Annotated in this window: 50 protein-coding genes (2 of these 50 only partly in view); 34 read left to right on the forward strand and 16 right to left on the reverse strand. The window is 66.1% G+C overall.

Annotation, left to right across the window (positions count from 1 at the left end; genetic code table 11):
• On the reverse strand, window positions 1-2684 hold the 5' portion of the coding sequence (gene smc / locus ACZ75I_RS12450; RefSeq protein ID WP_472957998.1) for a chromosome segregation protein SMC. Its footprint begins 820 nt before the window's first position; 2684 of the gene's 3504 nt are visible here — the first part of the coding sequence; its start codon is at window positions 2682-2684; the stop codon falls past the left edge of the window.
• Window positions 2685-2995: 311 nt separating this feature from the next.
• Between smc and ACZ75I_RS12455 the strand changes: the two genes are divergently transcribed.
• Window positions 2996-3583, forward strand: coding sequence for a DUF1963 domain-containing protein (locus tag ACZ75I_RS12455; protein WP_472957999.1), 588 nt, complete (start codon window positions 2996-2998; stop codon window positions 3581-3583).
• A 9-nt stretch (window positions 3584-3592) separates the two neighbouring features.
• The gene (locus tag ACZ75I_RS12460) at window positions 3593-4027 is read left to right on the forward strand and encodes a hypothetical protein (protein ID WP_472958000.1); all 435 of its coding nucleotides are present in this window, start codon (window positions 3593-3595) and stop codon (window positions 4025-4027) included.
• A 130-nt stretch (window positions 4028-4157) separates the two neighbouring features.
• On the opposite strand, the gene rplI is transcribed toward ACZ75I_RS12460, so the two are convergent.
• The 4 genes from rplI to ACZ75I_RS12480 form a co-directional block, all read right to left on the reverse strand.
• Window positions 4158-4607, reverse strand: coding sequence for a 50S ribosomal protein L9 (gene rplI / locus ACZ75I_RS12465; protein ID WP_021202733.1), 450 nt, complete (start codon window positions 4605-4607; stop codon window positions 4158-4160).
• Between the two features lie 104 nt (window positions 4608-4711).
• Window positions 4712-4942, reverse strand: a complete 231-nt coding sequence (gene rpsR / locus ACZ75I_RS12470; RefSeq protein ID WP_002804494.1) for a 30S ribosomal protein S18 — start codon at window positions 4940-4942, stop codon at window positions 4712-4714.
• A gap of 11 nt (window positions 4943-4953) precedes the next feature.
• Window positions 4954-5391: a 30S ribosomal protein S6 gene (gene rpsF, locus ACZ75I_RS12475; protein ID WP_005417400.1), complete on the reverse strand. Its 438-nt coding sequence runs from the start codon at window positions 5389-5391 to the stop codon at window positions 4954-4956.
• 216 nt (window positions 5392-5607) lie between these two features.
• Complete coding sequence (locus ACZ75I_RS12480; RefSeq protein WP_134968195.1) at window positions 5608-5946, reverse strand: HesB/IscA family protein; 339 nt, start codon at window positions 5944-5946, stop codon at window positions 5608-5610.
• Window positions 5947-6074: 128 nt separating this feature from the next.
• Here ACZ75I_RS12480 and asnS point away from each other — a divergent pair, with 128 nt between their 5' ends.
• From asnS to ACZ75I_RS12540, 12 genes are all read left to right on the forward strand, one after another.
• Window positions 6075-7469: an asparagine--tRNA ligase gene (asnS, locus tag ACZ75I_RS12485; RefSeq protein ID WP_134968194.1), complete on the forward strand. Its 1395-nt coding sequence runs from the start codon at window positions 6075-6077 to the stop codon at window positions 7467-7469.
• A gap of 30 nt (window positions 7470-7499) precedes the next feature.
• On the forward strand, window positions 7500-7799 hold the full coding sequence (locus tag ACZ75I_RS12490; RefSeq protein WP_005417403.1) for a hypothetical protein: 300 nt from the start codon (window positions 7500-7502) through the stop codon (window positions 7797-7799).
• A gap of 5 nt (window positions 7800-7804) precedes the next feature.
• Entirely contained in the window at window positions 7805-8119 is a 315-nt protein-coding gene (locus tag ACZ75I_RS12495; protein WP_005417404.1) for a hypothetical protein, read from the forward strand.
• A 7-nt stretch (window positions 8120-8126) separates the two neighbouring features.
• Window positions 8127-8765 (forward strand): FMN-binding negative transcriptional regulator, encoded by a 639-nt coding sequence (locus ACZ75I_RS12500; RefSeq protein WP_180869854.1) that lies wholly within the window; start codon window positions 8127-8129, stop codon window positions 8763-8765.
• A gap of 72 nt (window positions 8766-8837) precedes the next feature.
• On the forward strand, window positions 8838-9500 hold the full coding sequence (can, locus tag ACZ75I_RS12505; RefSeq protein ID WP_134971234.1) for a carbonate dehydratase: 663 nt from the start codon (window positions 8838-8840) through the stop codon (window positions 9498-9500).
• A gap of 19 nt (window positions 9501-9519) precedes the next feature.
• Window positions 9520-10041 carry a 3-hydroxyanthranilate 3,4-dioxygenase gene (locus tag ACZ75I_RS12510; RefSeq protein ID WP_134968191.1) on the forward strand — a complete coding sequence of 174 codons (522 nt, stop codon included), beginning with the start codon at window positions 9520-9522 and terminating at the stop codon, window positions 10039-10041.
• Between the two features lie 138 nt (window positions 10042-10179).
• Entirely contained in the window at window positions 10180-11454 is a 1275-nt protein-coding gene (gene kynU / locus ACZ75I_RS12515) for a kynureninase (RefSeq protein ID WP_472958007.1), read from the forward strand.
• A 32-nt stretch (window positions 11455-11486) separates the two neighbouring features.
• Complete coding sequence (locus ACZ75I_RS12520) at window positions 11487-12854, forward strand: FAD-dependent oxidoreductase (protein WP_242891143.1); 1368 nt, start codon at window positions 11487-11489, stop codon at window positions 12852-12854.
• Window positions 12854-14293: an exodeoxyribonuclease I gene (sbcB, locus tag ACZ75I_RS12525; protein WP_061480081.1), complete on the forward strand. Its 1440-nt coding sequence runs from the start codon at window positions 12854-12856 to the stop codon at window positions 14291-14293. The genes ACZ75I_RS12520 and sbcB overlap by 1 nt, the downstream gene beginning before the upstream one ends.
• Entirely contained in the window at window positions 14290-14976 is a 687-nt protein-coding gene (locus tag ACZ75I_RS12530) for a DUF2461 domain-containing protein (protein ID WP_472958008.1), read from the forward strand. The genes sbcB and ACZ75I_RS12530 overlap by 4 nt, the downstream gene beginning before the upstream one ends.
• Window positions 14976-15968, forward strand: a complete 993-nt coding sequence (locus ACZ75I_RS12535; protein WP_061480082.1) for an aldo/keto reductase — start codon at window positions 14976-14978, stop codon at window positions 15966-15968. Before ACZ75I_RS12530 ends, ACZ75I_RS12535 begins: the two co-directional genes overlap by 1 nt.
• A 42-nt stretch (window positions 15969-16010) precedes the next feature.
• Window positions 16011-16562 carry a DUF2939 domain-containing protein gene (locus ACZ75I_RS12540; protein ID WP_061480083.1) on the forward strand — a complete coding sequence of 184 codons (552 nt, stop codon included), beginning with the start codon at window positions 16011-16013 and terminating at the stop codon, window positions 16560-16562.
• Between the two features lie 60 nt (window positions 16563-16622).
• On the opposite strand, the gene ACZ75I_RS12545 is transcribed toward ACZ75I_RS12540, so the two are convergent.
• The 3 genes from ACZ75I_RS12545 to ACZ75I_RS12555 all read right to left on the reverse strand — a co-directional run bounded on the left by ACZ75I_RS12545 (window position 16623) and on the right by ACZ75I_RS12555 (window position 23604).
• On the reverse strand, window positions 16623-17567 hold the full coding sequence (locus tag ACZ75I_RS12545; protein WP_061480084.1) for a 5'-nucleotidase: 945 nt from the start codon (window positions 17565-17567) through the stop codon (window positions 16623-16625).
• Window positions 17568-17614: 47 nt separating this feature from the next.
• Complete coding sequence (locus tag ACZ75I_RS12550) at window positions 17615-18388, reverse strand: NAD kinase (RefSeq protein WP_032962058.1); 774 nt, start codon at window positions 18386-18388, stop codon at window positions 17615-17617.
• Window positions 18389-18669: 281 nt separating this feature from the next.
• Complete coding sequence (locus ACZ75I_RS12555; protein WP_429000341.1) at window positions 18670-23604, reverse strand: NAD-glutamate dehydrogenase; 4935 nt, start codon at window positions 23602-23604, stop codon at window positions 18670-18672.
• Window positions 23605-23896: 292 nt separating this feature from the next.
• On the opposite strand from ACZ75I_RS12555, the gene ACZ75I_RS12560 reads away from it, so the two are divergent.
• The 3 genes from ACZ75I_RS12560 to ACZ75I_RS12570 are packed head-to-tail and all read left to right on the forward strand — an operon-like array spanning window position 23897 to window position 29010.
• Window positions 23897-24553: a TetR/AcrR family transcriptional regulator gene (locus ACZ75I_RS12560; RefSeq protein WP_061480087.1), complete on the forward strand. Its 657-nt coding sequence runs from the start codon at window positions 23897-23899 to the stop codon at window positions 24551-24553.
• Window positions 24553-25821, forward strand: coding sequence for an efflux RND transporter periplasmic adaptor subunit (locus ACZ75I_RS12565; RefSeq protein WP_069139730.1), 1269 nt, complete (start codon window positions 24553-24555; stop codon window positions 25819-25821). The genes ACZ75I_RS12560 and ACZ75I_RS12565 overlap by 1 nt, the downstream gene beginning before the upstream one ends.
• Window positions 25822-25836: 15 nt before the next feature.
• Window positions 25837-29010 carry a multidrug efflux RND transporter permease subunit gene (locus ACZ75I_RS12570; RefSeq protein ID WP_180869840.1) on the forward strand — a complete coding sequence of 1058 codons (3174 nt, stop codon included), beginning with the start codon at window positions 25837-25839 and terminating at the stop codon, window positions 29008-29010.
• Window positions 29011-29162: 152 nt separating this feature from the next.
• Here ACZ75I_RS12570 and ACZ75I_RS12575 read toward each other — a convergent pair whose 3' ends face one another.
• Together ACZ75I_RS12575 and ACZ75I_RS12580 are read right to left on the reverse strand one after the other, a co-directional pair.
• Window positions 29163-29534: a hypothetical protein gene (locus ACZ75I_RS12575; RefSeq protein WP_428986742.1), complete on the reverse strand. Its 372-nt coding sequence runs from the start codon at window positions 29532-29534 to the stop codon at window positions 29163-29165.
• 60 nt (window positions 29535-29594) lie between these two features.
• Window positions 29595-30743 carry an acyl-CoA dehydrogenase family protein gene (locus ACZ75I_RS12580; RefSeq protein ID WP_072168160.1) on the reverse strand — a complete coding sequence of 383 codons (1149 nt, stop codon included), beginning with the start codon at window positions 30741-30743 and terminating at the stop codon, window positions 29595-29597.
• A gap of 153 nt (window positions 30744-30896) precedes the next feature.
• Between ACZ75I_RS12580 and ACZ75I_RS12585 the strand changes: the two genes are divergently transcribed.
• The 4 genes from ACZ75I_RS12585 (at window position 30897) to ACZ75I_RS12600 (ending at window position 36940) form a co-directional block, all read left to right on the forward strand.
• The gene (locus ACZ75I_RS12585; RefSeq protein WP_069139733.1) at window positions 30897-31826 is read left to right on the forward strand and encodes an ArsR/SmtB family transcription factor; all 930 of its coding nucleotides are present in this window, start codon (window positions 30897-30899) and stop codon (window positions 31824-31826) included.
• A gap of 13 nt (window positions 31827-31839) precedes the next feature.
• Window positions 31840-32931 carry a homocysteine S-methyltransferase family protein gene (locus ACZ75I_RS12590; RefSeq protein WP_061480091.1) on the forward strand — a complete coding sequence of 364 codons (1092 nt, stop codon included), beginning with the start codon at window positions 31840-31842 and terminating at the stop codon, window positions 32929-32931.
• A 57-nt stretch (window positions 32932-32988) separates the two neighbouring features.
• A complete protein-coding gene (metH, locus tag ACZ75I_RS12595; protein WP_346477205.1) occupies window positions 32989-35673 on the forward strand; it encodes a methionine synthase in 2685 nt (894 codons plus the stop codon).
• Between the two features lie 79 nt (window positions 35674-35752).
• On the forward strand, window positions 35753-36940 hold the full coding sequence (locus tag ACZ75I_RS12600) for an MFS transporter (protein WP_346477279.1): 1188 nt from the start codon (window positions 35753-35755) through the stop codon (window positions 36938-36940).
• A gap of 48 nt (window positions 36941-36988) precedes the next feature.
• Here ACZ75I_RS12600 and ACZ75I_RS12605 read toward each other — a convergent pair whose 3' ends face one another.
• The 5 genes from ACZ75I_RS12605 to ACZ75I_RS12625 all read right to left on the reverse strand — a co-directional run bounded on the left by ACZ75I_RS12605 (window position 36989) and on the right by ACZ75I_RS12625 (window position 40949).
• A complete protein-coding gene (locus ACZ75I_RS12605; RefSeq protein ID WP_061480094.1) occupies window positions 36989-37669 on the reverse strand; it encodes a DUF2058 domain-containing protein in 681 nt (226 codons plus the stop codon).
• Window positions 37670-37679: 10 nt separating this feature from the next.
• Window positions 37680-37922 carry a SlyX family protein gene (locus ACZ75I_RS12610; protein ID WP_005410256.1) on the reverse strand — a complete coding sequence of 81 codons (243 nt, stop codon included), beginning with the start codon at window positions 37920-37922 and terminating at the stop codon, window positions 37680-37682.
• Window positions 37915-39264, reverse strand: a complete 1350-nt coding sequence (locus ACZ75I_RS12615; RefSeq protein WP_053499456.1) for a UDP-glucose dehydrogenase family protein — start codon at window positions 39262-39264, stop codon at window positions 37915-37917. Before ACZ75I_RS12615 ends, ACZ75I_RS12610 begins: the two co-directional genes overlap by 8 nt.
• A gap of 23 nt (window positions 39265-39287) precedes the next feature.
• Complete coding sequence (locus ACZ75I_RS12620; RefSeq protein ID WP_014037761.1) at window positions 39288-40265, reverse strand: FKBP-type peptidyl-prolyl cis-trans isomerase N-terminal domain-containing protein; 978 nt, start codon at window positions 40263-40265, stop codon at window positions 39288-39290.
• A gap of 96 nt (window positions 40266-40361) precedes the next feature.
• The gene (locus tag ACZ75I_RS12625) at window positions 40362-40949 is read right to left on the reverse strand and encodes a glutathione peroxidase (protein ID WP_061480095.1); all 588 of its coding nucleotides are present in this window, start codon (window positions 40947-40949) and stop codon (window positions 40362-40364) included.
• Window positions 40950-41316: 367 nt separating this feature from the next.
• On the opposite strand from ACZ75I_RS12625, the gene ACZ75I_RS12630 reads away from it, so the two are divergent.
• From ACZ75I_RS12630 to ACZ75I_RS12660, 7 genes are all read left to right on the forward strand, one after another.
• Window positions 41317-41553, forward strand: a complete 237-nt coding sequence (locus tag ACZ75I_RS12630) for a hypothetical protein (protein ID WP_072168169.1) — start codon at window positions 41317-41319, stop codon at window positions 41551-41553.
• Window positions 41554-41555: 2 nt separating this feature from the next.
• On the forward strand, window positions 41556-41915 hold the full coding sequence (locus ACZ75I_RS12635; RefSeq protein ID WP_005417481.1) for a GntR family transcriptional regulator: 360 nt from the start codon (window positions 41556-41558) through the stop codon (window positions 41913-41915).
• Complete coding sequence (locus ACZ75I_RS12640; RefSeq protein WP_049412976.1) at window positions 41915-42790, forward strand: ABC transporter ATP-binding protein; 876 nt, start codon at window positions 41915-41917, stop codon at window positions 42788-42790. The genes ACZ75I_RS12635 and ACZ75I_RS12640 overlap by 1 nt, the downstream gene beginning before the upstream one ends.
• Window positions 42787-43815, forward strand: coding sequence for an ABC-2 transporter permease (locus tag ACZ75I_RS12645; RefSeq protein WP_061480098.1), 1029 nt, complete (start codon window positions 42787-42789; stop codon window positions 43813-43815). The genes ACZ75I_RS12640 and ACZ75I_RS12645 overlap by 4 nt, the downstream gene beginning before the upstream one ends.
• 25 nt (window positions 43816-43840) lie before the next feature.
• Complete coding sequence (locus ACZ75I_RS12650; protein WP_072168170.1) at window positions 43841-44728, forward strand: GIN domain-containing protein; 888 nt, start codon at window positions 43841-43843, stop codon at window positions 44726-44728.
• A gap of 28 nt (window positions 44729-44756) precedes the next feature.
• Window positions 44757-45362: a YggN family protein gene (locus ACZ75I_RS12655; RefSeq protein ID WP_432592507.1), complete on the forward strand. Its 606-nt coding sequence runs from the start codon at window positions 44757-44759 to the stop codon at window positions 45360-45362.
• A 106-nt stretch (window positions 45363-45468) separates the two neighbouring features.
• Complete coding sequence (locus ACZ75I_RS12660) at window positions 45469-45894, forward strand: hypothetical protein (RefSeq protein ID WP_061480101.1); 426 nt, start codon at window positions 45469-45471, stop codon at window positions 45892-45894.
• A gap of 108 nt (window positions 45895-46002) precedes the next feature.
• On the opposite strand, the gene ACZ75I_RS12665 is transcribed toward ACZ75I_RS12660, so the two are convergent.
• A complete protein-coding gene (locus tag ACZ75I_RS12665; protein WP_180869830.1) occupies window positions 46003-47430 on the reverse strand; it encodes a class II fumarate hydratase in 1428 nt (475 codons plus the stop codon).
• Window positions 47431-47722: 292 nt separating this feature from the next.
• Here ACZ75I_RS12665 and purB point away from each other — a divergent pair, with 292 nt between their 5' ends.
• The 6 genes from purB to lpdA all read left to right on the forward strand — a co-directional run.
• A complete protein-coding gene (gene purB, locus ACZ75I_RS12670) occupies window positions 47723-49090 on the forward strand; it encodes an adenylosuccinate lyase (RefSeq protein ID WP_346477280.1) in 1368 nt (455 codons plus the stop codon).
• Window positions 49091-49828: 738 nt separating this feature from the next.
• Complete coding sequence (locus tag ACZ75I_RS12675; protein ID WP_472958012.1) at window positions 49829-51241, forward strand: ribosomal protein uL16 3-hydroxylase; 1413 nt, start codon at window positions 49829-49831, stop codon at window positions 51239-51241.
• A gap of 9 nt (window positions 51242-51250) precedes the next feature.
• Window positions 51251-52147, forward strand: a complete 897-nt coding sequence (locus ACZ75I_RS12680) for a GNAT family N-acetyltransferase (RefSeq protein WP_242894105.1) — start codon at window positions 51251-51253, stop codon at window positions 52145-52147.
• Window positions 52148-52333: 186 nt separating this feature from the next.
• Entirely contained in the window at window positions 52334-55165 is a 2832-nt protein-coding gene (locus ACZ75I_RS12685) for a 2-oxoglutarate dehydrogenase E1 component (RefSeq protein ID WP_231352199.1), read from the forward strand.
• Between the two features lie 40 nt (window positions 55166-55205).
• Window positions 55206-56405, forward strand: coding sequence for a dihydrolipoyllysine-residue succinyltransferase (sucB, locus tag ACZ75I_RS12690; RefSeq protein WP_053499860.1), 1200 nt, complete (start codon window positions 55206-55208; stop codon window positions 56403-56405).
• A 63-nt stretch (window positions 56406-56468) separates the two neighbouring features.
• Window positions 56469-57416: the 5' portion of a dihydrolipoyl dehydrogenase gene (lpdA, locus tag ACZ75I_RS12695; RefSeq protein ID WP_242894101.1), read on the forward strand. Its footprint extends 489 nt past the window's final position; only the first 948 of its 1437 coding nucleotides appear in the window; it begins with the start codon at window positions 56469-56471; the stop codon falls past the right edge of the window.

Below are 57416 nucleotides of genomic sequence, written 5' to 3' on the forward strand. Positions count from 1 at the left end.
TCGCGCTGGTGGCGGGTCTGCTCGTAGTTGCGCAGCTCGGCGTCGATGCCGTCAAGCAGCGTGCGTGCCTCGGTCAGCACGCGATCGGCGCGCACCCGCTCTTCCAGCGCGTTCTGGTGTTCGGCCTGCAGCGATTCGACCGGCGAATCCCCTTCGTCCAGCTGCGAGTGCAGCTCGCCCAGCCGCGCATCCAGCTGCCCGCGCTGGGTGTCCATGCGTTCCAGCGCCTGGCTCAACGAGGCCAGCTGCGCACGCTGCGATTCCAGGGTCAGGGCCAGCGAATGCGCGCGCTCGCGTACCGCACGGGCGGCATCGCGGGCCAGGTCGCGGGCCTCGGTCAACTGCCGACGTTCGCCCTCCAGCCGCTGCCGGGTCGATTCCAGGTCGCCCATGCTGCTGACCGCACTCTCCAGCCGCGAGCGCGCTTCACGCGCCTGCTCGTTGTTGGCTTCCAGCGTTTCCTGCAACTGCTTCAGCTCGCCCTCGATGCGGTCGATGCGGGTGCGTGCCGCTTCCACCTTGCCCTGCTGGCCCTGCAGCTGGCCGGCCAGCTCGGACACCGCGCGGTGGGCCTGGTAGAGCGCGCGCTGCGCATCCTCGCGCTGCTGCTCGGCCGCCTGCAGCTGCTCACGGAAACCGCTCAGCTGCTCTTCCAGCTCGGCCTCGCGGTCCTGCAGCTGCTCGATCTGCTCACGCAGTTCGTTGATCTCACGCTCGCGCAGCAGCGCACCCTGCTCGGCGGCACCGGAGCGCGACACGCGCAGCCAGCCCTGGCCCAGGCGCTCGCCGCCCTGGGTGATGATCGAATCGCCTTCCGGCAGGCTGGCCTGCAGGGCCTTCGCCTCGGACAGATCCTTCGCACCATGCAGGTGCGCCAGCAGCCGACGGATCGCTGCCGGGCCGCGCACGCGTGCCGCCAGCGAGGTCGGCGCCACCTTCAGTTCAGCAGCATCGTCGGCGACCAGCGCAATGTGGCCTTCGCCAAGTTCGCCCAGCGCGCCGACCAGGCTGGCCGGATCATCGACCAGCACGCCTTCGATCAGCTGGCCGAGCGCACTTTCCACCGCGTTTTCCCAGCCGGCATCCACGTCCAGGCGTTCGCCGACGCGCGCCGCCGAATCCAGCCCGCGCGCCTTCAGCCAGGCCACGGCTGCACCCTGCTCCTGGCCCAGCGCGGCCTGCTGCAGGGTCTCCAGCGAGGCCAGGCGACCGCGCAGGCCGTTGGCCTGCTTGCGCAGTTCAGCCAGTTCGTTCTGGCCATTGCGCTGCTGTTCCTGCACCGCCGCCACGCCCTGCTTGCGCAGCTCGACGTCTTCACTCAATTCATCCAGCGCGGCCTTCTGCGTGTCGTGCTGCAGGTGCAGCTGCTCGAAGGCTTCTTCCAGCGCGTCCACGTCCAGGCCTGCGCGTTCGGCGGCCAGGGCCTCGCGACGCCGGTCGGCGTCGAGGATCTGCTTGTCCAGGTAGTCCACGCGCGTGCGCTCGACATCGCCGGCGCGCGAGGCTTCCGAACTCTGCGAGGTGTGCTGTTCCCAGCGTTGCTGCCAGCTGGCCAGCCGCTCTTCAGCCTCGCGCAGGCTTTCCTGCTTGATCTCGTTTTCTTCCTGCAGTTCTTCCAGCTGCGGAGTGGCGGCCTCCACCGCCTCGCGCAGCACCCTCAGTTTGGCCTCGTCGCCGCTGATGTGCTGGCCCAGTTCGGCCAGGGCCTGCTGGGTTTCATCGCGCGCCTTGTGCAGGCGCTGCGACAGCTCGCGCTGGTGCTGGATCTGCTGCTCCAGGCGCGCCAGCGTGCTGCCGACCTGGTAGACCGCAGCCTGCGCGGTGTTCAGCGCGTCGGCGGCCTCTTCGCGCCGCGCGCGCGAGGTCTCGATGCGGGCCTCGGCGTCGCGCTGGTCGGCGATCAGCTGCTGCAGCTTGGTCTCTTCCTGCGACAGGCCTTCGCGCAGCTTCGACAGGCGCCCGTCGAGGCCGCGGAATTCCAGCGCCTTCCACTCGGCATCCTTGACCCGGCGCTCTTCCTGCAGGGCTTGGTACTGCTCGGCCTGCTTGGCCTGGCGCTTGAGGTGCTCCAGCTGCTTGCTGATCTCGTCGCGCAGGTCGCCCAGCCGGTCCAGGTTCTCGCGGGTGTGGCGGATGCGGGTCTCGGTCTCCTTGCGGCGCTCCTTGTACTTGGAGATGCCGGCCGCCTCTTCCAGGTAGACGCGCAGGTCTTCCGGGCGTGCTTCGATGATCTGGCTGATCATGCCCTGCTCGATGATCGAGTAGCTGCGCGGGCCCAGGCCGGTGCCGAGGAACAGGTCGGTGATGTCGCGGCGGCGGCACTTGGTGCCGTTGAGGTAGTAGTTGCTGGTACCGTCGCGGCTGACCGTGCGCTTGACCGAGATTTCGTTGAACGCGGCGTACTCGCCGGAGATCGTGTGGTCGGAGTTGTCGAAGATCAGCTCGACCGTGGCCTGCGAGACCGGCTTGCGGGCGTTGGAACCGGAGAAGATCACGTCGGTCAGCGAGTCGCCGCGCAGGCGGCTGGCCGAACTCTCGCCCATGACCCAGCGCACGGCGTCGATGATGTTCGACTTGCCGCAGCCATTGGGGCCCACCACGCCGGTCATGTTGGTCGGCAGGTGCAGGGTGGTCGGATCGACGAACGACTTGAAGCCGGACAGCTTGATCGTGGAAAGACGCATGGCGTGATTGGGTTCCAACAGGCGCCCAGAGGGCGTCCGTATTGTGGATGTCAGGTCAGCCAGCACCTCAAGCCATTGATTTCAAAAGAATTCAATGAAGCCAAGGGTGACACAATGGAATGAGTATAACGGCGCGAATGTTCCACGGGCGGGATGACCGGCTCGGAGCGCGCTTGAAATGGGTCCAGATGTCGCTTTGCGCCTGGGGCGACGGATTTCCAAGCCACCGATCAAATCGCAAGTCATTGATATTTATTGATTGTTGGACCGATTCACAGCCCTGCACATCAGAAGCCGTGCAGGATGGGGGGATGCATCGACCGCTTCTATTTACCCCCGCCGACGGCGCGATGACCGCTCCCGTGCTCGGCGGGACCGCTTGGCTGGATGCCCATACCCCTTGGCCAACCAGCATCCATGGACACGCACTGCTTCACTTGGCCAGTTTTCCAGCCGCATTCATTCGAAGCCACGTCGCCGGACTGTACATCGCGCCTGGGCTGAGCATTTCGGTCTTCACGCCATATATCACCTCGGGCGAGCAGAGATTGGAAGAAGCCATGGACCAGGGCGGTCGCGTGGTCGTTCACTGGCCTGGGCATGAACCAAGAGACTCTCCCTGCGCGCCGATTGGGCCACTCCGCATTTGTGCCGGGATGGCGCTGAGTGAGGGCGAAACACCTCACGGAACTTCGAAAATTGGTGGGCGGCCTTACTGGCTGCAGGATGACGCATCGGAAGACCAGGCGTTCGTCCTTCAGTTCGACGACTTCGATCTTGATAAGGCAGCCCCGACACATCAAGGAATCCTGATCGGCGGGATGGGCTATCTGTTGCTTGATCGCAACATTCCTTCACCTTCGATGGACTGCGGTCGATTCGTCATCCAGACCACTTGAGAGCTGCCCATGCAGATACAGATCAGCGGCCAGTATGGCGATCCGCCGTCAGGCGCCCTTTTTGCCCCGCTCCAGAGACAACTGAACATCTGCTTCGAGCGTCATGTGAAGGGGAACTATCTTCGATCCATCACCAAATTCGGAATCGTTCTTCGGGTCTCCGGGACGATCTGGACATTCGAACCGGATGGACCAGACCGCTTGATGCTGTTTCTCAAAAGGCAGCTGCTGACCATGGATATGGTCTACGCCTGCCAGCCTTGGAAAACCATCGACAGGAACGCCCTCGTACCTGTTGTATCAGCAGACATGGCGACCTGTATCGACATGATGATCGAACGCGCACGTCGTGCAGGAGAACTTCTGCAAGCCGATCAACTACGGATGGACGTTGCCAATGCGCTTGCAGGTTTCGAGCGCTACTTCCTGGGTGAGGCTGTCTAGCAAGCAGTGGTGCAGCACGGAGGCCAAGTCGAGCATGGCTCGACTCTACATACCCGGCGATCGCCCAAAACAAAACGGGCACCCTTGCGGGCGCCCGTTCTGCGGTGATGCCAGGCCTTGCGGCGTGGGATCAGGCTTCGGCGACGACGACAACCTTGACGGTGGTCTCGACGTCGGCGTGCAGGTGGATCAGCACGTCGTACTCGCCAATGTTGCGGAAGGCGCCTTCGCCCAGGATGACTTCGCTCTTTTCCAGCGGCAGGCCGGCGGCGGTGAAGGCCTCGGCGATGTCGCGCGGGCCGACCGAGCCGTACAGCTTGCCTTCGGTCGAAGCGTTGGCGGCGATGGTCACGCTCGCGCCTTCCAGCTTGGCCTTGCGGCCTTCAGCGTCGGCGTGGATGGCCTGGGCCTTGGCTTCGTATTCGGCGCGCTTGGCTTCGAACTCGGCCTTGTTGCTCTCGGTGGCCGGCACGGCCTTGCCCTGCGGCACGAGGAAGTTGCGGCCGTAGCCCGGCTTCACATCAACCAGGTCGCCCAGGTTGCCGAGGTTGGTGACTTTCTGCAGGAGGATCAGCTGCATGGTATTGCTCCAGATAAGTTATTCGTTAGCGAGGCGATGCCCCGCAACAAAGGCTGTCCGAATAGCTGGCACAGCGGGGGCGGCGTCGGGCCGCCCCGCCTGCATCAGACGTCGTGGTTGTCGGTGTACGGGATCAGGGCCAGGAAGCGAGCGCGCTTGACGGCGGTCGCCAGCTGGCGCTGGTACTTCGACTTGGTACCGGTGACGCGGCTCGGCACGATCTTGCCGTTCTCGGTCAGGTACTGGCGCAGGGTGTTGAGATCCTTGTAGTCGATCTCCTTCACACCTTCAGCAGTGAACTTGCAGAACTTGCGGCGACGGAAGAACTTGGACATGGGAAGGCTCCTTAGGCGGCGGAAGCGGCGTCGTCGCCGGCTTCGTTGTCAGCGGTGGTGTTGGACTCGCCTTCTTCGTCGTCACGACGACGGCGCTCACCGCGCTCCGGCTTGTCACCCTTCTCGTCCTTGCTCTTCATGATCAGCGACTGCTCGGTGTCAGCCTCGTCACGCTTGATGACCAGGTTGCGCAGCACGGCGTCGTTGAAGCGGAAGCTCTCGGTCAGTTCGTTCAGAACGGCCTGGTCGGCTTCGATGTTCATCAGCACGTAGTGGGCCTTCACCAGGTTCTGGATCGGGTACGCCAGCTGGCGGCGGCCCCAGTCTTCCAGACGGTGGATGGTGCCGTTGCCGTTCTCGACCAGCGACTTGTAGCGCTCGATCATGGCCGGGACCTGCTCGCTCTGGTCCGGGTGGACCATGAACACGATTTCGTAATGACGACTCATGTTTTTTCTACCTTTCGGATGTGGCCTCGCGGCCGGACAGCCCCCCGCCGTTGAGACCGCGGTGGGGCAAGGATTCCCGCCAGGAAGGCAGGAAGCCGCGCATTATGGCGCAGATGAGGCGGCCGGGCAACCGATGGGCCACCTGGCACCCTGAACCGGGGGCGAGCGCCCAACCCGGGTTGGGCCCTACCAGAACGATCAGGTCCCGCCGGGCCGTCAGGCCTTGTCGGCGTCGGTGGTGAAGCTCTCGCCGCAACCACACTCGGCGGTGGCGTTCGGGTTGCTGAACGTGAAGGTCTCGCTCAGGCCGTGCTTGCCGAAGTCGATCACGGTGCCGTCCACCAGCGCCAGGCTCTTGGCGTCGACATAGATCTTCACGCCGTCCTGCTCGAACACGGTATCGCCCTCGCGCTCATCGCGGGCCAGGTCGGTGATGTGGCCCCAGCCGGAGCAGCCGGTCCTGGTCACGCCGAAACGCAGGCCCAGCGCACCGGGGGTCTGGGCGACAAAGCGCTGCACGCGCTCGAAGGCAATGGGGGTCAGGCTGACGGCCATGGGGCTACTCCAGAGGTACGGGGACATTATAAGGAGCCGTTGCCGCGAAAAATGCCTCGCAAGCAGAACGCTGCAACCGGTAAACTCCCGTGTTCACAGATCGAGTCGATCAGCAGAGGATTCAAGTCATGACGGTGGTCAGCGTTGAACATGCGCTTGCCGGGAAGATCCCGGAAGGCGGCGAAGTCACGGTACGCGGATGGGTGCGCACGGTGCGCGGTTCAGCGAATCTGGCCTTCGTGAATGTGAGCGACGGCTCCTGCTTCGCCCCGATCCAGGTGGTGGCCAACGACAGCCTGGGCAACTTCGACGAGATCAAGCGCCTGACCAGCGGCTGCTCGGTCATCGCCACCGGCACCCTGGTGAAGTCGCAGGGCAAGGGCCAGTCGTTCGAGATCCAGGCCAGCGCCCTGGAAGTGGTCGGCTGGGTCGAAGACCCGCTCACCTACCCGATCCAGCCCAAGCCGATGTCGCCGGAGTTCCTGCGCGAAGTGGCGCACCTGCGCCCGCGCACCAACCTGTTCGGCGCAGTCACCCGCATCCGCAACTGCCTGGCCCAGGCCGTGCACCGCTTCTTCCACGAGAACGGCTTCAACTGGATCAGCACCCCGATCATCACCACCTCCGACGCCGAAGGCGCCGGCCAGATGTTCCGCGTGTCCACCCTGGACATGGTGAACCTGCCGCGTGACGAGAAGGGCGCGATCGATTTCAGCCGCGACTTCTTCGGCAAGGAAACGTTCCTGACCGTGTCCGGCCAGCTGAACGTCGAGGCCTACTGCCTGGCGCTGAGCAAGGTCTACACCTTCGGCCCGACCTTCCGCGCCGAGAACAGCCACACCACCCGCCATCTGGCGGAGTTCTGGATGATCGAGCCGGAAATCGCCTTCGCCGACCTGGCCGAAGACGCACGCCTGGCCGAAGAGTTCCTGAAGTACCTGTTCCGCGCCGTGCTGAACGAGCGCAGCGACGACCTGGCCTTCATCGCCGAGCGCGTGGACAAGAACGCGATCACCAAGCTGGAAGACTTCATCAACGCGCCGTTCGAGCGCATCGACTACACCGATGCGGTCAGCCTGCTGCAGAAGTCCGGCAGGAAGTTCGACTTCCCGGTGGAATGGGGCCTGGACCTGCAGACCGAGCACGAGCGCTGGCTGACCGAGGAGCATGTCGGTCGTCCGGTGGTGGTGACCAACTATCCGGAGCACATCAAGGCCTTCTACATGCGCCTGAACGACGACGGCAAGACCGTTGCCGCGATGGACGTGCTGGCCCCGGGCATCGGCGAGATCATCGGTGGCAGCCAGCGTGAGGAGCGCCTGGACGTGCTGGACGCGCGCATGGCCCAGTTCGGCCTGGATCGTGAGCACTACAGCTGGTACCGCGACTTCCGCCGCTATGGCTCGGTGCCGCACGCCGGCTTCGGCCTGGGCTTCGAACGCCTGGTGGTGTACGTCTGCGGGCTGTCCAACATCCGCGATGCGATCCCCTACCCGCGTGCCCCGGGCAGCGCGGACTTCTAAGCCCCATACGACCACGGAGGTACTGCCCCCATGACCCTGTTCTTCGCCCTGTGTTTCGTCGGCGTTGCAGTGGCCGGGTTCAGTGCCTTCGTGATCTTCTGGCCGCTGACCCTGGTGCACGTGCGCGACCGCCATCCGGCGCTTGCCGAGCGCTTCGGCAGCGGTGCCTTCCTCAAGCCCGATGCCCTGGCCTGGCTGCTGCGCCGCGACTATCGCCAGCAGCCGGACCGCTCGCTGTCCGGGCTGGCGACGCCGGCCTGGGTATCGCTGCTGACCCTGCTGGCCGGACTGGGCATGGCTGCCCTGCTCTGGCTGGCCTCGCTCTGGTAACCCCCATGAATGACATTTCTGCCTCGCGCGACAGCTGGTGGCTGGCCAGCCTCGGCAACACCCTGATCTGGGCGCGCCTGCGCGTTCGCCCGGCCGGCACCGCTGAGGTGCTCGACAGCGATGGCAACACGCTGAGCTATGACAGCGAAGACACCGCCCGTTCGCAGCTGTTCGACGCCGAATTCGTCGAGTATGACGGCCTGGACGAGGAAGACGCGCTGGTGCGCGGCTTCAGCCTGCACGAAGTGCAGCCGCCGCAGGCCGACAACGACGAGGGCCTGCGCGGCCGCATGATCCAGTCGCTGGGCGCGCGCGCCTGATCCAGGCATGTTCACTCCACGCGCCTTCGCCGAGACCGACCTGCTCTGGCTGGACCGCCTGCTGGCGCGCGATCCGTTCGTCACCGTGCTCACCCCCGGCAGCGATGGCCTGCCGGAGCTGACGCGGATGCCGGTGCTGTACCGGCGCGAGGGCGAGCGCATCGAGCTGCGCGGGCACTGGGCCCGCGCCAACCCGCAGTCGCGCCACAGCGGTGCGGCCAAGGTGCTGGTCGACGGACCACACGGCTACGTCTCGGCCAGCTGGTATCCGGACAAGGAGCCTGCCGCACGGGTGCCGACCTGGAACTACGCCGCCGCCGAGCTGCGTGGCCAGCTGCACACCTTCGACGATGCCGGTGCGCTGGCCGAACTGGTCGGCGCGATCAGCGATCACTTCGAAGCCAGTGTCTGCCAGGCCTGGCAGTTCGATGCCACGCGCGCCGAACATGGCCCGGAACTGCGTGCCATCGTCGGCTTCCGTTTCCAGGTCGAACACGTGCAGCTGAAGCTGAAGCTGAGCCAGAACCATCCCGACGCCAACCAGCGCGCCGTGATCGCCGAACTGGAACAGCTGGGCACTCCTTCCTCCACCGAGTTGGCGCAGTGGATGCGCTGGCACCGCGAACAGGCCGCCCGCAGCGGCTGAACACCCCAGATTCCCGCGACGTCGCAGCCGGATGGCTGCGGTGCGCCCCCACCCGACGCCAGGGACCCGAACATGAAAGACATCCACAAGCTGCTGCAGAACAACCGCGACTGGGCCGACCGCATCGAGAAGGAGGACCCCGACTTCTTCCACCAGCTGGCCAAGCAGCAGCATCCCGAGTACCTGTGGATCGGCTGCTCCGATTCGCGGGTGCCGGCCAACCAGATCATCGGCATGGCGCCGGGCGAAGTGTTCGTGCACCGCAACGTCGCCAACGTGGTCGCCCACACCGACCTTAACTGCCTGAGCGTGGTGCAGTACGCAGTGGACCAGCTGAAGGTCAAGCACATCCTGATCGTCGGCCACTACGGCTGCGGCGGCGTGCATGCCTGCCTGCACAACACCCGCGTCGGCCTGGCCGACAACTGGCTGCGCCATGTCGGTGACGTGGTGCAGAAGCACCAGGGCATCCTCGACGCCATCGAAGACGACGAACTCAAGCACGCCCGGCTGTGCGAGCTGAACGTGATCGAGCAGGTCGCCAACCTCTGCCGCTCGACCATCGTGCTGGATGCCTGGGCCCGCGGCCAGAAGCTGATGGTGCACGGCTGGGTCTACAGCCTGAAAGACGGCCGCGTGCGTGAAATGGGCATCGACGTCGGTTCGCTGGATGAACTGCAGCCAGCGTATGAAAAAGCGCTGTCCTTCGTGCCGCGCAAGGGCCGTCGCGACTGATCCCCTACGGATGACCACCATGCTCGCTTCGCCGATCAACCTGCACGCCTGGATCGAAGAGAACCGCCACCTGCTGAAGCCGCCGGTGGGCAACAAGATGATCGACAACGGCGATTTCATCGTGATGGTGGTCGGCGGGCCGAACTCGCGTACCGACTACCACTACGACGAAGGCCCCGAGTGGTTCTACCAGCTCGAAGGCGAGATGGTGCTGAAGGTGCAGGAGGACGGCGCGGTACGCGACATTCCGATCCGCGCCGGCGAGATCTTCCTGTTGCCGGCGAAGGTGCCGCACTCGCCGCGGCGCCCGCCCGGGGGCATCGGCCTGGTGGTCGAGCGCAAGCGGCTGCCGCATGAGATGGACGGCGTGATCTGGCACTGCGAGCGCTGCAACCACAAGCTGCACGAAGAGTATTTCCCGCTGCAGAACATCGAGACCGACCTGCCCAAGGTGTTTGCGCACTACCACGCCAGCCTGGAACTGCGTACCTGCAGCCAGTGCGGACACGTGGATCCGCTGCCGGTGCCGGCGGCGGGCTGAGCACCTGCCCCTGTAGAGCCGAGCCCATGCTCGGCTTCGTGGCCCGGCAGCCGAGCATGGGCTCGGCTCTACAGGTTCGGCGGCAGGCACGCCGCCAGGCGCTACACTGGCGGTCCCGTTGCAGCCTGTTGCCCGACCATGTCCGACCTGCTCAGCCGCACCCACGCCATCGCCCTGGACGCCGCCGATCCGCTGCGCCCGCTGCGTGGCGAATTCCTGATTCCGCGCCATGGTGGCGGCGAGCAGACCTACTTCGTCGGCAACTCGCTGGGCCTGCAGCCGCGCGGTGCGCAGGCCGCGGTGCAGGAAGTGATGAAACAATGGGGCGAACTGGCGGTGGAAGGCCACTTCACCGGCCCGACGCAGTGGCTGTCGTACCACCGCCTGGTGAGCGCGCAGCTGGCCCGTTTGGTCGGCGCACTGCCCAGCGAGGTGGTAGCGATGAACACGCTGAGCGTGAACCTGCACCTGATGATGGTCAGCTTCTACCGGCCGACCACGCAGCGCCCGCTGATCCTGATGGAAGCCGGCGCATTCCCGACCGACCGCCACGCGGTGGAAGCTCAGATCCGCTTCCATGGTTTCGACCCGGCCGCGTGCCTGGTGGAAGTGCAGCCGGACGAAGCCAACGGCACGATTTCGCTGGCCGCGATCGAACGCGCCATCGCCGAGCACGGCCCGCGCCTGGCGCTGGTGCTGTGGCCCGGCGTGCAGTACCGCACCGGCCAGGCCTTCGACCTCGATGCGATCACCCGCGCCGCACGCCTGCAGGGCGCACGCATCGGCTTCGACCTGGCGCACTCGGTTGGCAACCTGCCGCTGCGCCTGCATGACATCGCACCCGACTTCGCCGTGTGGTGCCACTACAAGTACCTCAACAGCGGCCCGGGCGCGGTGGCCGGCGCGTTCGTGCACGAGCGCCACCACCGCGACACCACCCTGCCGCGCTTTGCCGGCTGGTGGGGCCATGAGGAATCGACCCGCTTCCAGATGGCGCCCCAGTTCACCCCGGCCATCGGTGCCGAAGGCTGGCAGCTCAGCAATCCACCGATCCTTGGCCTGGCACCACTGCGTGCCTCGCTGGACCTGTTTGAGCGTGCCGGCATGGAGGCGCTGCGCAGCAAATCGCTGGCGCTGACCGGCCTGCTCGAAGCACTGGTCCGCGCACGCCTGCCGCAGGTGCTGGACATCATTACCCCGGCCGATCCGCAGCGCCGCGGCTGCCAGTTGTCGCTGCGCGTGATCGGTGGCCGCGAGCGTGGCCGTGCACTGTTCGAGCACCTGCGCGGCATCGGCGTGCTCGGCGACTGGCGCGAGCCTGACGTGATCCGCATCTCGCCCACCCCGCTCTACAACCGCTACCTGGACGTGCACCATTTCGTCGAGGAAGTGGAAGCCTGGGCCGGCCTGTAAGCCGGCCCCTCCCCCTGCTGCTGGACAGTTCGTTGATCGCACACGCCTCCCGCTCGTTGAGCATTATCGGTGCCGGCCTTGCCGGGTCCCTGCTGGCCATCCTGCTGTCACGGCAAGGCTGGCGCATCACCCTGTACGAACGCCGTGGCGATCCCCGCATTGCCGACTACGAGAGCGGTCGTTCGATCAACCTGGCGTTGGCCGAGCGCGGGCGCAATGCACTGCGCCAGGCCGGTGTGGAAGACGAGGTGATGGCGCGCGCCGTGATGATGCGCGGGCGCATGGTGCATCCACGCGACGGCGAACCGCAGCTGCAGCGCTATGGCCGCGACGACAGCGAGGTGATCTGGTCGATCCATCGCAGCGATCTGAACACCACGCTGCTGGAACTGGCCGAACAGGCCGGTGCCACCGTGCATTTCCATCGTCGCCTGCATACCGTGGATTTCGATGCGGGCTACGCGCGTTTCATCGATGACCGTGACGACAGCCCGCACGACATCCGCTTTGACACCCTGATCGGCGCCGACGGCGCGGGCTCGGCACTGCGCGCGGCGATGAACCGTCGTGCGCCGCTGGGCGAGGACATCGCCTTCCTTGACCATTCGTACAAGGAACTGGAGATCCCGCCGGCTGCCGATGGCGGCTTCCGCATCGAGCGCAATGCGCTGCACATCTGGCCGCGCGGCCACTACATGTGCATCGCGTTGCCCAATCACGAAGGCACTTTCACGGTCACCCTGTTCCTGCCCAACCAGGGCGATCCCAGCTTCGCCACGGTCAATACCGGTGCGCAGGCCGAGGCCCTGTTCGCACGCGAGTTCGCCGACGCGCTGCCGTTGATCCCGAACCTGCGCGTGGACTGGGAACAGCACCCGCCGGGCCTGCTCGGTACGCTCACCCTCGACCGCTGGCATCAGCAGGGCCGCGCCGTGCTGATCGGTGACGCTGCGCATGCGATGGTGCCGTTCCACGGCCAGGGCATGAACTGCGCGTTCGAGGATTGCGTGGCTCTGGCCCGCCATCTGATGGAAGCGGATGATCTGGAAGGTGCGTTCGCCGCGTTCGAGGCCGAACGCAAACCGAATGCACGTGCCATCCAGCAGATGGCGCTTGAGAACTACCTGGAGATGCGCGACCGCGTGGCCGACCCTGCATTCCTGCTGCAACGCGAGCTGGAGCAGGAACTGCAGCGGCGCTGGCCGACCCGCTTCGTGCCGCATTACACGATGGTCACCTTCCTGCACACGCCCTACGCCGAGGCGCTGCGCCGCACCGAACTGCAGCGCGACCTGCTGGTTGCAGCCACCACCGGTCACGATTCACTGGACAACATCGACTGGGCCGCACTGGAAGCGCAGATCCACGCACAGTTGCCCGTCCTGGAGGGCGCGCACTGATGGCCGACAGCTTCCTGTTCTACGACCTGGAAACCTTCGGCCAGGACCCGCGGCGCACCCGCATCTCGCAGTTCGCCGCGATCCGCACCGATGCCGACCTCAACGAGATCGACACGCCGGTCAGCTTCTTCGTGCGCCCGGCCGATGACCTGCTGCCCTCGCCGATGGCCACCCTGGTCACCGGCATCACCCCGCAGCAGGCCCTGGCCGAGGGTATCAGCGAGGCCGAAGCCTTCGACCGCATCAACGAACTGATGTCGCGATCCGGCACCTGCGCGCTGGGCTACAACACGCTGCGCTTCGACGATGAGTTCGTCCGCTACGGGTTGTTCCGCAACTTCCACGATCCCTACGAACGCGAGTGGCGCAACGGCAATTCGCGCTGGGACCTGCTGGACATGCTGCGGCTGATGCGCGCGATGCGCCCGGACGGCATCCGGTGGCCGCTGCGCGAGGACGGCGCCACCTCGTTCAAGCTCGAGCACCTGGCCGAGGCCAACAATGTGCGCGAAGGCGATGCGCACGAAGCGCTGTCAGACGTGCGCGCCACCATCGGCATGGCACGGCTGTTCAAGCAGTCGCAGCCGCGCCTGTGGGAGTACGCGCTGAAGCTGCGCGACAAGCGCTTCGTCGGCGGCCTGCTGGACGTGGCGGCGATGAAGCCGGTTCTGCACATTTCCATGCGCTACCCTGCCAGCCGCCTGTGCGCCGCACCGGTTCTGCCCTTGGCCGTGCACCCGACCATCAACAACCGGGTGATCGTGTTCGACCTGGAGGGCGAGATCGACGACCTGCTCGACCTGCCGGCCGAGGTGATCGCACAGCGCCTGTACATGCGGGCCAGCGAGCTGCCCGAAGGCGTGGCACGCGTGCCGCTGAAGGAAGTACACCTGAACAAGGTGCCGGCACTGATCGCATGGAACCACCTGCGCGCCGATGACCATGCGCGCCTCGGCCTGGACGTGGCCGCGATCGAAGCCAAGGTGGAACGGCTGCGCGCGTTCGCTCCACAGCTGGCCGAGAAGGCACGCCAGGTCTACAACCAGCCCCGCGTCGCGACCGTGGCCGATGTCGATGCCTCGCTGTATGACGGCTTCCTCGGCAATGGCGACAAGCCGCTGCTGGCGCTGGCACGCACCACCGCGCCGGAGCAGCTGGCCGCGCTGGAAGGCCGCTTCCGCGACCCGCGCCTGCCGGAGCTGCTGTTCCGCTACCGTGCGCGCAATCATCCCGACAGCCTCGCGCCGGCTGAACGCCAGCGCTGGCAGGATTACCGGCGCCAGCGCCTGCTCGGCGACGGCGGCCTGGGCGAACTCAACCTGCCCCAGTACCAGCAACAGCTCGATGCGCTGGCCGCCGAGTCGCCCGACGACGCGCGGCGCCAGGCCCTGCTGCAATCGTTGCGCGACTGGGGCCAGCACCTGCAGGAGACCTTGTGAGTACCTATTTCTCGGACGCCAGCTTCAAGTTCCTGCGCAGCCTGGCGCGCCACAACGAAAAGGCGTGGTTCAACGACCACCGCCAGCAGTACGAAGAGCATGTGCGACAGCCGTTCCTGCGCCTGTTGGGTGATCTTCAGCCAGCCCTTGCCGAGGTCAGCGAACACTTCCGCGCCGATACCCGCGGCGTCGGCGGCTCCCTGTTCCGCATCCACCGCGACGCGCGTTTCTCCAACGACAAATCGCCTTACAAGACCTGGCAGGGTGCGCGCCTGTTCCATGAGCGCCGTCGCGAAGTGGCCGCGCCCTCGTTCTATGTGCACCTGCAGCCAAGCGAGAGCTTTGTCGGTGCCGGCCTGTGGCACCCGGAACCGGAAACCCAGCGCCGCGTGCGCCACTTCATCCTCGACAACCCGGGCAGCTGGAAGGCCGCCGCGCATGCGCCGGCCCTGCGCAAGCGCTTCGATTTCGAGGAGAGCGAGAAGCTGGTGCGGCCCCCGCGTGGCTTCCCGGCCGACTTCGAGTTCATCGACGACCTCAAGCACCGCAACTGGGTGATGTGGCGCTCGCTGGACGACGCCACCATGACCGGCCCACGCCTGCTGTCCACGCTGGGCAAGGACCTGGCCGCGCTCGGCCCGTTCGTCGACTACCTGTGCGCTGCGCTGGACCTGGAATTCTGATGTCGCAGAATCTTCCGCTGGCCCGCCAGCGGCGCGTGCTCGGCCGCACCGGCCTGGCCGTTTCACCGATCGGGTTGGGCTGCTCCGGCTTCTGGGGTCATCGCCGCTTCCCCGAGCATGAGGCAGCTGCCGTGGTCGAGCATGCGCTTGCCCACGGGGTGAACCTGCTCGATACCGGTCACAACTATTCCGGCTTCCATGCCGAGCCGCGCCTGGGCCGCATCCTGCGCCCGTTGCTGAAGCAGTACCCGCGCGATTCACTGGTGATCTCAAGCAAGGGCGGCACGCTGACCGGCCAGGCCGGCATCAGCGGCGCCGAGCAACGCAATTTCTCGCCCGCGGCCATCACCGCCAGCTGCGAGGCGTCGCTGCGCAACCTCGGCCTGGACCATCTTGATGTCTACCAGCTGCATGGCGCCAGCGAACACGACATCAGTGACGACCTGCTGGCGGCACTGCAGCGCCTGCGCGAACGTGGGTTGATCCGATACACCGGCATCAACACCCACTCGGCCTCGACCCTGCGCTGGATGATCGCCCATCCAGATGCCTTCGATGTGGTGCTGCTGGACTACAACGCCCTGCAGCAGGACCGCGAACCGCTTATCGATCAGCTGCAGGCAGTGGGCATCGGCGTGCTGGCCGGCACCGTGCTGGCGCAGGGCCACCTGCTGCCCGCACGCCCGCGCCTGCCACGGCTGGCCGATGGCTGGTACCTGGCGCGCGCCTGGCTGAAACCCAGCAGCCGCCAGCTGATGCGCAGTGCCCGCCAGATGCGCCGGGCAGTGGCCACGATCCACAGCCAGCGTCCGGCCCAGACCGCCTTCGCCTACGCATTGGGGCATCCCGGTGTGGCCAGCGGCATCCTCGGCACCACCCGCATCCGCAGCCTGGACGAGGTCTTGGCAACGCGCGTGGAGGCGCTGAGCCCGGCGGAACGGCAACAGCTGGTCGATGCCTTCGGTGATGGCCGTGGTTCGCCCAGTCAGTGAGTCTTCACCCGGCACTGCCGCCGTTGCGGCAGTCTGTCCGGCATGAAGAAGCTCACCGCACTGCTTGTGCTGCTGGTCCTGGCCTTGGCGGCCTGGTGGTTCGGCGGCCCGTACCTGACTGTCAATGGCTTGTCCAAGGCCATCGAACAGCGCGACACCGCGCGCCTGGAGCGTTACGTCGATTTCCCGCGCGTGCGCAGCAGCCTGCGTGCGCAGCTCAATGATTACCTGGTGCGCCAGGCGGGCCCGGACGTGGCGGCCAGCCCGTTCGGAGCCCTGCTCTACGGCCTGGGCGATCAGCTCGGGGGGGCCGCGGTGGAAACCATGGTGACCCCGACCGGGATCGGCGCGATGCTGCAGGGCCACGTGCTGTGGAAGCGTGGCCGCAATGAACTGCAGGGCGGCGATGCCTTCGGCCCGACCGAACCCGCGCGACCGTTGAAGCACGCCGAGCACCATTTCGAGGCGTTCGATCGCTTCGTGATCGATGTGGATCGCGGCCCCGGCCAGCCACCGATGAAGGTGGTGCTGGAGCCGCAGGGCCTGCGCTGGAAAGTGGTGGACCTGCAGCTGGGGATGTCGGGCAGCCCTTGATCGGACCCGTGGCCTGACGGCAGCGCCAACCAAGGTTGGCACCTACCGGTCGAATCCGCCCTATCCCTCGTTGGCGACGCCGTGCGGTACGTGGCCGGCAGCCACATGCTCGCGGGCGCTGTCGATGTTGTGCTGCGAATCATCGAAGAAGATGTCGGCACCGAAGGCCTGCAGGAACGGCCCCTTGTGCCGGCCGCCGAGGAACAGCGCTTCGTCCAGGCGCACGCCCCACTCCCGCAGGGTGCGGATCACCCGCTCGTGCGCCGGGGCCGACCGCGCGGTCACCAGTGCGGTACGGATCGGCGCGCTGTCGCCAGCCGGGAACACTTCCTGCAGCGTGTGCAGGGCCGACAGGAAGCCGCGGAAGGGGCCGCCACTGAGTGGCTCGCGGGCGCGTTCGCGTTCGTGGCGGCCAAAGGCTTCCACGCCCTGCTCGCGCGAAATGCGCTCACTCTCGTCACCGAAGATCACGGCGTCACCATCGAAGGCGATGCGCAGCTGCCCGGCAGGGCGGCCGATGTCGATCTGGTCTGCCGCTGCGGCCGCGGTCTCACCCGGTGGTTTGGGCAGGATGGTCGCCGCCGCGATGCCATGGCGCAGCGCGCTGCGCACCGATTCCGGGTTGGCCGACAGGAACAGGTCAGTGCCGAACGGCTTCACATACGGCCAGGTCGGCTCGCCAGCGGTGAACGTCGCACGGATGATGCCCAGGCCGTAGTGCTGGATCGAGTTGAAGATGCGCAGGCCGGTATCGGCCGAGTTGCGCGACAGCAGGATCACCTCGACCCGCGGGTTCTCCGGGCTGGCGCCCTGGTTCAGTGCCAGCAGCTTGCGCACCACGGGAAAGGCCACGCCGGGGCCGAGGATGTCGTCCTCATGCTGGCGCTGGAACTCGGCATAGGCCGCCACGCCATCGCTCTCGAACAGCGCATGGCTTTCCTCGAGGTCGAACAGCGCGCGCGAGGTGACCGCGACGGTCAGCAAACGGGGGGAGTTGTCGCCCATCGGTGGGGGTCCTTCAAGCGGTCGGCGGGGCCGGCCGCCCATTGTCCTCAAAAAACGAACTGTTCGCTCAGGATCCGGTCTTCCAGGTTGTGCTCCGGGTCGAACAGCAGGGTTACGCGGCGGTCCTTCGACTCGCGGATGGTCACCTCGACCACGTCGCGGGTCTCGTGCGAATCCGCAGTGACGCTGACCGGGCGCTTGTAGGGATCCAGCACGCGGAAACGCACCTCGGTGTCGGCCTTGAGAATCGCCCCGCGCCAACGACGCGGCCGGTACGGGGCCAACGGCGTCAGCGCGATGGTGTGCGAGCCCAGCGGCAGCACCGGACCGTGCGCGGAATAGTTGTAGGCGGTGCTGCCGGCCGGGGTGGCCACCAGCACGCCGTCACCGATCAGTTCGGCCACGCGTTCCTGGCCGTTGAGGTCGATGCCGATATGCGCGGCCTGCCGGGTCTGGCGCAACAGCGACACGTCGTTGTAGGCCAGCGAACCGGTACTGGTGCCCGACTCGGTCAGCGCCACCATTTCCAGCGGGCGCAGGTTGGCCGGTTCAGCACGGGCAATGCGGGCCTGCACGTCGTCGTCGCCACGGTACTGGTTCATCAGGAAGCCGACGGTGCCCAGCTTCATGCCGAACACCGGCTTGCCCAGGTGCCCGTGCCGATGCAGGGTCTGCAGCATGAAGCCGTCGCCGCCCAGCGGACACAGCACGTCGGCCTGCTCCGGCGCGTGATCGCCATAGCGCGAGACCATCGCGGCGCGGGCCATCTGTGCAGGTTCGGTGGCGCTGGCCAGGAAGGCGATGCGGGGGGTGTCGCTCATCGGTGGATCCGGGTGGGTGTGCCAGCAAGAGCATACCCGGTCGTGCCGGCCGCTGGCCGGCTGCTGCACCCGGTTGCGATTCATGAGGTTGCCGGCCAGCGGCCGGCACTACCAGACAATGCAGAACGGCCCCGCTTTCGCGGGGCCGTTCCTCCAACTGCTGCAGATCAGGAGCCCCCCTGAGTCAGGGGGGCGCGCCAACGGCGCGGGGGTCTGGGAGCATGGTTGGCATGGGGCCCACGGTTTGCAGAGCAATCCGTGGGGCGTCAGCGCGAATGCGCTTACGCACCATGCGCGGCCAGCTGGCCCAGGCGCTGCACCGCGACCGAGACGGTCGGGTAGTCCAGGGTCTTCTGCTCGGCCAGTTCGGCCAGCATCGCCAGGGTGAAGCGCAGGCTGTTGTCGTCGCGGCCCATCCAGGCAGCGACCTTGGCCTCGGCACTGTTGCCCTTGGTGCCCAGCACCTGCCCGGCCAGGTTGCGGTGGTTGGCTGCCAGCTCGTCACGCAGCACGCCACGCGCCACCGCGTGCCAACGACCGTTGACCTCCAACGCGTCGACCTGCTCGAACAGCCACGGCAGCTGCAGGGCATCGCCCAAGCGGAAGTGGACCTTGGACACGTCCACCGGCTTCAGCTTGCGGGTGCGGGCCAGTTCGATGATGTCGAACGCCGGCTCCAGGAAGTGCAGTTCGGCCAGCTGCTGTGCCAGTGCAGACGGCAGGCCCTTTTCCTTCCACTCGGCCACCAGGGCTTCGTAGGTCGGACGCTGCGAATCCGGCAGCACACCCGAAGCAACGCGGATGTCGTTGAACGGACCCTGGTAGCGGTTGACCGCTTCGGTGATGCCCGGCATCGCGCCCGGGCGCGACAGCAGCCAGCGCACGAACGAGCGCTGCAGCTTCCAGATCACTTCCAGCGCATCGATCTGCACCGACTCCGGTACCTTGCCGTCGAGGGCATCGATCTGCGCCCACAGCGCGCGTGCATCCAGCGTTTCGCGGCTGATGGTGTAGGCCTTGGCGACCTCGGCGATGGAACGGCCGGTGTCTTCCTGCATGCGCATCAGGAAGGTGGCGCCCATGCGGTTGATGGTCTGGTTGGTTACGGCCGTGGCGATGATTTCGCGCTTCAGGCGGTGACGCTCCATCGCGTCGGCGTACTTCTTCTGCAGCGGGGTCGGGAAGTAGCGCTGCAGTTCCTTGGACAGGTACGGATCTTCCGGGATGTCCGAATCCAGCAGCTGGTTGAACGCCACCAGCTTGGAGTAGGACAGCAGCACCGACAGTTCCGGACGGGTCAGGCCCTGGCCGCGTGCCTTGCGCTGGGACAGCTCGGCGTCGGACGGCAGGAACTCGATCTGGCGGTCGAGCAGGCCCTGCTGTTCCAGGGTACGGATGAAGTGCTGCTTGGACCCCAGGCGCTTGACCGCCATCCGCTCCATCAGGCTCAGTGCCTGGTTCTGGCGATAGTTGTCGTTGAGCACCAGCTCGGCGACTTCATCGGTCATCGAGGCCAGCAGCTTGTTGCGCTGCTCGACGGTCAGCTTCTTGGCCCGCACCACATCGTTGAGCAGGATCTTGATGTTGACTTCGTGGTCGGAGGTGTCGACACCGGCCGAGTTGTCGATGAAGTCGGTGTTGAGCAGCACGCCAGCCTGGGCAGCTTCGATGCGGCCCAGCTGGGTCATGCCCAGGTTGCCGCCCTCGCCCACCACCTTGCAGCGCAGCTCGCCACCGTTCACGCGCAGTGCGTTGTTGGCGCGGTCGCCGACATCACTGTGCTGCTCGCTGGCGGCCTTGACGTAGGTACCGATGCCGCCGTTCCACAGCAGGTCGACCGGCGCCTTCAGGATCGCGCTCATCAGATCGTTCGGCGACAGCGCCTTGACGTTCTCGTCCAGGCCCAGCGCTTCACGCACCTGCGGGGTGATCTCGATCGACTTCAGGCTGCGCGGGTACACGCCGCCGCCCTTGCTGATCAGCTTGGTGTCGTAGTCCGCCCAGCTCGAACGCGGCAGGGTGAACAGGCGCTCACGCTCGATGAACGACGTGGCCGCATCCGGATTCGGGTCCAGGAAGATGTGGCGGTGGTCGAACGCAGCGACCAGGCGGATATGGCGCGACAGCAGCATGCCGTTGCCGAACACGTCGCCGGACATGTCGCCGACGCCGACCGCAGTGAAGTCCTGGCTCTGGCTGTCACGGCCCAGCGCACGGAAGTGGCGCTTGACCGATTCCCACGCGCCGCGCGCGGTGATGCCCATGCCCTTGTGGTCGTAGCCGACCGAACCACCGGAGGCGAACGCATCGCCCATCCAGAAGCCGTGCGCGATGGCCAGGCCGTTGGCGATGTCGGAGAAGGTCGCGGTGCCCTTGTCGGCGGCCACCACCAGGTACGGATCGTCCATGTCGTGGCGCACGACATCCACCGGCGGCACGATCTTGTTGTTGACGATGTTGTCGGTGATGTCCAGCAGGCCCTGGATGAACAGCTTGTAGCAGGCCACGCCATTGGCGAAGATCGCGTCGCGATCGCCGTTCACCGGCGGGGTCTTGGCGAAGAAGCCACCCTTCGCGCCGACCGGCACGATGACGGTGTTCTTGACCATCTGTGCCTTGACCAGGCCCAGCACTTCGGTGCGGAAGTCTTCGCGACGGTCCGACCAGCGCAGGCCGCCACGCGCAACCGCACCAAAGCGCAGGTGGGTACCTTCCACGCGCGGACCGTACACGAAGATCTCGCGGTACGGGCGCGGCTTCGGCAGGTCCGGCACCAGCGCCGAATCGAACTTGAAGCTGATGACATGGCCGTGCTGGCCGTTGGCATCGGTCTGGTAGTAGCTGGTACGCAGGGTCGCGTCGATCACGCCCATGAACGAGCGCAGGATGCGGTCCTCGTCCAGGCTGGACACGCGATCCATCAGCTTCAGCAGCGCATCGCGCGCGGCCTGCATCTGCGCGTCGCGGTCACCCTTGCGGGCATCGACCACGCTCTTGAGCACCTTCAGGGTGGCATCGTCGCCAGCGGCCAGCACATCGAAGTGGGCCTTCAGCTGGGCCTGGCCGGCCGCGATGTCGTCCTTGCTCTCATGGCCGGTGGCCGGATCGAAGCGGGCCTCGAACAGTTCGACCAGCAGGCGGGCCAGCAGCGGGTAACGCGCGAAGGTGCCTTCCACGTAGGCCTGCGAGAACGGCACGCCGGTCTGCAGCAGGTACTTGCAGTAGCCACGCAGCATGGCGACCTGGCGCCAGTGCAGGCCAGCTGCCAGCACCAGGCGGTTGAAGCCGTCGTTCTCGGCGTCGCCGTGCCAGACGCGGGCGAAGGTCTCGCCGAAGGCTTCATCGACACTGGCGGCATCGATCGCGCCAGCGGTCGACTCGACCTCGAAGTCCTGCACGTACACCGGCGCGTTGTCGACCGACAGGCGGTACGGACGTTCGGCGATCACGCGCAGGCCCATGTTTTCCATCATCGGCAGCGCGTCCGACAGCGGGATGTCATCCAGCTGGCGATACAGCTTCAGGCGCAGGCCATCGCCGCTTTCGCGCGGCACGGCCTGCAGGCTCAGGCGCAGGTCGTCCGGGCCGGTCAGCGCGTCGAGCTGGCTGACATCGTTGGCGGCAACGGCGGTGCTGTTGTCTTCGATGTAGCCGGCCGGCAGCGCCTTGCCGATGCGGGCGGCGATGCGCAGGCCTTCGGTCTCGCCGTGGCGGCTCACCAGCGCTTCGCGCAGGTCGTCCTGCCAGTTGCGCAGCACCTGCGCCAGCTTCTGCTCCAGTTCGGCGGTGTCGACGTCGAGCATTTCACCCGGCTTCGGGCGCACGATCAGGTGCACCTGCGCCAGCGGCGATTCGCCCAGCACCACCGAGCTGTCGACGAACTCGCCGTGCAGCGCGTCCTTGAGCATTGCTTCGATGCGCAGGCGCACGTCGGTGTTGAAGCGCTCGCGCGGCAGGTAGACCAGCGCGGAGATGAAACGGCTGTACTTGTCGCGGCGCAGGAACAGGCGGCTGCGCACGCGTTCCTGCAGGCCCAGCACGCCCATCGCGGTGCGGAACAGTTCGTCCTCGCTGGACTGGAACAGTTCTTCGCGCGGCAGGGTTTCCAGGATATGGCGCAGGGCCTTGCCACTGTGGCTGGCGGGGGCCAACCCGGACTGCTTCATCACGTGCTCGTGGCGCTGGCGCACCAGCGGGATTTCCCACGGGCGACGGTTGTAGGCGCTGGAGGTGAACAGCCCGAGGAAACGCTGCTCGCCGATGATCTTGCCCTTGGCGTCGAACTCCAGCACGCCGATGTAGTCCATGTAGCCGGCGCGGTGCACGCGCGAACGGGCATTGGTCTTGGTCAGGATCAGCGCATCCTTCAAACCGGACGTGGTGTTCAGGCCCTGCGCGGCCAGCGTCTTGACCGGACGGGCGGCGGACTTGTCCTTGCCACGCATCAGGCCCAGGCCGGTGTCGTTCAGCGGCGCCAGCACCTCTTCCTTGCCCTGCTTCTCGACGCGGTACTCGCGGTAGCCGAAGAAGGTGAAGTGGTTGTCAGCGGCCCAGCGCAGGAACTCCTGTGCTTCCTTGCGCGACGCGTCGTCGACCGGCAGCTGGCGGCTGCCCAGGTCGTCGGCCAGTGCCAGCGCCTTGTCCTTCATCGGCTGCCAGTCGCGCACGATCGCACGCACTTCATCCAGCGCCTTGTTGATGGCCTGCTCGATGGCAGCCATTGCATCGGCCGGCTGGCGGTCGATCTCCAGCAGCATCACCGACTCGGCATCACCTTCGCCGACCTTGACCAGCTTGCCGGCCTTGTCGCGGGTGAAACGCAGTACCGGGTGGCCCAGCACGTGGACGCCCACGCCCTGCTCGGCCAGCGACATGGTGACGGTATCGACCAGGAACGGCATGTCGTCGTTGACGATCTGCAGCACGGTATGCGGCGATTCCCAACCGTTGGCCTTCGCGGTCGGATTGAACACGCGGACGTTGGCCTTGCCAGCCTTGCGGGCCCGGGCGAATTCCAGCGTCTCAGCCGCGAGAGCGGCCCACTCTTCAGCGCTGTGGTGCGGGAACTCGTCCGACTCCATGCGCTTGTAGAAGTCAGTGGCGAAGGCCACTGCTTCGGCCTGTGCGGCCGCGGGGTAGCGCTTGCGCAAGGCCGTGTACACCGGCTCCAGGGAGAAACCAGCGGTCGCTGCGACCTCCGACTCTGCTGGTTTCATCTTGTTTTTCACGGTCTTGGCTGCGGTTTTTTGCGGTTTCATGGCAGAGCGATGCGCTTGCTCAGTTGGGAAAATGAAATTGTAGCCCTACCGCACGAAAAGGCCTTGCTGCAGGACGGAATAAGCAGATCCGGGTTTGCTGCGGTTTAGACGCCTATTCAGTTCGCTCCGGTATGGAGCGGGCGCCTGCTTAAGCACTGCCGACAGGATCGGCAAAGCGTGTTACCGGAAGACACACGCGGCGACACCGATTCGATTCCACAATCCTGAACTGGACGGTATAGTCCACCGCGTGAACCCGGCCTACCTTCCCGTTGCCCTCGACGCACGCGATGAGCGCGTGTTCGATGCCGTGCGCGAACTGCTGGCCCAGCAGGGCATGCAGATGAGCATGGACGCGGTGGCCCAGCATGCCGGCTGTTCCAAGCAGACCCTCTACTCGCGCTACGGCAGCAAGCAGCAACTGCTGCGCCGGGTAATGCAGCGCCACGTCGGCCACGCTACCGGCGCCATGGTTCGTGCACTCCGCACTGACGACCTGCGTGCCAGCCTGCTCCAGTTCGCCACCGACTTCCTGGAGCACTTCAACCAACCGCACGTGGGCCAGGCCTGCCGGCTGATCGCCGCCGACGCGGCCCAGTTTCCCGAAGAGGCGCGTACCCTGTACCGGCATGGCGCCGGCGCACTGACGCTTCATCTTGCTGAATGGATTGAAACCGTTTGCATGCAGGGCCAGCTCCGGCATGACGACCCGCACTTCATGGCCGAGCTGCTGCTGAGCATGATCGCCGGTCAGGATTTCGACAAACAGCGCTTCCATACCCCCCACCGTGATGACGCGCTCTTGCGTCGGCGCTGGGCAGAGTTCTCCGTCGACAGCTTCCTGCGCGCCTTCGCGCCTCAGCCGTCGCCGGCCCCGTCTACAAACCAACCCCGGAGTTCCTCCTGATGACCGCCCCACTCCGCACCCTTGCCTTGACGTGCGCCGTTGCTGTCGCGCTGGCTGCCTGCAAGAAGCCGGAACAGCAGACGCCCCCGCCGCCGGAGGTGGGCGTGATCGACGCCAAGCCGCAGACCCTGCCGCTGCAGCGCGAGCTGGTCGGCCGCCTGTCGCCGTTCCGCAGTGCCGACGTCCGCGCACGCGTGCCCGGCGTGCTGCTCAAGCGCGTCTACCAGGAAGGCTCGCAGGTCAAGCAGGGCCAGACCCTGTTCCTGATCGACCCGGCGCCGCTGCGTGCCTCGCTCAACGCTTCCGAGGCCCAGCTGGCCTCGGCCCGCGCGACCTACGCCAACGCCAAGGTCGCCGCCGACCGCGCACGCTCGCTGGCCCCGCAGCAGTTCGTCTCCAAGTCCGACCTGGACAACGCCGAATCGGCCGAGCGCACCGCGCTGGCCGCGGTCAAGCAGGCCGAAGCGGCAGTGACCTCCTCGCGGATCAACCTGGGCTATGCCGAAGTGACCGCGCCGATCAGTGGCGTGGCCAACAAGCAGCAGGTCACCGAGGGCGCGCTGGTGGGCCAGGGCGATGTGACCCTGCTGACCACCGTCGACCAGCTCGACCCGCTGTACGTCAACTTCTCGTTGAGCGTGGACGAACTGACCCAGCTGCGCGCGCAGCAGGCCAAGGGCGCGCTGGCGCTGTCCGGCGACGGCAAGGCCACGGTCAACGTCAAGCTCGCCGACGGCACCACCTATGGTGAGCCGGGCACGCTGGACTTTTCCTCGACCACGGTCGACCCGGCCACCGGCGCCGTCTCGTTGCGCGCGCTGCTGCCGAACCCGCAGCAGATCCTGCTGCCGGGCGCCTTCGTCAGCTTCCAGGCCAACCTGGGCGAGCGCAACAACGCCTTCCTAGTGCCGCAGCAGGCCCTGCTGCGCGATACCACCGGCGGCTACGTGATGGTGGTCGGCGCCGACGGCAAGGTCGTGCGCAAGAACGTGAAGACCGATGGCGCGCAGAACGGCAACTGGCTGGTCAGCGACGGCCTGGCCGCCGGTGACAAGGTGATCGTGGCTGGCGTGCAGAAGGTCAAGGAAGGTGCACCGGCGGTGGCCAAGCCGTGGACCCCGGGCCAGGATGCCAACGGCAAGCCGGCCGCAGGCGGCGCCGCCCCGGCGGGCGCTGCACCGGCTGCAGGCAAGGCACCGGCCGACGCGGCCAAGCCCGAGCAGGCCGATGCGGCCAAGCCGGCCGCCACCGATTCGAACAAGCAGTAACGGGAACCTTCCGTCATGCCTAAATTTTTCATCGAACATCCAGTCTTCGCCTGGGTGGTTGCGATCCTGATCTCGCTCAGCGGCGTGATCGCGATCCTCAACCTGGGCGTGGAGTCCTATCCCAACATCGCCCCGCCGCAGGTCACCGTCTCGGCGACCTACCCGGGCGCCAGCGCCGATACCACGGAAAAGTCGGTCACCCAGGTGATCGAGCAGCAGCTGACCGGCATCGATCACCTGCTGTACTTCAGCTCCTCGTCCGCCTCCAACGGCCGTGCGCAGATCACCCTGACCTTCGAGACCGGTACCGATCCGGACATCGCCCAGGTGCAGGTGCAGAACAAGGTCTCGCTGGCCACGCCACGCCTGCCTTCGGAAGTGACCCAGCAGGGTGTGGTGGTGGCCAAGGCCAACGCCGGCTTCCTGATGGTGGTGGCGCTGCAGTCCGATACCCCGACCATCAACCGTGACGCCCTGAACGACATCGTCGGTTCGCGCGTGCTCGACCAGGTCTCGCGCATCCCCGGCGTCGGCAGCACCCAGCAGTTCGGTTCCGAGTACGCCATGAACATCTGGCTGAACCCGGAAAAGATGCAGGGCTATGGCCTGTCGGCCAGCCAGGTACTGGCCGCGGTGCGTGCGCAGAACGTGCAGTTCGCCGCCGGTGCGCTGGGTTCGGACCCCTCGCCGGAAGGCCAGCACTTCACCGCCACGGTCTCGGCCGAAGGCCGCTTCAGCTCGCCGCAGGAGTTCGAGAACATCATCCTGCGCGCCAATGCTGACGGTTCGCGCGTGCTGCTGAAGGACATCGCCCGCGTTGCCTTCGGTGCCAACAACTACGGTTTCGACACCCAGTACAACGGCAAGCCGACCGGCGCCTTCGCCATCCAGCTGCTGCCGGGCGCCAACGCCCTGAACGTGGCCGAAGCGGTGCGCGCCAAGATGGACGAGCTGCAGCCCAGCTTCCCGGCCGGGGTCACCTGGTTCTCGCCGTACGACAGCACCACCTTCGTCAAGATCTCGATCCAGGAAGTGGTCAAGACCCTGTTTGAAGCGGTCTTGCTGGTGTTCCTGGTGATGCTGATCTTCCTGCAGAACTTCCGCGCCACCCTGATCCCGACCCTGGTGATCCCGGTCGCCCTGCTCGGTACCTTCCTGGGCATGTGGATGATCGGCTTCACGATCAACCAGCTGACGCTGTTCGCGATGGTGCTGGCGATCGGCATCGTGGTCGACGACGCGATCGTGGTGATCGAGAACGTCGAACGCATCATGAGCGAGGAAGGCCTGGCGCCGAAGCCGGCCACGCAGAAGGCGATGACCCAGATCACCGGCGCGGTGGTGGCGATCACCGTCGTGCTGGCCGCGGTGTTCATCCCGTCCGCCCTGCAGGGCGGTGCCGCCGGTGAGATCTACAAGCAGTTCGCGCTGACCATCGCCATCTCGATGGCATTCTCGGCGTTCCTGGCCCTGGGCTTCACCCCGGCGCTGTGCGCGACGTTCCTCAAGCCGACGCACAACGACAACCCGAACATCGTCTACCGCACCTTCAACAAGTACTACGACAAGATCAGCCACACCTATGTGGGCCACATCACCTCGGCGGTGCGCCATGCGCCGCGCTGGATGATCCTGTTCGTGGTGCTGACCGCGCTGTGCGGCTTCCTGTTCACCCGCATGCCGGGCAGCTTCCTGCCGGAAGAAGACCAGGGCTATGCGCTGGCGATCGTGCAGCTGCCGCCGGGCTCCACCAAGGGCCAGACCAACGAAGTGTTCGCGCAGATGCGTGGCATCCTGGAAAAGCAGGATGGCTATGAAGGCATGCTGCAGGTGGCCGGCTTCAGCTTCGTCGGTTCCGGCGAGAACGTGGGCATGGGCTTCATCCGCCTGAAGCCGTGGGAGGAACGCAAGTTCACCGCGCCCGAGTTCATCCAGAACATGAACGGCGCGTTCTACGGTATCAAGGAAGCGCAGATCTTCGTGGTCAACCTGCCCACCGTGCAGGGCCTCGGCCAGTTCGGTGGCTTTGACATGTGGCTGCAGGACCGTAGCGGTGCCGGCTACGAACAGTTGACCCAGGCCCGCAACATCCTGCTCGGCCAGGCCGCGCAGAAGCCGGACCACCTGGTTGGCGTGCGCCCCAACGGTCTGGAGAACGCGCCGCAGCTGCAGCTGCACGTGGACCGCGTGCAGGCGCAGTCGATGGGCATGTCGGTGTCGGACGTGTACAGCACCATCCAGCTGATGCTGGCCCCGGTGTACGTCAACGACTTCTTCTACGAAGGCCGCATCAAGCGCGTGACCATGCAGGCCGATGGCCCGTACCGCACTGGCCAGGAATCGCTGAAGAGCTTCTACAGCCCGTCCAGCCTGACCCAGAACGCCGATGGCACCAACGCGATGATCCCGCTCAACACGGTGGTCAAGTCCGAATGGGTGTCGGCGCCGCCGTCACTGAGCCGCTACAACGGCTACTCGGCGATCAACATCGTCGGTTCGCAGGCACCGGGCACCAGCTCGGGTGAGGCGATGCAGGCCATGGAAGGCATCGTCAACGACGACCTGCCGGCCGGCTTCGGCTACGACTGGTCGGGCATGTCCTACCAGGAAATCCTGGCCGGCAACGCTGCGACCCTGCTGCTGGTGCTGTCCATCGTGGTGGTGTTCCTGTGCCTGGCCGCGCTGTATGAAAGCTGGTCGATCCCGGTGGCGGTGCTGCTGGTGGTGCCGCTGGGCGTGCTGGGTGCCCTCGGCCTGTCGATGCTGCGCGGCCTGCCCAACGATCTGTTCTTCAAGATCGGCCTGATCACCGTGATCGGCCTGGCGGCGAAGAACGCGATCCTGATCGTGGAGTTCGCGGTGGAGCAGCGCGCAGCAGGCAAGAACCTGCGTGATGCCACCATCGAAGCGGCGCGCCTGCGGTTCCGCCCGATCCTGATGACGTCGTTCGCGTTCATCATGGGCGTGATCCCGATGGCGATCTCCACCGGTGCCGGCGCCAACTCCCGCCACGCCATCGGTACCGGCGTGATCGGCGGCATGCTGTTCGCCACCCTGCTCGGCCTGCTGATGATCCCGGTGTTCTTCGTGGTCGTGCGCCGCATGCTGGGCGACAAACTGGACGAACCGTCCAAGGAGTTCATGGAACGCCAGCGCGACGCGGATGCCGCACACCGTCCGGATCGTTGATCCGGCGGTGCGCTGAGAACGAAAAGGCCCCGGAGCGATCCGGGGCCTTTTTTTTCCCTCAGTTGAATTCATGCCAACCCAGGTTGGCATCTACCGGAACAACGGCGTGGCCGATATCCGTCAACCTGGGTTGGCGCTCTTCGGGCAACGCCTCAGCGCATCACCGCGACCACGGCGCACACCGCCACCAGAATCAGCGAGGCCCACTGCATGGGTACGAAGAAGAAATGGTGGGGCGCGGCCTCCCCCTTCTGCCGCGGCACACGGTTGAGCCACAGGCCCAGCACCACGTTCACCGCTGCGCCGAGGCCTGCGCCCAGCAGAACCTGTGACAGCGGGGTATTGCCCCTGGGGCCGTCATGCGGAAAGAAGTACGCCAGCAGCAGGATCGCTGCAATCGGCGTCACCAGCGTCATGATTCCCCAACCGCGATAGATCACGTCGTCATCCTCGAAGAAACGGACTGCATTAGAGCAGCATGCGTCTCCGCAGGCCAACGGCAAAGACGTCATCTGGATGACCATCATCCACGCGTGGCGTGGACCTACCGCCGCGCCGCCATTGCGGCGGCGCGGCCATGCGACTCAGCGCAGCCCGGTTTCGTTGCGCGCGATCACCAGGCGCTGGATCTCCGAAGTACCTTCGTAGATCTCGGTGATCTTGGCATCACGGAAGTAGCGCTCCAGCGGCATTTCCTTGGAATACCCCATGCCGCCGTGGATCTGCACGGCCTGGTGGGTAATCCACATCGCCGCCTCAGAGGCGGTCAGCTTGGCAATGGCAGCCTCATTGCTGAAGCGCTTGCCCTGGCCCTTCACCCACGCCGCGCGCAGGGTCAGCAGCAGCGCTGCGTCCAGCTTGCACTTCATGTCGGCAATCTTGGCCTGGGTCATCTGGAAGGTACCGATGGCCGCACCGAATGCCTTGCGCTCCTTGACGTATTCAATCGTCGCTTCATAGGCGGCTCGGGCGATGCCGACGGCCTGCGAAGCGATGCCGATGCGACCGGCATCGAGCACGCTCATGGCGATCTTGAAGCCCTCGCCTTCCTGGCCCAGCACGTCTTCGGCCTGCGCCACGTAATCGTTGAACTCGATCTCGCAGGTGGCCGAGGCGCGGATGCCCAGCTTGGGCTCGGTCTTGCCACGACCGAAACCGGCCTTGTCGGTATCGATGATGAAGGCGGTGATGCCGCGCGCGCCCTTGTCCGGCTCGCTCATCGCGAACAGCACGATGTACTTGGCCACCGGACCGGAGGTGATCCAGCTCTTCTTGCCATTGATGACGAAAGTGCCGTCGGCCTGCTTCACCGCGCGGCAGCGCATGGCGGTGGCATCGGAACCGGACTGCGGCTCGGTCAGCGCGAACGCGCCGATGGCCGTGCCTTCGGCGATGGCACGTACGTAGGTCTGCTTCTGCTGCTCGGTACCGTGGGTCAGGATGCCGTTGCAGAACAGCGAATTGTTGACCGACATGATGGTCGAATGGGCTGCGTCGGCGGCGGCGACCTCCACCATCGCCAGCACGTACGCAACCGGGTCCATGCCCGCACCGCCGTATTCGGTCGGCACTTCAATGCCCATCAGGCCGTTCTCGCCCAGCAGGCGGATGTTGTCCAGCGGGAACTCGCCGGTGCGGTCATGGTGCTCCGCACTGGGGGCGATCTTTTCCTGCGCGATGCGCCGCGCAACGTCCTGCAGCATCAACTGCTCTTCGGTAAAGCTGAAATCCACAACACCCTCCCGGGTACATGAAGTTATGGGCCGCATACGGCGCGCCCAGGTGCTGCGATTGTACCGGGGCCCGGCAGTTTCCGTACGCTGGTGACTTGACCGCGCCAGGCCCCTTCAGCGAATATATCTCTATATCGCGATAGGTAGATGTTTATGGATCTGGAAGACTGGTCGACCCGCCTGAAGGTGTTCGCCGATGCCACTCGCGTGCGCCTGCTGGCGCTGCTGGAGCAGGAGGAACTGACCGTGGCCGAACTATCGGCGATCACCCGGCTGGCGCAGCCGCGCGTGTCCACCCACCTGGCACGCCTGAAGGAAGCCGGGCTGGTCCGCGACCGCCGTGCCGGCGTGTCGGCCTATTACCGCTTCGACGAAGCCCAGCTGGACCCGGCGCAGCGTGCATTGTGGCATGCCTTGAGCAACGGAAGCGATGACCCGCTGCTGCGCCAGGACGCTGAACGCGTGGCCGCCGTGCTGGCCCACCGCGCCGCCGACCAGAACTGGGCCGACAGCGTGGCCGGCGACATGGAACGCCACTACTCGCCGGGCCGTACCTGGGAGGCGCTGGCACGCACCGCGCTGCCGCTGCTTGAGACCGGCGACGTGCTGGATATCGCCTCTGGTGATGGCGTGCTGGCCGAACTGGTTGCCCCGCATTCCAAGCGCTACATCTGCATCGATACCAGCGCGCGCGTGGTCGCCGCCGCCAGCGAGCGCCTGCGGCGGCTGCCCAATGTGGAAGTGCGCGAGGGCGACATGCATGCCCTGCCGTTCAAGGATGCCAGCTTCGACCTGGTCGTGCTGATGCATGCGCTGACCTACGCCAGCAAACCGGCGCAGGCGGTGACCGAAGCTGCACGCGTACTGCGCCCGGGCGGCCGCCTGCTGCTGTGCAGCCTGGCCCGCCACGAGCACAAGGCAGCGGTGGAGGCCTATGGCCACGTCAACCTCGGCTTCAGCGACAAGGAGCTGCGCAGGTTCGTCGACAAGGCCGGCCTGCAGGTGTCCAGCCTGGAAACGGTAACCCGCGAGAAGCGTCCGCCGCACTTCGAAGTGATTTCGCTGATCGCCAACAAGCCCTGAGCCAGAGACCGCCATGCCCGCCCTGCCCTGGTTGCATCCTGATCGTGCCAACGCCCTGCTCGACGCCCTGCGCGAGCGGATCCTGATCATCGATGGTGCGATGGGTACGATGATCCAGCGCCACGGGCTGCAGGAGCAGGACTATCGCGGCGAGCGCTTCGCCGGTGGTTACGACCATGCCCATGGACCCGGCTGCGACCACGCCGCGCCCGAGGGTCACGACCTGAAGGGCAACAACGATCTGCTGCTGCTGACCCGGCCGCAGATCGTCGCCGACATCCACACCGCCTACCTCGAGGCCGGTGCGGACCTGGTCGAAACCAACACCTTCAATGCAACCTCGGTCAGCCAGGCCGACTACCACCTCGAGCACCTGGTGTACGAGTTGAACAAGGCCGGCGCTGCGGTCGCGCGCACGTGCTGTGATGCAGTGGCCGCAACCACTCCGGGCAAGCCGCGCTTCGTGATCGGGGTGATCGGCCCGACCAGCCGCACCGCTTCGATCAGCCCCGACGTCAACGATCCCGGCTTCCGCAATACCAGCTTTGACGAGCTGCGCGACACCTACCGCGAAGCCATCGAGGGCCTGATCGACGGCGGCGCCGATACCCTGATGGTCGAGACCATCTTCGACACGCTCAACGCCAAGGCCGCGCTGTATGCGCTGGAGGAAGCGTTCGATGCGCGCGGCGGGCGGCTGCCGGTGATGATCTCCGGCACCATCACCGACGCTTCCGGTCGCACCCTGTCCGGGCAGACCGCCGAGGCCTTCCACGCATCGCTCGCCCACGCCCGACCGTTGTCGATCGGCTTGAACTGCGCGCTGGGCGCCGATGCGATGCGCCCGCATGTGGAAACCCTCTCGCAGGTCGCCGACTGCTATGTCAGCGCCCACCCCAACGCCGGCCTGCCCAACGCGTTCGGCGAGTACGACGAAACTCCTGAAGAGATGGCCTCCACGCTGCGCGGCTTCGCCGAGGATGGCCTGTTGAACCTGGTCGGCGGCTGCTGTGGCTCCACCCCCGAGCATATCCGTGCGATTGCCAATGCCGTGGCCGGACTGCCGCCGCGCGCACTGCCCGGCACCCGGGAGCAGGCCGCATGAACGTTGCCGCCACCGTCCCGCACTTCCCGCCCTACTGCTGTTGAGCCGACGCCTGCCATGACGCCTGTCCGCCCTACCCGCCTGTCCGGCCTGGAACCTCTGGTCATCACCCCGGACCTGCTGTTCATCAATGTCGGCGAACGCACCAACGTCACCGGCAGCGCGCAGTTCCGCAAGCTGATCAAGGAAGGCCGCTACGAGGAGGCGGTGGACGTGGCCCGCCAGCAGGTGGCCAGCGGCGCGCAGATCCTCGACGTCAACATGGACGAGGGCCTGATCGATTCGGAAGCGGCGATGACGCGCTACCTCAACCTGATCATGTCCGAGCCGGACATCGCACGCATCCCGGTGATGGTCGATTCCTCCAAGTGGAGCGTGATCGAGGCCGGCCTGAAATGCCTGCAGGGCAAGAGCGTGGTCAACTCGATCTCGCTGAAGGAAGGCGAAGCGCTGTTCCGCGAGCACGCGCGCAAGGTGCTGCGCTATGGCGCCGCGGCAGTGGTGATGGCGTTCGACGAGGCCGGGCAGGCAGACACCTGTGCGCGCAAGGTCGAGATCTGCACACGCGCCTACCGCATCCTGGTCGACGAGATCGGCTTCCCGCCGCAGGACATCATCTTCGACCCGAACATCTTCGCCGTCGCCACCGGCATCGAAGAGCACGACAACTACGCGGTGGACTTCATCGAAGCCACCCGCATCATCAAGCAGACCCTGCCGCACTGCCATGTCTCCGGCGGCGTCTCCAACGTCTCGTTTTCGTTCCGCGGCAACGAAACCGTGCGCCAGGCCATCCATTCGGTGTTCCTGTACCACGCGATCGCCGCCGGCATGGACATGGGCATCGTCAACGCCGGCGCGATGCCGATCTACGACGAACTGGAGCCGGACCTGCGCGAGCGTGTCGAGGACGTGATCCTCAACCGCCGAAGCGATGCCACCGAGCGCCTGCTGGAGATCGCCGAGCGCTACAAGGGCAGGAAGGGCGCGGCGAAGACCGAAGATCTGGCCTGGCGCGAAAAGCCGGTGGCACAGCGATTGGCGCATGCCCTGGTACACGGCCTGGATGCCTTCGTCGAGGAAGACACCGAACTGGCCCGGCAGGCCTCCAGCCGCCCACTGGACGTGATCGAAGGACCGCTTATGGACGGCATGAACATCGTCGGCGACCTGTTCGGCGCCGGCAAGATGTTCCTGCCACAGGTGGTGAAATCCGCGCGCGTGATGAAGAAGGCCGTGGCCTACCTGCTGCCTTACATCGAAGCGGAAAAAGCGCGCAGCGGTGACACCGCCAAGAGCAACGGCAAGATCATCATGGCCACGGTGAAGGGCGATGTGCATGACATCGGCAAGAACATCGTCGGCGTGGTCCTGGCCTGCAACAACTTCGACGTGGTCGACCTCGGCGTGATGGTGCCGGCGCAGAAGATCCTCGATGCCGCCCGCGAGCACAACGCCGACCTGATCGGCCTGTCCGGGCTGATCACCCCGTCCCTGGAGGAGATGAGCCACGTCGCCCGCGAGATGGAGCGCCAGGGCTTCGACCTGCCGCTGCTGATCGGCGGCGCGACCACTTCGCGTGCGCATACCGCGCTGAAGATCGACCCGCACTACAAGGCGCCGACGGTGTGGGTGAAGGATGCATCGCGCGCGGTGGGCGTGGCGCAGTCGCTGATCTCGCGTGATCTGCGCGAGGCCTTCGTTGCCGCCAACGAAGCCGACTATGCCGAAATCCGTGCACGCCACCGCAACCGCGGCGACGCCAAGCGGCTGGTCACGCTGGAACATGCGCGCGGGCAGAAATTCCAGGGCGGCTGGGACAACTACACTCCACCGGCACCGAATCAGCCCGGCCTGCACGTATTCGACGACTATCCCCTGGCCGAACTGGTCGACTACATCGACTGGACGCCGTTCTTCCAGGCCTGGGAGCTGGCCGGCAAGTTCCCGGCGATCCTCACCGACGAGATCGTCGGCACCCAGGCCAGCGAGCTGTACAAGGATGCCCGTGCGATGCTCGAGCGCATCGTCAGCGAGAAGTGGCTGACGGCCAAGGCCGTGTTCGGCCTGTGGCCGGCCACCAGCATCGGCGACGATGTCCGCGTGCAGCACCCGCAGGGCGAAACCACCCTGCACTTCCTACGCCAGCAGGTGGACAAGCCAGCCGAACGCCCGGATTTCTGCCTGGCCGATTTCATTGCACCGGCCGACAGCGGAAAGCAGGACTGGATCGGCGCCTTCGCCGTCACTGCCGGCATCGGCATCGACGCCCACGTCGCGCGCTTCGAAGCCGAGCACGACGATTACAACGCGATCCTGCTGAAAGCACTGGCCGACCGCTTCGCCGAGGCGCTGGCCGAGCGCCTGCACCAGCGCGTGCGTACCGAATTCTGGGGCTACGACCGCGCCGAGACGCTGGACAACGAGGCCCTGATCGACGAGCAGTACCGCGGCATCCGTCCGGCCCCGGGCTACCCGGCCTGCCCCGAGCACAGCGAGAAACGCCGCCTGTTCGACCTGCTGCAGGCTGAGAAGAACGCGGGCATGGAATTGACCGAGAGCTTCGCGATGCTGCCCACGGCCGCTGTCTCGGGCTACTACTTCAGCCATCCGCAGAGCCAGTACTTCGTTGTCGGGCGGCTCAGCCGCGAACAGGTCACCGACTATGCCCGGCGCAAGGGCGTGGACCGTGCCCAGGCCGAACGCTGGCTGGCCTCCAATCTCGACTACGACCCCGAATGAGGCGGTAGCGCCGGGCCATGCCCGGCGTCATCTCCCGTCCGCCGGGCATGGCCCGGCGCTACCGTGCATTATTCCCGCGATGACCGTTCCCGTTGCCCGCCTCTCAAGTTTCTACCTGTTCTACTACGCGGCGCTCGGCGCGTTCACGCCGTACTGGAGCCTGTTCCTGACCGCGCGCGGGATGAGCGTGACCGCGATCAGCGTGATGATGGGCCTGTGGTACGCCACCCGCGTGATCGCACCCAGTGCCTGGACCTCGCTGGCGGCCGCATCACCGCGACCGATCCGCCTGCTGCGCGTCGGCTGCGTGCTGACCCTGCTCAGCTTCGCTGCCTTCCTGCTGCCACTGCCGCAGCCGTGGATGTACCCGGCGATGATCGTGTTCTGCTTCTTCTACAACGCGGTGATGCCGCAGTTCGAGTCGATCACCCTCACCCACCTGGGCAACGACAGCCATCGCTACGGGTTGATCCGGGTCTGGGGCTCGCTCGGTTTCATCGCCGTGGTCACCCTGTTCGGCTGGCTGATCGAAGGCGATGGCGCCGGCAACCACGCCGGATTGTTGCCGTGGATGATGCTGCCCCTGTTCGTGCTGCTGGTTGCCTCGGCCTTCAGCAACCACTACGCGCGCGACATCGGCAGGACGGCGGATGATGCCAGCGGCTTCTGGCAGATCGTGCGCCGACCGCCGGTGCTGGCCTTCTTCCTGGCCGCCTTCATGGAACAGCTGTCGTTCGGCCCGTACTACACGTTCTTTTCGGTCTACATGGACCACCACGGTTACCGCACCACCACCCTCGGCCTGCTGTGGACCATCGGCGTGGTCTTCGAAGTGGGCGTGTTCTTCACCATCGGCCGCTTCTTCCGCCGCTACGACGCCAGCTGGATGCTGCTGATCGCACTGGTCAGTTCCTGCCTGCGCTGGGCCGTGACCGCACTGTTCCCGGAGAACCTGCCGGTGATGCTGCTGGCGCAGACCGCGCACGCGCTGGGTTTTGCCGCGTTCTTCGCTGCAGCGATGCAGATGCTGGCGACCTACTTCCCCGGTCGTCTCAACGGCCACGGCCAGGGACTGCTCTATGGATTCTCGTCGGGTGTCGGCGGTGTGCTGGGCGCGCTCATTGCCGGCCAACTGTGGAAGATCGACGACGGCCGCACCGCGTTCCTGGCCGGCAGCGGCTTCGCCTTGATTGGCGCCCTGCTCTGTTTCTTCGCGCTGAGCCTGCCGCTGATCCGTGCGCGGCGCAGCACTGCGTGCACCCGGTAACGAAAACGCCGGGCAATGCCCGGCGCTTTCATCACGCAGCAGATGCAGTTACCAGACCAGGTCGTCCGGCACCTGGTACTGCGGGTCCGCGTACGGATCTTCCTCGGCCGGCGCATTCGGATCGACCTTCAGCGCCACCGACGGGGCGAACACCGCCTCGGACTGTGCCAGCACGTCGGCGGTCACCAGCAGGTAGCGCCCGTTGAGCTGGACCACTCCAAGCTCGCCGGCATTGAGCGCGGTCAGCTGTTCGGCGGTCACATAGATGCGCTTGATCTTGCCGCCATACGGGAAGTGGCGGGCGATGTCGGCCGCTTCCGAGTTCAGGCTCTTGTCCTTCAGCAGTTCTTCCAGCTTGGCCTTGGCCTCGCGGCGTACGCGCGCCTCTTCCTGTTTCAGACGCTCGGCCTCGATGCGCTCTTCCTTTTCGCGTTGCGCGCGGATGGCATAGGCCTTGGCCAGGTCCATCTCTTCGGCGCTGCGCGGCGTGCGCGGGCCCTGCTGGCCCGGGCCACGTGACTGGCCGGGCTTGCCCGGGCGACCGTGGCCATGCCCACGACGCTCGCCGGGCTTGTGCTCGCCCTTGCCAGCGCCCTGCGGCTTTCCATTGCCGTTGCCACCCTTGCCCTGCGGGCGACCGTCACGGCGGGGGCCATCATTCTTGCGCTCGGGCTTGGGCGCGGGCTTGAAGCCCAGGCCCATCAGCTGGTCGCGGAGGGTATCGCTCATAGGATTCGGATCAGTAGTGCGGCGGCGGCGGTTCGCTCGCCGGATCGGAAGAATTCAGCGCGTTGCGGACCTTGCCCAGGTCTTCCAGCAGCACGCGCAGCACGTCGGCGTTGCGCATGCCCTGCATGCGGGCATCGGCCAGCGCATCGCTCAGTTCGGCCAGCGCCTGTTCCTGGAAGGACACGCGCATTTCCAGTTCGACCAGGCGCGCTTCCAGCGCCTGCTCGCGTTCGGTTGGCAGCAGATCAGACATGCAGCGAGCGCCCCCGGCCAATGCCGTAGTACGCCAGGCCCGCCGCTTCCACATCCGCCGGCTCGTACAGGTTGCGGCCGTCGAACACCACTGCGTCCTTCAACTGCTCGCGCAGCATCTGGAAATCGGGGCTGCGGAACTGCTTCCACTCGGTCACCACGACCAGTGCATCGGCACCCTGCAGCGCCTCGTCGGCACTGCTGCAGAACACCAGATCATCGCGCTCGCCGAAGATGCGCTGCGACTCGTGCATCGCTTCCGGATCGTAGGCACGCACCGTCGCGCCGCCTTCCCACAGCTGCGCCAGCAGGCGACGACTGGAAGCTTCGCGCATGTCATCGGTATTCGGCTTGAACGCCAGGCCCCAAACGGCAAAGGTCTTGCCACGCACACCTTCGTCTTCACCCTTGTCGTAATGACGCTGGATGAGGGCGAACAGATGGCCCTTCTGCGCATCGTTGACCGCTTCCACGGCGTTCAGCAGCTTCGGCTCCAGGCCGGCCTGCTGCGCGGTGCGGGCCAGCGCCTGCACATCCTTGGGGAAGCACGAGCCGCCGTAACCGGCGCCCGGGTAGATGAAATGCCAGCCGATGCGCGGATCCGAGCCGATGCCCTGGCGGACCTGCTCGACATCGGCGCCGACACGTTCGGCGATGTTGGCGATTTCGTTCATGAACGAGATCTTGGTCGCCAGCATCGCGTTGGCGGCGTACTTGGTCAGCTCCGCCGAACGTACGTCCATTTCCACCACGCGGTCGTGGTTGCGGTTGAACGGCGCGTACAGGCGCCGCATTACCGCCACCGACTCGGCGCTGGTCGCGCCGATGATGATGCGATCCGGGCGCATGCAGTCGGCGACAGCGTCGCCTTCCTTCAGGAATTCCGGGTTGGACACCACATCGAAGGCGATGTCCGCGCCACGTGCCGCCAACTCTGCGGCAATGGCGGCACGCACCTTGTCGGCGGTGCCCACCGGCACCGTCGACTTGTTGACCACCACGGTCGGCACGCTCATGTGCCGCCCGATGGTGCGGGCCACAGCCAGCACGTACTGCAGATCGGCGCTTCCATCCTCGTCCGGCGGCGTGCCGACGGCGATGAACACGACCTGGCCGTGGCCGATCGCGGCCGCGGCATCGGTGGTGAACGCCAGCCGCGACGCGGCGTGGTTGGCCTTCACCATCGGCTCCAGGCCCGGCTCATAGATCGGGATGATGCCCTGGTTGAGGCCATCGACCTTGGCCTGGTCGATATCGACGCAGACCACCTGGTGGCCGACGTCGGCCAGGCAGGTACCGGTCACCAGCCCTACATAACCGGTACCGAAAATCGCAACGCGCATGTCCGTGCAGGCTCCGTGGTCGCTTACGGCAGGACGCCCAGCAGCTCGACGTCGAAGGTCAGAGTCGCGTTCGGGCCGATCGGGCCACCCGGGGTGCCGTTCTCACCGTATGCCAGCTCACCCGGGATCCAGAAGCGGTACTTCGACCCGACCGGCATCAGCGCGACGCCTTCGGTCCAGCCCTTGATCACCTGGTCCAGGCCGAACTCGGCCGGCTGGCGACCATAGGAGCTGTCAAACACGGTGCCGTTGAGCAGCTTGCCTTCGTAGTTCACGCGCACCTTGCTGCTCGGCAGCGGGCGCTCGCCGCTACCCGGACGGATGATCTGGTACTGCAGGCCCGACGGGGTGGTGACGACGCCTGGCTGGGTCTTGTTCTTGGCCAGGAACGCGTTGCCTTCCTCGCGGTTGGTCTGCGCAGCGGCGGCGGCCTTGGCCTGCATCTCGGCCTGCTTGCTGCCCATGAAGGCCTGAATGGTGGCGGTCGCGTCTGCTTCCGTCATCTTCGGCTGGCCCTTGCTCAGGCCTGTGCTGATCGCGTCAAACAGCGAGGCGACGTCGATGTCGTCCTTCAGCTGTGCCAGCGACGGACCGACCGAGTACGAACCGATCATCTGCGACACTTTGACGCGATCGACCTTCGGCGGCTGCGAACCCGGCGCCATGCCCGGCACCTGCTGGCCACTTCGGGCCATCACGACCTGGCGCAACGCGGCATCGGTGGCCTTGGCCTGTTCCTGGGTGATCTGCGGCTGCAGGCCTTCGAACGAACGCTCCACGGCAGTGCGCAGCGCGGCCACATCGATCTCATCGGCGATCGGGGTGAACGACTTGGCGACATCAAGGCCGATGGCGTAGCCGAGCTTCTGCTTGGGGGAATTCAAGGTTGCGGTCTCCTTGGCGGCTGCGGGGGCAGCCGGTTGTTGCGACAGAGCGACACCCGAAGTGCCCATCGCCAGAATCAGAACCGACGCCGCGGCGCCGCGCATTCCCATCTTCATTCGCTGCATTCCTGGAAGTGTCTGGGCGCCGACGTCGGCGCGAAAAGAAACATTGTCGCACGCATGCCGTCGATGTCGAGGCATCCGTGCCGGATATCAATGCGTGGCGGCTGCGGCCAGCGCCTTGTCGATGGCGGCGGTCAGCTGCGGATCGTCCGGCGTTACCTTGCTGGCGAACTGGGCGATGACCTTGCCATCGCGGCCGACCAGGTACTTGTGGAAGTTCCAGCCCGGCGCCACGCCGGTGGCCGCGGTCAGCCTCTGGTACAGCGGCGTCGCCTGTGCACCGACGACATGCACCTTCTCGAACATCGGGAACCTGACGCCGTAGGTGAGCGTGCAGAAATCCTGGATCTGCTTTTCGTCACCGGGCTCCTGGCCCTTGAAATCGTTGGACGGGAAACCGAGCACGGCAAAGCCGCGGCCGGCATAACGCTTCTGCAGCGCCTCCAGGCCTTCGTACTGAGGGGTATAGCCGCACTTGCTTGCGGTATTGACCACCAGCAGTACCTGCCCGTGGTAGCGCTGCTGCAGGTTGACCTGCTGCTTGCTCGCGAGTGGGCGGTACTCCAGGTCCAGCAGATCGGCCGCCAGCACATGCGCGGAACCGGCCAGGCCGGCCACCAGCAGGGTCAGCAGGGACAGGCCGCGCAGGCGGCGCGGGATAACGGTCGGCAGGGGCATCGAGAGCGGTCCGCGGTAGCCATTCACAGGGCCGGCCGGTAGCGGCCGGGAATCGGCCGAACTATAGCACCGCCCCCCGCCCCCCCCTTGTTGCGGCAAACGCCAGCGGCTTTGCGCGGCGTGGCGTCTTCCCGCTGGCCTTACCAACGACGGCACAGTGATGACATAGCATGGACAACACTGAATGGCAGGCGGAACTGGATCAGCCCGTACATCAAATTTATTTCCCTTTCCAATCAAATGGATAAGTGGATATTTCAGCAATTTGACCACCCCTGCCATCAGTTGGGGACGGCAGGGGCTTGCACCCAGGCGTGCCGGTGTTATAGTTGCATACAACACCAGTCACCTGAGACAGGGGGAAGCCATGAACGCCCGCATCCGTCGCAACCTCACCGCCCCCGCGGCCGCTGCTGTTTCGACCCTGATCGTGCTGGCCTGGCTGGCCACGCCCACCACCCCCGCCTCTCCCGACAGTGCGCAGGATGCAAACGCTGCACCGGCCGGGAACGCCGCTTCCTCCCCCTCTCCCCCGCGTCGGCTGCACAGCTCCCTGTCCATGCCGTATTTCTCGTTCGCCCAGCCGCTGACCCCACGGAGCTGAATATGAGCGACATCCAGTGGAGCGACGGCGCTCCCATCTACCGTCAATTGAAGGAGCGCGTGATCGCCATGATGCTCGACGGAATCCTGAAGCCGGGCGATGCCCTGCCTTCGGTGCGCCAGGTGGCCGCCGACTATCAACTCAACCCCATCACCGTTTCGCGCGCCTACCAGGAACTGGCCGATGAAGGCCTGGTCGAGAAGCGCCGCGGCCTGGGCATGTTCATGACCGAGCAGGCGGCCACGCAGCTGCGCAGCAGCGAGCGCGAGCGCTTCCTCAACGAAGAATGGCCCGCGGTGCTGGAGCGCATCCAGCGCCTGGGCCTGAGCCTCGACGAATTGCTGCCCCAGGGGAACGTCTGATGAACAGCACTGCAAGCGAACCAGTCATCACCGCGCGAGGCCTGCGCAAGGCCTACAAGACCACGGTAGCCCTCGACAACGCCAGCTTCAGCATTCCGAGCGGGCGCATCGTCGGCCTGATCGGCCCCAACGGCGCCGGCAAGACCACCGCACTGAAGGCCATCCTCGGCCTCACCTCGGTGGAAGGCGACCTGAGCGTGCTCGGCCGCGATCCGCGACTGCATCGCGACGAGCTGATGAATGACATCTGCTTCATCGCCGACGTCGCCGTGCTGCCGCGCTGGCTGAAGGTGCGCGAGGCGATCGACTTCGTCGCCGGCGTCCACCCGCGCTTCGACCGCGCCCGCTGCGAGCGCTTCCTGGCCAATACCAAGCTGCAACCGAAGCAGCGCGTGCGCGAACTGTCCAAGGGCATGATCGTGCAGCTGCACCTGGCGCTGGTGATGGCCATCGACGCCCGCATCCTGGTGCTGGACGAGCCCACTCTCGGCCTGGACATCCTCTATCGCAAGGAGTTCTACCAGCGCCTGCTGGAGGACTATTTCGACGAACAGAAGACCATCATCGTCACCACCCATCAGGTGGAAGAGATCGAGCACATCCTCAGCGACGTCATGTTCATCCGTGATGGCCGCATCGTGCTCGACGCGGACATGGACGATGTTGGCCAGCGCTACACCGAGCTGCTGGTCAACGCCGACCAGCTGGAGACCGCACGTGCGCTGAAGCCGATCGACGAGCGCAGCCTGGCGTTCGGCAAGACCGTGATGCTGTTCGATGGCGTGCCGCGCACCCAGCTCTCCACCCTTGGCGAGACCCGCAGCCCGGGCCTGGCCGATCTGTTCGTCGCCATCATGAAGGGGACCTACGCATGAATGCCGTCAACCACCCCGTCAGCCCGATGGGCACCCTGCGCTGGCTGCTCAAGCGCGAGTACTGGGAGAACCGTGGCGGTTTCCTGTATGCACCGCTGATCGCCGGCCTGATCTCGCTGGTGATGAGCACCGTCGGCATCGCCTTCGGCCTGTTCGCCCTGCACCGGGCCGCGCGTGATGGTGGCCTGCACATCGACGGCGAAGACGTGAACATCAACGGCCTGGACCTGGCCCTGCTGACCCGCGACATCAGTGCCAAGGACCTGGCTGACCTTGGCAACGGCCTCGACCTGACCCTGGTGCTCAGCTCGGCCTGGCCGTTCCTGGTACTGGCCTTCGTGGTGTTTTTCTACTGCCTGGGTGCCCTGTACGACGACCGCCGCGACCGCAGCATCCTGTTCTGGAAGTCACTGCCGCTGTCGGATACCCAGACCGTGTTGTCCAAGGTGATCAGCGCACTGATCGTGGCCCCACTGATCGCGGTGATCGCCGGCATCATCACCATGTTCGGCTTCATGCTGGTGATCAGCATCGTCGCGCTGATGCACGGCGGCAGCCCAATGACCCTGATCTGGGGCCCGGCCAGCCCGCTGACCCTGGCCGCCGGCCACCTGGCCTGGATCCCGGTCTACGCCCTGTGGGCCCTGCCCACCGCCGGCTGGTTGCTGCTGTGCTCGGCCTGGGCCCGCAGCAAGCCGTTCCTGTGGGCGGTGATGCTGCCGCTGTTCGCAGGCGTCATCGTCAGCACCACCAAGGTGATGCCGCTGATCGGCCTGACCACGGGCTGGTTCTGGCAGAACATCGTTGGCCGGCTGCTGCTGGGCGGCGTACCGGGCACGGACCTGGTGTATCGCCTCAGCGCCGAGGAAGGCACGCGTCGCGACCTCGAATCGGTGGTCAGCCTGATGTCGCCGGCCTCGCAGCTGAAGTCACTGGCGATGCCGGAACTGTGGATCGGTGCTGCCGTCGGCGCCGTGTTCATCGTCCTTGCTATCCGTCTGCGCAAGCGCGCCGGCGAGATCTGATTCCATCCACCCGGAGGCACCACCCATGCGTTCCCTGCTCGCCTGTTCTGCGTTGTTGCTGTTGCCGCTGTCGGCGCTGGCCGCCGATGCTCCGAACTGCAAGTTCACCGCTGCCCGCGCGCTGAAGCTGGACGTGGCCGGTGCCAAAGCGGTGGTGTTCGAGGTCAACCAGCATGACCTGAAGGTGGTCGCCAGCCCCGGCGGCGGCCAGTTGGATGGCCGTGCCTGTGCGTCCAGCCAGGAATGGCTGGAGCAGCTGGTACTGGACCAGCGCAAGGTGGGCGACAAGCTGGTGGTGAGTCTGCGCCGCGAGGGCCGTGACAGCGGCATCAGCCTGGGCAGCAGCTATGCCTGGCTGGACATCCGTGGCAGCGTGCCGGACAACCTGCCGCTGCAGTTCAAGGTCGGCTCCGGCGATGCCAGCGTGGACAACGCGCAGTCGCTGAGCGTGGATGTCGGCTCCGGTGATGCCATCGTGCGTGGCACCCGCGGCAGCATCCATGCAGCGGTGGGTTCGGGCGACCTGGACATTGACGGCGGCAGTTCGCTGAACCTGCTCTCGCTGGGTTCCGGCGACGTCAAGGTGCGCAACATCGGTGGCGATGCGGTCACCGGCACTGTCGGTTCGGGTGACCTGAAGATCAGCGATGTCCGCGGCAACGCACGACTGGACACGGTCGGTTCCGGCGACATCGGGTTCAAGCGCGTGCAAGGCAACGTCGAGGTCGGTGTGGTCGGCTCGGGCGATGTTGATCTGTCCGACATCGGCGGCAATGTGCATGTGCGCAGCCACGGCTCGGGGGACATCCAGGTCGATGGCGTGCGCGGCAGCCTGACCGTCGACCACAGCGGCAGCGGCGATGTCGGCCACCGCAACGTCAGCGGCACCGTCACCCTGCCCCGTAAAAAATAACCGCTACGGACCGATCGAGGAAACTGCCATGAATCTGCTGCGCGTGCTGCCTGCCACCCTGCTGTGCTTGCCGCTGATCGCCTGCGGCGGCACTTCTTCCGCGCCCGACAAGACCGTCGGCAAGAGCGTCGCCGAGGCCACCAGCGGCGTCGGCCAGACTGTCAAGGAGGCCATGGACGATGCCCGCAAGGACATCACGCAGGGCAACATCAAGATCTCGGCCGACAAGCAGCCGCGTGCCGAGATCACCCCGGATGGCCACCTGCTGATCGACGGCAAGGACGTGCCGGCCAACGAAACCCAGCGCCAACGGCTGCTGGAATATCGCGGCCACGTCGTCGCCATTGCAATGGACGGCATGGATGTCGGCCTGGCTGGCGCCAAGCTCGGCGCCAGCGCTGCCGGCGAAGCGCTGAAGGGCATTTTCAGCGGCGACAGCGAAGGCATCGAGAAGCGGATCAACGCCGAGGCCGAGAAGATCGAGGCCCAAGCCAAGCGCATCTGCAACCGCATGCCGGCGATGCTGGCCAGCCAGCAGGCACTGGCGCGTGAGCTGCCGGCGTTCAAGCCCTACGCAACGATGGACCAGAGTGACGTCGACGACTGCGGCAAGGACACCGTGGTCCAGCGCTAGGCCTGTGACAGATCAGCGCACCCGGCCGGCAGCGGCGCCCCGCTGCCGTCCGTAGCGTGCCGACCGGCTTACAATGGCGGCCCCGGACGCCCCCGAACCGAATGCCATGAAGAAGTTGTTCCTGCTGCTGGCCGCCCTGCTCTGCCTGGGCCTGGTCGGCTGTGACAAGGATTACCGCAACCACCGCGCCGAGCGCGGCAAGCCCAAGATTTCCGTCAGCGAAGGCATGGTGACCGTGCGTCGCCCGCCGGCACCGAACATCATCATCCTCGGCGATGGCACGATGAAGGTTGACGAGATCCAGATCCCGCTGGACCAGGGGCAGAAGCAGATGCTGCAGACGATGTTCGGCAGGCTGCAGGTGCTGCGCCAGAACACCCTGGTCGCCGCCCCGGCCGATCCCAACATGCAACCGGTGAAGATCCAGCCGCCGGAGGGCATGGAAGTGATTCCGGCGGACCTGATCCAGCGCATACCCGAGTTCAAGGATTACACCGACACGTTCGGCAACATCGTCGCCGACCGTCGCTGAAGCAGAAACGCCGCCCCAGGGCGGCGTTTCCTTTTGTAGAGCCGAGCCCATGCTCGGCTACTGCCCGGAATCTGAGCCGAGCATGGGCTCGGCTCTACAACCAGCAGATCAACCGCCGGCGCCACCACCGCCAGCCTGGATGCCACCTGCGGTCAGTGCGGTCGGATCCAGCAGGCGCCGCAATTCGGCCTCCTTCAGCCCGCTGTCTTCCAGTGCCACGTCCAACACCGGGCGCTGTTCCTTGTAGGCACGCTTGGCAATGGCCGCGGCCTTCTCGTAGCCGATGATCGGGTTCAGTGCAGTAACCAGGATCGGATTGCGCGCCAGCGCTTCGGCCACGCGGTCCTCGCGCACCTTCAGCCCGGCGATCGCGCTGTCGGCCAGCAGCCGCGACACATTCGCGAGCAGGCCGATGCCATCGAGCAGGTTCACCGCGATCAGTGGCAGGGTGACGTTGAGCTGGAAGTTGCCGGTCTGTCCGGCCACGGTGATTGCCGTGTGGTGGCCGATCACCTGCGCGCAGGCCATCACGGTCGCTTCCGGAATCACCGGGTTGACCTTGCCCGGCATGATCGAGCTGCCCGGCTGCAGTGCCGGCAGTTCGATCTCGCCCAGCCCGGCCAGCGGACCGGCGTTCATCCAGCGAAGATCATTGGCGATCTTGATCAGCGCCACGGCCAGTGCATTGAGCTGGCCCGACAGTTCCACGGCATCATCCTGCGCGGCCAGGCCTTCGAACTTGTTCTCGGCGCTGTCGAACTTGAAACCGGTCTGTTGCTTCAGTGCCTTGGCCACCTGCGCGCCAAAACGCGGGTCGGCGTTGATGCCGGTGCCGATGGCGGTGCCACCCAGCGGCAGGCGGCGCACGCGCTTGAGACTGTCTTCGATGCGCTCCTGCGCCGAGGCCAGCTGTGCCGACCATGCGCCGAACTCCTGCTCGAAGGTCAGTGGCATCGCGTCCATCAGGTGGGTACGGCCGGTCTTGACCACCTTGCGCAGGCTGCGCCCCTTCTTGTCGAGAGTCTTGCGCAGGTGCACCAGCGCCGGCAGCAGCTGTTCGTGCGTGGCCAGCACCGCCGACACGCGCAGCGCGGTCGGAATCACGTCGTTGGAACTCTGCCCCTGGTTGACGTGGTCATTGGGGTGCACGGCGGTCTTGCCGGACGTGCCAGCACGGTTGGCCAGGGTGGCGATGACCTCATTGGCATTCATGTTCGACGACGTGCCCGAACCGGTCTGGTAGACGTCGATCGGGAAGTGCGCGTCCCAGTTGCCGACGGCCACTTCGGCAGCAGCGGCCTGGATGGCCTTGGCCACAGACTTCGGCAGATGTCCCAGCTCGGCGTTGACGCCGGCGGCGGCGCCCTTGACCAGGCCCAGGGCACGGATGAAACCGCGCGGCATGCGCTGGCCCGACACCGGGAAGTTCTGCACGGCACGCTGGGTCTGCGCGCCCCACAGGGCGTCGGCAGGCACCTGCAGCTCGCCCATGCTGTCGTGTTCGATTCTGAAACCCTTGCTTGCAGCTTTGCTCATTGCATCAACTCCGCACTACTTCAGTTGGGGAAAGGGAAGCGGCGGCTGGCAGGGTGTCGCTTCCCGGGCTGGCGGCTGCGCCAACCATACTCCCTTGCCCGCAGCGTGGGATGACGAGGACGGGCCAGAACGTTCCGTCCGCACGGCCGTGTTGTAGAGCCGAGCCTGCGCTCGGCTGGCCCGTGGGCGCTGGATTACCCGGAGCAGCCGAGCGTAGGCTCGGCTCTACAGGGCACGCCTGCCCGGCACGTCGTAGAATATGGCCCCCGCCGCTCGTCCCAGCCCTGCCGACATGTCCGATTCCGCCCTGCTCGCCCTGTCCCCGCTCGATGGCCGCTATGCCGGCAAGGTCGACGCGCTGCGCCCGATCTTCTCCGAATACGGCCTGATCAAGGCCCGCATCACGGTCGAGGTGGAATGGCTGCTGGCGTTGGCCGCCGAGCCGGGCATCGTCGAGCTGGCGCCGTTCTCCGATGCCGCCGTCGCCCGCCTGCGCGCGCTGGCCGCCCGTTTCAGCCCGGCCCAGGCCGCGCGTGTGAAGGAGATCGAGCGCACCACCAACCATGACGTCAAGGCGGTGGAGTATTTCATCAAGGAACAGCTGAAGGATGACGCCGAGCTGGCCCCGGCACTGGAATTCGTGCATTTCGCCTGCACCAGCGAAGACATCAACAACCTCAGCTACGGCCTGATGCTGGAACAGGCCCGCCGTGAAGTGCTGCTGCCGACCCTGGATGGCATCGCCAGCACCCTGCGCACCCTGGCCCACGCCCAGGCCGGCCAACCGATGCTGTCGCGCACCCACGGCCAGACCGCCTCGCCGACCACCCTGGGCAAGGAACTGGCCAACGTGGTCGCTCGCCTGGAACGCCAGCGCCGGCAGATCGCCGCGGTCGAACTGACCGGCAAGATCAACGGTGCGGTCGGCAACTACAACGCCCACATCGCCAGCTACCCGGACGTGGACTGGCCGGCCTTCGCCGAGCGCTTCGTGACCGGACTGGGCCTGGTATTCAACCCGTACACCACGCAGATCGAGCCGCACGACAACGTGGCCGAGATCGGCGATGCCGCACGCCGCGCCAACATCATCCTGATCGACCTGGCCCGCGACATCTGGGGCTACATCTCGCTGGGCTACTTCAAGCAGCGCCTGAAGGAAGGCGAAGTCGGCTCGTCGACGATGCCGCACAAGGTCAACCCGATCGACTTCGAGAATGCGGAAGGCAATTTCGGCATCGCCAACGCCCTGTTCGAGCACTTCAGCGCGAAGCTGCCGATCAGCCGCTGGCAGCGTGACCTGACCGATTCCACTGTGCTGCGTGCGCTGGGCACCGCGTTCGGCCACAGCCAGGTGGCGCTGGATTCGCTGGCCAAGGGCCTGGGCAAGCTGGAGGTGAACCCGCAGCGCCTGGATGCGGATCTGGACGCGGCCTGGGAAGTGCTGGCCGAGGCCGTGCAGACGGTGATGCGCCGCCATGGCCTGCCGAACCCGTACGAGCAGCTGAAGGCGCTGACCCGCGGCCAGGGCATCACCTCTGAGTCGATGCGGGCATTCGTGCAGGAGCTGGAGCTGCCGGCGGATGCGAAGCAGCGTCTGCTGGACATGACCCCGGGCAGCTACACCGGCCTGGCCGAGTCGCTGGCGAAGAAGATCTAAGGGGGTTGCTTGCGGCGGCGGCCGCGGGCGCTGCCTGCGGCAGGCAACGGCAACCGCGACGTCAAAAGCGGCTCTGGGTTGCTGCGAGCTGGGCGGGGCGGGTTGGGTTCGCGGGGGACGCCGTGAATCCGTCCGTGGAGGCTTGGCAGCCGCATCCATGCGGCTGACACCCCCGCGAACCCAACCCGCCCCACCTCTGACAGATTCCCGGTGACGGATCGAAGAGCATTGGGTTGTCGGGACGGAATTTGAAAGAGGGACGCGGCTTCGCCGCGTCCCTCTTTGTTTGAGGGTCTTTTGTAGAGCCGAGCCCGTGCTCGGCTGCTTTGGGACGTGGGCAACAGCAAGCCGAGCGCGGGCTCGGCTCTACACGAGCAAGCGCAGCGCGCGACCCGCTTTTGCCTTGCTTTTCTTCTTCCATTCCGTGGCGGGCCGCGCAGGAAATTGTCAGGGGCCGGGCGGGTGGGCTGTGCGGGGGCGTGAGCCGCATGGATGCGGCGATCGAGCTTACATGGACGTACTTGCAGCGTCCCCCGCGCAGCCCACCCGCCCGGCCAAGCCCATGAAGCCGGTCGACTAACAGTCGACCCTACCAAGATGTCGCCACGAGGGGCTCCGCCGTTGGCCGGAACCCCGCGACAAACCACCGCACGTGCGCAATCCCCACGAACGGCGGACAATGGACTCCTTGGCGGCCCGCCACGCCGCCCCTCCCGCTTTCCGCTGCAAGGATTCCCCATGGCCGCCCGCAAGTCCTCCGCCCCCCTCATCGAAGTCACCGCCCGCCCCGGCCAGCCGCTGGGCATGGCGCCGGCCACCTTCCTGCGCGACTTCTGGCAGAAACGCCCGCTGCTGATCCGCAACGCCTTCCCCAACTTCCAGACCCCGGTGCAGCCGGAAGACCTGGCCGGGCTGGCCTGCGAGGAAGGCGTGCTGGCGCGCCTGATCGAGCACGACAAGACCCGGGACGGCTGGCGCGTGCGCACCGGCCCGTTCCAGGAAGACGTGTTCCCCGCCCTGCCCGACCACGACTGGACCCTGCTGGTGCAGGACGTGGACAAGTGGGATCCGGACGTGCGCGCCCTGATCGAGCACTTCAGCTTCCTGCCGCGTTGGCGCATGGATGACGTGATGATCAGCTTCGCCGCCACCGGCGGCTCGGTCGGCGCCCATGTCGACCAGTACGACGTGTTCCTGCTGCAGGCCCACGGCCACCGCCGCTGGCAGATCGACGCCAGCGAATCGATCAAGGGCAGGCAGCCACCGCTGGGCTTCCGCCCGGACGTGGAACTGAAGCTGCTGAAGGTATTCAAGCCGACCCACGACTGGGTGCTGGCGCCGGGCGACATGCTGTACCTGCCGCCGAACGTGCCGCACCACGGCGTCGCCGAGGATCCCTGCCTGACGTTCTCGTTCGGCATGCGTGCACCGTCCTCGGCCGAACTGATCAGCGACTACCTGGACACCCTGATCGCCGATGCCGACGAGAACATCCGTTACCAGGATGCCGACCTCAAGGTGCCGGCCGACCCGAACGAAATCGACACGGTGGCGATGGCGCGGGTGATCACCGCGCTCAATGCCATCCGCATGAACGACCCGGACAAGCTGGGTGACTGGTTCGGTCGCTTCATCACCACCTACCGCGCCGCCGGCGAAGTGATGGCCCACCAGGCCGCACCGGCACCGGAGGAAGTAGTCCAGGCGCTGGCCTCCGGCCTGCTGCTGCAGCGCCACCCGTGGGCACGCCTGGCCTGGCGCCGGGCCAAGCGCGGTGCCAGCCTGTACGTCAGCGGCCAGGACTTCGCGCTGCCGGTGAAGGACGCCCAGCGCCTGGCCGGCGCCGAGCAGCTCGACGCCGCCGCCTATCGCGGCCTGTCCGACAAGGGCCGTGCCGTGCTCCAGCAACTGCTGGTCGGCGGCGTGTTCCAGCTGATCGACCCGAATGAGGTGTACGAGGCCGAAGACGAGGACGACGGCGAGGATGCCGTAGTGCTCGGCGAGGTCGTTGAAGGCCGTGACCGGGTGGATGCGATCGACGCCGACGCGGTGTCCGACGATGTCCACTCCGTGACCGTGCACGACGACGGTATCGAGGTCATCGTCAACTTCGAGGACGACGAAGACGACGACAGCACTGGCCGGGCCTGAGCGCTCACAATGATCCGGGTCCAGCAGGTCAGCCACGCCGACGCCCACGTTGCCATCCACAACGTGCGCCAACGCGTGTTCGTGCAGGAACAGGGCATCGCTGCGGAACTGGAACGCGATGCGCTGGACCCGGTCAGCGTCCATGTGTTGGCACTGGACAGTGACAACCAGCCGGTCGGCACCGGTCGGCTGGCCCCGGACGGCCGCATCGGCCGCATGGCCGTGCTGGCCAGCCATCGCAGCCACGGGGTCGGTGAGGCCCTGCTGGAGGCACTGGTCGAGGCCGGGCGCAGGCTCGGCCTGGCCGAGCTGCACCTGCACGCCCAGCTGCCCGCCCGCGAATTCTATGCCCGCCAGGGCTTCCTGCCCGAAGGCGAGGTGTTCGAGGAGGCCGGCATCGGCCACCAGCAGATGCGCCGCCGGCTGGGCGCGGCCAGCGCGATCGACCGCCGCGCCGAGGCGGTGGCCATCACCACAGCCATCATCCACCGCGCCCGTCGCCAGCTGTGGCTGCACAGCCGCCAGCTGGACCCGGGGCTGCTCGACGCGCCCCCGGTACAGGCCGCCCTGCGCCGCTTCGTCACCGCCCGCCATGACAAGCAGCTGCGGGTGATCGTGCACGATGCCGCTGCGATCGCCTCTGCCGGGGCACCGCTGCTGGCGCTGGCCCAGCGCCTGCCAAGCGTGATCCAGTTCCGCGAGGTCAGCGATCCGGTCGACCGCGCGCTGGCCTCGGCCTGCCTGCTCAACGATGCGGGCGACTTCTACTTTCGTCTGATCGGCCATCGCCTCGACGGCGAGGCCGGCATCGCGCTGCCGGCACGTTCGCAGCCGTTCGAGCAGCAATTGCAGCGCGTCTGGGACCGTTCGCGCGATTGCAGCGAACTGCGCGCGCTCGGCATCTGAGCCGGCACCGCTGACCCAACCTGTCTGGAACCGGCACCAGCGGACGCGGGATACCTGTGGTGGTGCCCCTTCGTGTCCCGTTGGGGGTACAATTTGGCTGTTTGAACGCGCCCGCGCAGGGCTATTCATCTTCCTGCCGGGTCCTTCTGAAGCCATACCCCACAAAGCGAATCAACACCCTCCATCGTGGACAATCAACTGAAGCAGTTTGCGCAATCTTCGCAACTCGCCGGCGGCAACGCCTCCTATGTCGAGGACCTGTACGAGCAGTACCTGGTCTCCCCGGATAGTGTCGATCCCAAATGGAAAACCTACTTCGATGGCTTCAAGGGCCGTGAAGCAGGTGACATTCCGCACTCGGCCGTCATCTCCCACATCGCGGACGCGGCCAAGGATGCGCTGAAAGCTGGCACCGGCAGCGGTGCGGGCGACGAGCGCGAGCGCAATGTCGGTCGTCTGATCACCGCCTACCGCTCGCGCGGCCACCTGGACGCCCGCCTCGATCCGCTGGGCCTGGCCGCGCCGGTCAACACGCCGGACCTGGGCCTGCCGTTCCACAGCCTGTCCGATGCCGATCTCAACAGTGAGTTCAGCACCGGCGGCGTCGGCGGCCAGCCGCGCATGAAGCTGCGCGACCTGCTCGCACGCCTGAAGGCGACCTACACCGGCTCGATCGGCGCGGAGTTCATGCACATCTCCGAGGTCGAGCAGCGCCAGTGGATCTACAAGAAGCTGGAAGCGGCCGGTGGCAACTACCAGCTGGACGCTGACACCCAGCGCCGCACCCTGGAGCGCCTGACCGCGGCCGAAGGCCTGGAGCGCTACCTGCACACCAAGTACGTCGGCCAGAAGCGCTTCTCGCTGGAAGGCGGCGACTCGCTGATCCCGATGATGGACACCATCATCCGCAGCGCCGGCAAGGATGGCGTCAAGGACGTGGTGATCGGCATGGCCCACCGCGGCCGCCTGAACGTGCTGGTCAACACCCTGGGCAAAAATCCCCGCAAGCTGTTCGACGAATTCGAAGGCAAGTTCGAACACGACGAGCACGCTTCGGCCGGCGACGTGAAGTACCACATGGGCTTCTCCGCCGACGTGGCCACCGACGGTGGCCCGGTGCACCTGGCACTGGCGTTCAACCCGTCGCACCTGGAAATCGCCGACCCGGTCGTGGCCGGTTCCGTGCGTTCGCGCCAGGAGCGCCGCAAGGACACCGCACGCAAGCAGGTCATGCCGATCCTGATCCACGGCGACGCGGCCTTCTCCGGCCAGGGCGTGGTCATGGAGCTGTTCCAGATGTCGCAGGCCCGCGGCTTCGCCGTCGGCGGCACCGTGCACATCGTGGTCAACAACCAGGTCGGCTTCACCACTTCCAACCCGCTGGATACGCGCTCCACGCGCTATGCCACCGACGTGGCGAAGATGATCGCCGCCCCGGTGCTGCACGTGAACGGCGATGATCCGGAAGCCGTCGTGTTCGCCGCGCAGCTGGCCTTCGAGTTCCGCCAGAAGTTCGCCAAGGACGTGGTCATCGACCTGATGTGCTACCGCCGTTGGGGCCACAACGAGGCCGACGAGCCGGCGATCACCCAGCCGCTGATGTACCAGGTGATCCGCAAGCACCCGACCACCCGCGAGATGTATGCCGAGCAGCTGGAAAAGGCGGGCGTGATCGCCGCCGGTGCCGGCAAGGCCATGGTCGATGCCTACCGCGAGAAGCTGGACGCGGGTGAAGTGACCACCGAGCTGGCCAAGGTCGAGAAGACCCCGCCGAGCAGCCCGCTGTTCGTCGATTGGCCGAAGCTGCTGGAAGGCAAGCTGTCCGATCCGGTCTCGACCAAGGTCGAGAAGAACAAGCTGGTCGAGCTGGCCAAGCTGATCAACACCATCCCGGACGAAGTGCAGCTGCACTCGCGCGTGGCCAAGGTCTACGACGACCGCCGCAAGATGGCCGCCGGCGAGATTCCGGGCGACTGGGGCTTTGCCGAGAACCTGGCCTACGCCACCCTGCTCGACGAAGGCCATGCGCTGCGCCTGGTCGGCCAGGACGTCGGCCGCGGTACGTTCACGCACCGCCACGCGATCCTGCACGACCAGAAGACCGACAACTACTACATGCCGCTGCGGCAGCTGGTGGATTCGCCGGAGAAGGCCACCGTCATCGACTCGCTGCTGAGCGAAGAAGCGGTGATGGCCTACGAGTACGGTTTCTCCACCACCGATCCGAACACGCTGTGCATCTGGGAAGGCCAGTTCGGCGACTTCGCCAACGGTGCCCAGGTGGTGATCGACCAGTTCATCGCCGCCGGTGAAGCCAAGTGGGGCCGCATTTCCGGCCTGACCCTGCTGCTGCCGCATGGCTATGAAGGACAAGGCCCGGAACACAGCTCGGCGCGCCTGGAGCGCTTCCTGCAGCTGTGCGCCCTGGAGAACATGCTGGTTGTCGTGCCGTCGACCCCGGCGCAGGCCTTCCACATGCTGCGTCGCCAGCTGCACATGACCACCCGCAAGCCGCTGGTGGTGATGTCGCCGAAGTCGCTGCTGCGCCACAAGCTGGCCGTGTCGACCCTGGACGAACTGGCCAATGGCGAGTTCCAGCACCTGATCGGCGACGCCAATGCCGATGCCAAGAAGGTCAAGCGCGTGGTGCTGTGCTCGGGCAAGGTCTACTACGACCTGCTGGAAGACCAGACCAAGCGTGGCCAGGACGACGTGGCGATCATCCGCGTGGAGCAGCTGTATCCGTTCCCGCGTGCGCTGCTGGCTGCCGAGCTGAAGAAGTACGGCAAGGCCACCGACGTGGTGTGGACGCAGGAAGAACCGCAGAACCAGGGCGCGTGGTACCAGATCCGCCACCACCTGCAGTTCTGCCTGGCCGATGGCCAGAACCTGCACTACGCCGGTCGCGCACGTTCGGCGTCGCCGGCTGCCGGTCACATGGCTGACCACGTCCGCGAGCAGCAGCAGCTGATTGCCGACGCACTGGTCAACCCGTTCAACGACACGTTCGCTGAATAATCCTCCCCCTATTTAGAAGACAAACCAGGAAGCTCCCGCAATGGCCACCGAAGTCAAAGCCCCGGTACTGCCCGAATCCGTCGCCGACGGCACCATCGCCACCTGGCACAAGAAGGTGGGCGACGCCGTCAAGCGCGACGAAAACCTGCTTGACCTGGAAACCGACAAGGTCGTGCTGGAAGTGCCGTCGCCGGTTGACGGCGTGCTGAAGGAAATCAAGTTCAAGGAAGGCGATACCGTGACCTCCAGCCAGGTCGTGGCGATCATCGAAGAAGGCGCCGTGGCTGCGGCTCCGGCTCCGGCCGCTGAAGAGAAGAAGGCTGAAGCCGCACCGGCCGCCGCTGCTCCGGCCGCTGCCGCCGCTCCGGCTCCGGCTGCCAAGTCGGCCGCCGACACCCTGCCGCCGGGCGCCCGCTTCACCGCCATCACCGAAGGCGTGAACCCGGCCGACGTCGACGGCACCGGCCGTCGTGGTGCAGTGACCAAGGAAGACATCGTCAACTTCGCCCGCAACGGCGGCGCCGGCAAGGCCGGTGGCGCACGTCCGGAAGAACGCGTGCCGATGACCCGCATCCGCAAGCGCATCGCCGAGCGCCTGATGGAGTCGAAGAACTCCACCGCCATGCTGACCACCTTCAACGAAGTCGACCTGTCCAAGGTGTCGGCGGCGCGCAAGGAGCTGCAGGACGAGTTCGTCAAGGCCCACGGCATCAAGCTGGGCTTCATGAGCTTCTTCGTGAAGGCCGCTGCCAACGCGCTGCAGCGCTTCCCGCTGGTCAACGCCTCGATCGACGGCGACGACATCATCTACCACGGCTACTCGGACATCTCGATCGCCGTGTCGACCGAGAAGGGCCTGGTCACGCCGGTCCTGCGCAACGTCGAGCGCATGTCGTTCGCCGACATCGAGAAGACCATCGCCGACTACGCCAAGAAGGCACGTGACGGCAAGCTGGGCCTGGAAGAACTGCAGGGCGGCACCTTCACCGTGACCAACGGCGGCACCTTCGGTTCGCTGCTGTCGACCCCGATCATCAACCCGCCGCAGAGCGCCATCCTGGGCATGCACGCCATCAAGGAGCGTCCGATCGCCCAGAACGGCCAGGTCGTGATCGCGCCGATGATGTACCTGGCGCTGTCCTACGACCACCGCATCATCGACGGCAAGGACTCGGTGCAGTTCCTGGTGGACATCAAGAACCAGCTGGAAAACCCGGGCCGCATGCTGTTCGGCCTGTAAGAAACCTCCCGCCCCTCCGCGCCTGCGCGGAGGGGTTCTGGTAATGCATCAAGGAATAATTCAATGGCTGAACAATTCGACGTCGTCGTCATCGGTGCCGGCCCGGCCGGTTACCACGCTGCCATCCGCGCGGCCCAGCTAGGCCTGAAGACCGCCTGCATCGACGCAGCGCTGGGCAAGGACGGCAAGCCGGCCCTCGGCGGCACCTGCCTGCGCGTGGGCTGCATCCCGTCCAAGGCGCTGCTGGATTCCTCGCGCCAGTTCTGGAACATGGGCCACATCTTTGGCGACCACGGCATCAGCTTCAAGGATGCCAAGATCGACGTCGAGGCGATGATTGGCCGCAAGGACAAGATCGTCAAGCAGTTCACCGGCGGCATCGGCATGCTGTTCAAGGCCAACAAGGTCGCCACCTACTACGGCTTCGGCCAGCTGCAGCCGGGCAACGTGGTCAAGGTGAAGCAGCACGACGGTTCGGAAGTCGAGCTGAAGGGCACCAACGTCATCATCGCGGCCGGTTCGGATTCGATCGAACTGCCGTTCGCCAAGTTCGACGGCGAGACCATCGTCGACAACGTCGGCGGCCTGGACTTCACCGAAGTGCCGAACCGCCTGGCGGTGATCGGTGCCGGCGTGATCGGCCTGGAACTGGGCAGCGTGTGGAAGCGCCTGGGCGCTGAAGTCACCATCCTTGAGGCCATGCCGGAGTTCCTGGCGGCTGCCGACGCCGAAGTGGCCAAGGCCGCTGCCAAGGAATTCAAGAAGCAGGGCCTGGACATCAAGCTCAATGCCAAGGTCTCCAAGACCGAGATCACCGGCAAGGGCAAGAAGAAGGAAGTCATCGTCACCTACACCGACGCGGAAGGCGAAAAGACCCTGACCGTGGACAAGCTGCTGGTGGCCGTCGGCCGTCGCGCCGCCACCAAGGGCCTGCTGGCCGAAGGCACCGGCGTGAAGATCAACGAGCGTGGTCAGATCGAAGTCGATGCGCACTGCCACACCGGCGTCAAC

The organism is Stenotrophomonas sp. X, from assembly GCF_055721025.1.

Excerpts from the sequence above, each read along its gene's own strand:
- ACZ75I_RS12645 (WP_061480098.1), top strand. The coding sequence starts at position 42,787 with ATGAATGCCGTCAACCACCCCGTCAGCCCGATGGGCACCCTGCGCTGG.
- can (WP_134971234.1), top strand. The coding sequence starts at position 8,838 with ATGAAAGACATCCACAAGCTGCTGCAGAACAACCGCGACTGGGCCGAC.
- ACZ75I_RS12480 (WP_134968195.1), bottom strand. The coding sequence starts at position 5,946 with ATGGCCGTCAGCCTGACCCCCATTGCCTTCGAGCGCGTGCAGCGCTTT.
- ACZ75I_RS12610 (WP_005410256.1), bottom strand. The coding sequence starts at position 37,922 with ATGTCTGATCTGCTGCCAACCGAACGCGAGCAGGCGCTGGAAGCGCGC.
- ACZ75I_RS12675 (WP_472958012.1), top strand. The coding sequence starts at position 49,829 with ATGGCCGCCCGCAAGTCCTCCGCCCCCCTCATCGAAGTCACCGCCCGC.
- ACZ75I_RS12630 (WP_072168169.1), top strand. The coding sequence starts at position 41,317 with ATGAACGCCCGCATCCGTCGCAACCTCACCGCCCCCGCGGCCGCTGCT.
- sbcB (WP_061480081.1), top strand. The coding sequence starts at position 12,854 with ATGGCCGACAGCTTCCTGTTCTACGACCTGGAAACCTTCGGCCAGGAC.
- purB (WP_346477280.1), top strand. The coding sequence starts at position 47,723 with ATGTCCGATTCCGCCCTGCTCGCCCTGTCCCCGCTCGATGGCCGCTAT.
- ACZ75I_RS12495 (WP_005417404.1), top strand. The coding sequence starts at position 7,805 with ATGAATGACATTTCTGCCTCGCGCGACAGCTGGTGGCTGGCCAGCCTC.
- rpsR (WP_002804494.1), bottom strand. The coding sequence starts at position 4,942 with ATGTCCAAGTTCTTCCGTCGCCGCAAGTTCTGCAAGTTCACTGCTGAA.
- ACZ75I_RS12640 (WP_049412976.1), top strand. The coding sequence starts at position 41,915 with ATGAACAGCACTGCAAGCGAACCAGTCATCACCGCGCGAGGCCTGCGC.
- ACZ75I_RS12550 (WP_032962058.1), bottom strand. The coding sequence starts at position 18,388 with ATGAGCGACACCCCCCGCATCGCCTTCCTGGCCAGCGCCACCGAACCT.
- ACZ75I_RS12600 (WP_346477279.1), top strand. The coding sequence starts at position 35,753 with ATGACCGTTCCCGTTGCCCGCCTCTCAAGTTTCTACCTGTTCTACTAC.
- ACZ75I_RS12565 (WP_069139730.1), top strand. The coding sequence starts at position 24,553 with ATGACCGCCCCACTCCGCACCCTTGCCTTGACGTGCGCCGTTGCTGTC.
- ACZ75I_RS12605 (WP_061480094.1), bottom strand. The coding sequence starts at position 37,669 with ATGAGCGATACCCTCCGCGACCAGCTGATGGGCCTGGGCTTCAAGCCC.
- sucB (WP_053499860.1), top strand. The coding sequence starts at position 55,206 with ATGGCCACCGAAGTCAAAGCCCCGGTACTGCCCGAATCCGTCGCCGAC.
- ACZ75I_RS12575 (WP_428986742.1), bottom strand. The coding sequence starts at position 29,534 with ATGGTCATCCAGATGACGTCTTTGCCGTTGGCCTGCGGAGACGCATGC.
- ACZ75I_RS12555 (WP_429000341.1), bottom strand. The coding sequence starts at position 23,604 with ATGAAACCAGCAGAGTCGGAGGTCGCAGCGACCGCTGGTTTCTCCCTG.
- ACZ75I_RS12540 (WP_061480083.1), top strand. The coding sequence starts at position 16,011 with ATGAAGAAGCTCACCGCACTGCTTGTGCTGCTGGTCCTGGCCTTGGCG.
- ACZ75I_RS12535 (WP_061480082.1), top strand. The coding sequence starts at position 14,976 with ATGTCGCAGAATCTTCCGCTGGCCCGCCAGCGGCGCGTGCTCGGCCGC.
- ACZ75I_RS12660 (WP_061480101.1), top strand. The coding sequence starts at position 45,469 with ATGAAGAAGTTGTTCCTGCTGCTGGCCGCCCTGCTCTGCCTGGGCCTG.
- metH (WP_346477205.1), top strand. The coding sequence starts at position 32,989 with ATGACGCCTGTCCGCCCTACCCGCCTGTCCGGCCTGGAACCTCTGGTC.
- rpsF (WP_005417400.1), bottom strand. The coding sequence starts at position 5,391 with ATGAGTCGTCATTACGAAATCGTGTTCATGGTCCACCCGGACCAGAGC.
- ACZ75I_RS12510 (WP_134968191.1), top strand. The coding sequence starts at position 9,520 with ATGCTCGCTTCGCCGATCAACCTGCACGCCTGGATCGAAGAGAACCGC.
- asnS (WP_134968194.1), top strand. The coding sequence starts at position 6,075 with ATGACGGTGGTCAGCGTTGAACATGCGCTTGCCGGGAAGATCCCGGAA.
- ACZ75I_RS12460 (WP_472958000.1), top strand. The coding sequence starts at position 3,593 with ATGCAGATACAGATCAGCGGCCAGTATGGCGATCCGCCGTCAGGCGCC.
- ACZ75I_RS12590 (WP_061480091.1), top strand. The coding sequence starts at position 31,840 with ATGCCCGCCCTGCCCTGGTTGCATCCTGATCGTGCCAACGCCCTGCTC.
- ACZ75I_RS12625 (WP_061480095.1), bottom strand. The coding sequence starts at position 40,949 with ATGCCCCTGCCGACCGTTATCCCGCGCCGCCTGCGCGGCCTGTCCCTG.
- ACZ75I_RS12585 (WP_069139733.1), top strand. The coding sequence starts at position 30,897 with ATGGATCTGGAAGACTGGTCGACCCGCCTGAAGGTGTTCGCCGATGCC.
- kynU (WP_472958007.1), top strand. The coding sequence starts at position 10,180 with ATGTCCGACCTGCTCAGCCGCACCCACGCCATCGCCCTGGACGCCGCC.
- ACZ75I_RS12665 (WP_180869830.1), bottom strand. The coding sequence starts at position 47,430 with ATGAGCAAAGCTGCAAGCAAGGGTTTCAGAATCGAACACGACAGCATG.
- ACZ75I_RS12650 (WP_072168170.1), top strand. The coding sequence starts at position 43,841 with ATGCGTTCCCTGCTCGCCTGTTCTGCGTTGTTGCTGTTGCCGCTGTCG.
- ACZ75I_RS12615 (WP_053499456.1), bottom strand. The coding sequence starts at position 39,264 with ATGCGCGTTGCGATTTTCGGTACCGGTTATGTAGGGCTGGTGACCGGT.
- ACZ75I_RS12680 (WP_242894105.1), top strand. The coding sequence starts at position 51,251 with ATGATCCGGGTCCAGCAGGTCAGCCACGCCGACGCCCACGTTGCCATC.
- ACZ75I_RS12635 (WP_005417481.1), top strand. The coding sequence starts at position 41,556 with ATGAGCGACATCCAGTGGAGCGACGGCGCTCCCATCTACCGTCAATTG.
- ACZ75I_RS12620 (WP_014037761.1), bottom strand. The coding sequence starts at position 40,265 with ATGAAGATGGGAATGCGCGGCGCCGCGGCGTCGGTTCTGATTCTGGCG.
- ACZ75I_RS12455 (WP_472957999.1), top strand. The coding sequence starts at position 2,996 with ATGCATCGACCGCTTCTATTTACCCCCGCCGACGGCGCGATGACCGCT.
- rplI (WP_021202733.1), bottom strand. The coding sequence starts at position 4,607 with ATGCAGCTGATCCTCCTGCAGAAAGTCACCAACCTCGGCAACCTGGGC.
- ACZ75I_RS12570 (WP_180869840.1), top strand. The coding sequence starts at position 25,837 with ATGCCTAAATTTTTCATCGAACATCCAGTCTTCGCCTGGGTGGTTGCG.
- ACZ75I_RS12490 (WP_005417403.1), top strand. The coding sequence starts at position 7,500 with ATGACCCTGTTCTTCGCCCTGTGTTTCGTCGGCGTTGCAGTGGCCGGG.
- ACZ75I_RS12545 (WP_061480084.1), bottom strand. The coding sequence starts at position 17,567 with ATGGGCGACAACTCCCCCCGTTTGCTGACCGTCGCGGTCACCTCGCGC.
- ACZ75I_RS12655 (WP_432592507.1), top strand. The coding sequence starts at position 44,757 with ATGAATCTGCTGCGCGTGCTGCCTGCCACCCTGCTGTGCTTGCCGCTG.
- ACZ75I_RS12500 (WP_180869854.1), top strand. The coding sequence starts at position 8,127 with ATGTTCACTCCACGCGCCTTCGCCGAGACCGACCTGCTCTGGCTGGAC.